Genomic DNA, 55,845 nt, shown 5'->3' with positions numbered 1-55,845 from the left:
ACACCTCAGACGGAGCTGCCTCATGTTCATCCAGACCGAATCCACCCCAAACCCGGCCACGTTGAAATTTCTGCCCGGCCAAACGGTTCTTGAGGCTGGAACCGCGGATTTCCCGACAGCCGAGGCTGGTGACAAGTCCCCATTGGCCAAACGAATCTTTGCCGTAAACGGCGTGACCGGTGTGTTCTTTGGAAACGATTTTGTCACTGTGACCAAATCCGACAATGTTCAGTGGGATCACATCAAACCTGCAATTCTTGGCGCAGTGATGGAGCATTATCAATCCGGCCAGCCCGTCATGGGTGCCGACGCGGCAGCGGCCTCGGGTCATGCCGAACATACCGGAGAAGATGCAGAGATCGTCAATCAGATCAAAGACCTGCTGGACAGCCGCGTGCGCCCGGCCGTAGCACAGGATGGTGGCGACATCACCTTTCATGGTTTTGATCGCGGCATCGTCTACCTGCACATGCAAGGTGCCTGCGCGGGGTGCCCGTCATCAACCCTGACACTGAAGATGGGTATCGAAAACCTGCTACGCCATTACATCCCCGAAGTGACTGAGGTTCGCCCAGTTGCCGTCTGACCCGACGATCCTGGCATTTGATACATCGGCCGCGCATTGCGCGGCCGCTTTGTTGCGTGGCGGTGTGATCGCAGTATCCCGTGTCGAAGGCATGTCGCGGGGTCAAGCCGAACGATTGATGCCCTTGCTGCAAGAAGTGCTGACCGAGGCCGGTTGCGTATGGGCCGATCTGGACGCTATCGGTGTTGGGATTGGGCCCGGCAATTTCACGGGTATACGCATCTCGGTCTCTGCCGCCCGGGGCCTTGCCTTGGGCCTTGGCGTCCCGGCGGTGGGCGTTTCTGGATTCGATGCTCTGATTGAACTGGCAGAAGAGGGACAGCTACCAGCCATCCCTGCGCCGCGCGAACAGGTGTATGTACAACTTCCCGGAACCGGCCCTTGCCTTTTGCCCAGGGACGAGGCCGAACAGCATGGGCCTTTGTATGTCTGCTCCGATCCCGCATTGCAGGTACAAGCCGTTGCCAGACATGCCGCAAGACGATGGCGCAAGGTCAGTGCACCTCCGGCCCCGCTATATGTCAGACCTGCGGACGCAGCCCCGTCCCGAGATGTGCCGCCTGTGTTACTGGACCAATGACGCCTTACGAGATGGCAGCGACACATGCAGCGGCATTCACCCAGTCACGCCCCTGGACTGCCGATGAATTCGCCAGCCTTTTGGAGAACCGGTTCACTGACTGCGTTGGGGATGCCCGTTGCTTTGCCCTTTTTCAGGTAATCGCGGGTGAGGCAGAGTTACTGACGATTGCGACTCACCCCGCGTTTAAAAGACAAGGTCTCGGGTTTCAGACCATGCGCAACTGGCACGGCCGGGCAGTCACTTTGCAGGCAAACCGCGCATTTCTGGACGTGGCTGCCGACAATGTTGCAGCAATCGCGCTGTACGGACGATGCGGGTATCGCCAGTGCGGTCGGCGCAAAGGTTATTATTCTAGAAAAACAGGCCCAAATATCGATGCTCTTGTGATGGAACGCGCACTGCCCTAACGGCAACCAAAGATTTTTTAGACCATTTGGTCAGAAATCAATTGACCATGACGGTTGCAAACGTCCTTAATTCCCGCCATCACAACACTTATGCTCGCTAAAAGTGGGTAAACGGGGCTAATCTGACCTCGTGCCAACAAAAAAATGGGAGACTTAAATGACCCTGATGAAATCCTTGATGGGTGCTGCCGCTGCTGTCGCTCTGACCGCAGGTGCAGCTTTCGCTGAACCGGCGCTGATCTTTGACCTGGGCGGCAAGTTCGACAAATCTTTCAACGAAGCCGCATATAATGGCGCGCAGCGTTGGGCCGATGAGACCGGCGGCGAATACCGCGAGATCGAGATCCAGTCGGAAGCACAGCGCGAACAGGCTCTGCGCCGTTTCGCAGAATCAGGTGCCAACCCGATCATCACCATGGGCTTTGGTATGGCTGATCCATTGTCGGCCGTTGCAGGTGATTATCCTGAAACCAAATTCGTGGCCGTCGACGTGAACTGGCTGGACATCCCCAACATCCGCCAGATCGGCTTTGCCGAGCATGAAGGATCGTACCTGGTTGGCATGATGGCAGCGATGGCATCGAAATCGGGCACCGTTGGCTTTATCGGCGGTATGGACATTCCGCTGATCCGCCACTTTGGCTGCGGATACGCACAAGGCGCCAAAGCCGTGAACCCGGACATCAATGTTGTCGCCAACATGACCGGCACCACCCCTGCGGCGTGGAACGACCCTGTAAAAGGTTCGGAACTTACAAAAGCACAGATCAGCCAGGGTGCTGACGTGATCTATGCCGCAGCTGGTGGTACAGGTGTAGGCGTTCTGCAAACGGCAGCTGACGAAGGCATCCTGTCGATCGGCGTGGACAGCAACCAGAACCACCTGCATCCGGGCAAGGTCCTGACGTCGATGCTGAAGCGTGTGGACGTCGCGGTGTATGACGCGATGAAAGCAGGTGACGCCGTAGAAACCGGCGTGTTCACAATGGGTCTGGCCGAGGAAGGTGTTGGCGTCGCCATGGACGATAACAACAAAGAACTTGTTTCGGCCCAAATGAACGATGCGGTGGAAGAAGCCCGCAAAGCCATCATCAACGGCGATATCACCGTTGTCAGCTATTACGAGAACGACAGCTGCCCCGCACTGCAGTTCTGATACCGCGCGGGGCGGAAGGAACCCTTCCGCCCTGCCATCCACTCTGCCATCCGTGCCACCTGCCGGATGGGCTTTTCGGCAGTTGAGGGTAAGACATGACCGTCCCCGCCATTGAGCTCAAAGGGATTTCCAAATCCTTTGGGCCGGTTCAGGCCAACAAAGACATCTCAATCAGCGTCGCCCCCGGTACGATCCATGGGATTATCGGTGAAAACGGTGCGGGCAAATCCACGCTGATGAGCATCCTCTACGGCTTTTACAAAGCCGACAAAGGTGAAATTTGGATCAACGGGACAAAGACCGAAATCCCTGACAGCCAGGCGGCTATCGCCTCGGGCATCGGGATGGTGTTTCAGCATTTCAAGCTGGTGGAGAATTTCACGGTTCTGGAAAACATCGTTCTGGGTGCTGAAGATGGCGGCCTTCTGGCTCCGTCTCTGGCCAAGGCGCGTAAAGAACTGAAAGAATTGGAAGAAGAATACGAACTGTTCGTTGACCCCGACAAACGCATTGATGAGATCGGTGTGGGGATGCAGCAGCGCGTCGAGATTTTGAAGGCTTTGTATCGCAAGGCCGAGATTCTGATTCTGGATGAACCGACTGGTGTTCTGACCCCGGCTGAAGCTGACCAGCTGTTCCGTATCCTGGATCGTCTGCGGGCCGAAGGGAAAACGATCATTGTGATCACCCACAAGCTGCGCGAAATCATGGAAAACACCGATACCGTTTCGGTCATGCGCCGTGGGCAGATGACAGCTACGGTGAAAACTTCGGACACCAGCCCGGAAGAACTGGCCGAGCTGATGGTAGGCCGCAAGGTTTTGCTGCAAGTCGACAAGGTGCCTGCGACACCGGGCAAACCCATTCTTGAGATCGAAAAGCTGAGTGTTTTTGATTCCGCCGGAGTTGAACGGGTAAAAGGTATCGACCTGACCGTGCGTGCCGGTGAGATCGTCGGTATTGCCGGTGTGGCGGGCAATGGGCAGTCGGAACTGCTGGAGGTTCTGGGCGGGATGCGTCCGGGACAAGGCTCGATCAAGCTGAACGGCGAACCGCTGGCCCTAAGCGGAGCCGGATCTGACGGTCAGGCGCGTCGTGCACAGCATATAGCGCATGTGCCGGAAGATCGGCAGCGTGAAGGCCTGATTATGGATTTCCACGCGTGGGAAAACGTGGCCTTTGGCTATCACCGGGACCCCGCTTATCAGTGGGGCCTGTTCATGGACAATGCCGCGTTGCGTGCTGATACCGAAGCCAAGATCGAGAAATTCGATGTCCGGCCACCGGATCCTTGGCTTGCAGCCAAGAGCTTTTCGGGTGGAAACCAGCAGAAAATCGTCGTTGCCCGCGAAATCGAGCGAAACCCTGACCTGCTGCTGGTCGGCCAGCCGACGCGCGGCGTTGACATCGGCGCGATCGAATTCATTCACAAGCAGATCGTAGCCCTGCGCGATCAAGGCAAGGCGATCCTGCTGGTTTCGGTTGAGTTGGAAGAGATATTCTCGCTGTCCGACCGGATCGCAGTGATGTTCGACGGGCATATCATGGGTGAACGGCTGCCCAATGAAACAGATGAAAAAGAACTTGGCCTGCTGATGGCCGGTGTTGCAGGAGAGGCCGCGTAGGATGGAAAAAATGCCTAAATGGGCCGATGTCGTTCTGATCCCGCTGATCAGTCTGATGCTGGCCGCTATCCTGTCGGCGCTGGTCATCCTCGCCATCGGAGAAAACCCCGTCGAAGCTGTTAAGCTGATGGTTTCGGGCGCGTTGGGGTCAACCTATGGCTGGGGCTATACGCTCTATTACGCGACGAATTTCATGTTTACCGGTCTTGCGGTCGCCGTCGCATTCCACGCCCGCTTGTTCAACATCGGTGGCGAAGGTCAGGCGATGCTGGGCGGTCTTGGGGTGGCCATGGTTTGCCTTTACGTCGACTGGCCGCATTGGAGCATTGCATTGCTTGCGGCCTGCGCCGCATCAATGCTGTTCGGCGCGTTTTGGGCCGCTATCCCGGCCTATCTTCAGGCCAAGCGCGGCAGCCATATCGTGATCACCACGATCATGTTCAATTTTATTGCCGCTGCCTTTCTGAACTACATGCTGGTCAATGTCATGCGCCCGCAAGGGTCGCAGGACCCGGCAACCGCACGGTTCCCCGAATCCGTCCATCTGCCAACATTCCAGTCAATGTTCTCAACCGCAGAGAACGTGGTGTTCCGGGGGGCTCCGGTAAACATTACGTTCTTCATCGCTTTGCTGGCCTGTGTCGTCGTCTGGGCGCTGATCTGGCGGACCCGGCTGGGCTATGAAATCCGTGCTTACGGCCACTCAGAAACCGGCGCGGTCTATGCCGGCATCTCGCCGGTTCGCATTACCATTGTTGCGATGCTGATCTCGGGTGCGCTGGCAGGTCTGATGGCCATCAACAACGTTATGGGCGAGGCGGAGCGCCTTGTCCTGAACTCGACAGAAGGCGCTGGGTTCATCGGGATTGCCGTGGCCCTTATGGGGCGCTCACACCCGTTCGGGGTATTGCTGGCCGCGCTTTTGTTCGGGTTCCTGTATCAGGGCGGTGCGGAACTGGCGCTGTGGGCATCGATCCCGCGTGAACTGATCGTGGTCATTCAGGCGCTGGTGATCCTGTTCACCGGTGCGCTGGACAACATGGTACGGATGCCGCTTGAGAAACTGTTCCTTGGTATGCGGAAGAGGGCAGAGTAATGGACTTCTTTGTAACCCTCATCCAGGTTCTGGATTCGACCATCCGCCTATCTACGCCTCTTTTGCTGGCCTGTTTGGCCGGTCTGTATTCGGAACGGGCTGGCATTTTCGACATCGGGCTGGAAGGCAAAATGCTGGTGGCCGCGTTCTTTTCTGCGGCTGTCGCGGCGGTTACGGGTTCAGTCTGGCTGGGCTTGCTGGCAGGCATCGGATCCTCATTGGCGCTGTCAGGGCTGCACGGGTTGGCATCGATAACCTTCCGGGGCAACCAGCTGATTTCGGGTGTCGCAATAAACTTTCTCGCCTCGGGCCTGACAGTGCTTGTCGCCCAAAGCTGGTTCCAACAGGGCGGTCGAACGCCCTCGCTCTTTGGTGGCGGCCGGTTCGAGCCTATCAACTTTCCATTTGCCGATGCGCTTGGAGGGGTTCCGATTGTCGGCCCGATCTATTCCGAACTGCTCTCGGGCCATTCGATCCTTGTTTATGTGGCATTCCTGATGGTTCCAGCAACGTGGTGGGTGCTTTTCCGCACACGGTTCGGCCTGCGCCTGCGGGCTGTGGGTGAAAACCCGGCAGCCGTCGACACGGCAGGTGTATCCGTGGTTGGCCTGCGCTTCGCAGCCGTCGCGATCTGTGGCGTACTTTGTGGTATCGCGGGCGCTTATCTGGCGACGGCTTTGCAGGCGGGGTTCGTCAAGGAAATGACCGCTGGTCGTGGCTTTATTGCGCTGGCCGCCTTGATCTTTGCCAAATGGCGTCCGTGGCACGCCATGTGGGCCTGTTTGCTGTTTGGCCTGCTTCAGGCGGTAGCACTTCGGTTCCAAAACATCGATCTTGGTGGCGTAGTGATTCCGGTCCAGGTGATGGACGCCCTGCCCTATATCCTGACAGTTGTTATTCTGGCCGGTTTTGTCGGCAAGGCCGTGCCACCACGGGCAGGCGGAGAGCCCTACATCAAAGAGCGCTGATAAGGCCAGTTCCGAATGGAGTTTCAGTCCTGTTCGCTGCAAGGCGGCATGCAGAGTTGATTTTGCATGCCGCAACCGTTCTAAGAGGGTATGCACGTATACCTTCCCATAGCCGAAGTTTCTGTCAGCCCATTCCTGCTGTTGGGGATCGGTGGGGTCGTCGGTGTTTTATCTGGCATGTTCGGTGTCGGCGGAGGATTTTTGATCACTCCGCTGCTGTTTTTTATCGGCATTCCCCCGGCGGTTGCCGTTGCGACATCAGCCAATCAGGTTGTCGCTTCCTCCATTTCGGGATTGTTGGCCCATCTCAGGCGCAAGACCGTGGACCTGAAAATGGGAAGCGTTCTGCTGACCGGAGGGTTGTTTGGCGCGGCCCTGGGTATGGTGGTTTTCAATTTTCTCAAGCATCTCGGACAGGTCGATCTGGCTGTACAGATTTGTTATGTCGTGTTTCTGGGGGCCATCGGAACCCTGATGTTCATTGAAAGCCTTGCCGCCATCCGAAAAGCCAGAAAGTCCGGGTATCAACCTGCCCCCAAGCGACGCCAGCGTACATGGGTTCACGCACTGCCCTTCAAGATGCGGTTTCGGGCATCAAGCCTGTACATCTCGGTCATACCACCTGCACTGGTCGGGTTTGGTGTTGGCATCCTGTCGGCGATCATGGGTGTCGGCGGCGGGTTCATCATGGTACCCGCGATGATCTATGTTCTTGGCATTCCGACCAAAGTGGTTATCGGGACATCCCTGTTCCAGATCATTTTCGTCGCCGGTTTCACAACCATGATACATGCGTCGACAAATTTCAGCGTCGACATAGTGCTTGCCCTGTTCTTGTTGCTTGGCGGCGTTCTGGGCGCGCAATTGGGGACGCAGATCGGTGCACGTCTGAAAGCCGAACAGCTGCGCATTTTGTTGGCGTTGCTGGTCATGGGCGTTGCCGGAAAGATCGGATTTGACCTTCTATTGCCGCCGTTGGAGATCTTTTCTCTGGCAGAGCCTGGAGGGGTATGATGTTGTTTTCCCCGTACCACGCGACAATAACCGCTCTTGAATTCGAGTTTGATAGAAGGCAAGCCAAGACCCAGAGCAAAGTGACGGTATCATGCATATTTACCTGCCCATAGCCGAAGTCTCGGTAAATGCATTTCTACTCCTTGGTCTGGGTGGAATGGTTGGAATTCTGTCGGGGATGTTCGGGGTCGGCGGCGGGTTTCTCATGACGCCGCTGCTGTTTTTCATTGGCATACCACCGGCTGTTGCGGTTGCGACAGAGGCCAATCAGATTGTTGCATCGTCCTTTTCCGGGGTGCTGGCCCATTTTCGACGAAAGACCGTTGACCTCAAGATGGGTACGGTTTTGTTGACAGGCGGTCTAGTCGGGGCTGCATTGGGCGTTGTTGTCTTTAACTATCTAAAAAGCCTGGGCCAGGTCGACCTTCTGGTAACCCTTTGTTACGTGGTCTTCCTTGGTATCATTGGCAGCCTGATGTTCATCGAAAGCCTGAGGGCGCTGCGCAAAGCCAAGAAAGGCGGGGCAGCTCCAGCCAAGCGCCGCCAACGTGGCTGGGTTCATTCGATGCCCTTCAAGATGCGCTTTCGCACATCAGGTCTTTATATCTCGGTCATTCCACCGGTTGTAGTTGGTCTAAGCGTCGGGGTCTTGTCCGCGATTATGGGGGTCGGTGGCGGCTTCATCATGGTCCCGGCGATGATTTACCTGTTGGGAATGCCCACGAAAGTCGTTGTCGGCACATCGTTGTTTCAGATCATCTTCGTAACCGCATTTACCACGATGCTGCACGCGACCACCAACTATACAGTGGACATTGTCCTGGCGGTTTTGCTGCTGGTCGGGGGCGTCATTGGCGCCCAGATCGGAACCGTAATCGGTTCGCGCATGCCGGCAGAACAACTACGCGTTCTGTTGGCGGCGCTGGTTCTGGTCGTCTGCGGCAAGCTGGCCCTTGATTTGCTTCTTGAACCATCCGAGCTTTATTCGCTTGGCAACAGCGGGGGGCATTAAGAATGCTGCGCTATGTCTTTGCCGCTTTGTGCCTGTTCTGCCTGCCCGCCGCAGCCGATGAAGAGCAGGTCGTCCTGGGCCTCAGCCAGGATCGTGTTGCGATCACTGCCGACTTTGACGGGTCTGAGATCCTCATTTTCGGGGCCATCAAACGGGAATCACCCATTCCGCCAGGCCCACCAGTCGCGGTTATTGTAGCGGTTGCAGGCCCGTCCGAGCCCGTAACGGTTCGCCGCAAAGAGCGAAAGCTTGGGATTTGGGTAAACACCGATAGCGTTCTGGTCGACCTGGCACCAAGTTTCTACGCAGTTGCCACCAGCGAACCGTTGGATCAAATTCTGACCGATACCGAAGACCTGCGTCACCGCATTTCGATCGAACGCGCGATCCGGTCGGTCGGAGCGGCGATGCACATCCGTGGTGCTCAGGATTTTGCAGATGCCGTGATCCGTATCCGTGAATCTGAACAGCTGTATTCCATCCGCGAGAACACTGTGGCCGTGGACGAACAAACCTTGTTCCGGACGTCAATTGACATGCCTGCGGACCTGACCGAAGGGGATTACTCAGCTCGGATCTTCCTGACCCGCGGAGGAGAGGTTGTATCGCAATACGAAACCAAAATCGACGTCCGCAAAGTCGGGTTGGAGCGGTTTCTGTACAATATGTCCCGTCAGCAACCCGTTTGGTACGGGCTGATGTCATTGGTTATCGCAATTGCCGCGGGTTGGGGCGCGTCGACAGCGTTCCGACTGTTGCGGGAAAACTGACACTCACCCCCTGCCGATATAGGGCATGGTCGTGGCCATGACCGTCATGAACTGCACATTCGCCTCGGGCGGCAGGGTGGCCATATGCAGAACGGAACGCGCGGCATCTTCAACCGCCATGGTTGGGTCCGGCGTCTGGCCTGCCGCCTGCGCCGCATCCACCAGATCCTGAACCATCTGCGTGCGTGCATTGCCGATATCGATCTGACCACATGCAATTCCAAAGGATCGCCCATCCAGTGAAAGGCTGCGCGTCAGCCCGGTAATGGCATGTTTGGTCGCCGAATAATGTACAGAATTCGGGCGCGGAACATGCGCAGCAATCGAGCCGTTATTGATGATCCGCCCGCCCTGCGGGCTTTGAAGACGCATGATCCCAAAGGCCTCGCGCGCGCATAGAAACATACCGTTCAGGTTGACGTTGACGGTTTGATACCAATCGTCCAGCGCGATTTCGTCGACTGTGCCGCCGCGGGCAAAAATACCAGCGTTGTTAAACAGAACATCAAGTCGCCCTGTCCGATCCATGAAGGCGTGGAACGCCTGTTTGACGGCGTCCGGGTCGGTCACATCTGCGGGTAATGCTATGGCCGCCGGGTATTCCTGCGCGAGGGCATTCAGCTTGTCCGCGCTGCGCGCCAGCAGCCCGACCGTCCAGCCCTGCACCAGAAAAAGCTCGGCGGTGGCCCGACCTATGCCAGAGCTTGCACCAGTTACGATGATGGAACCCATGTCTCTTCTGTCTCCAGTGTGAGTGAAACTGCGGGGACCGCGCGCAAATCATCAATCTGCAACGGGTGGGTGGGTTTCGACAGCCGGTTACGGACCACCCAGATCAAACGCTCTTGTGCGCGGGTAATCGCGACATAAGCCAAACGCTTCCACAAAGGCTGCCCGGCCTCAGTACGGCCCATACGGGCGGCGGCGTAAATGTCAGGGGCAAACACCTGAACCGTGTCCCACTGTGATCCTTGTGCCTTGTGTATCGTCACCGCAGCCCCGTGCAAAAACGTCGCTCCCATACGGGCGGCAAAAGGAATGAAGGGCTCTTCCTCATCCGGTTTTTCGATCTGGACAATCGACGCGGCGCTGACCTGTGGGTCTTCGGCCCCCATCACATGCAAGCGAGAAAACCCCGGCTTGCGACCGGGGCCAAGATAGACAACCTGTGCCCCCTTGATCAGGCCGCGCGCCTCAAGATCCAACCGCTTTTTGCGGTGCTTCAACGGCAACTCGATCCCGTCGCAGATCAGCGGCTCGCCTTCCAAAAGCTCCGTATCCAGTGCGCCGTGAACTTGCCTGAACGCCTGTATCAAACGAATGCGCGTGGCGTTACGCCAGACCAGAACCGGGCTGCGCGCCATCAGATCAACTTCGACCCGCTGCCCCCAAACGACCCTGTCATCCCGCCGGGCAGTGTCTTCGACCAGACGTTCAAATTCTTCAAATCCCATCGACGGATCGGCAAGAGCGTGCGCCAGATCCAGGATCGGGTTATCTGCATCCTGCCGATGCACACGCTGAAGCGTCAGCTTTCGCGGTTCGGGCAAGGCTTCAAACACCATGCTGCCGGACTGATTGACCGGAGCCAGCTGTGCGGGATCACCGAACAGTAGAAGGGTCGGGAATATCTCTTTCAGGTCCTCGAACTGACGATCATCCAGCATCGACGCCTCATCGACAAACCCGATATCCAGCGGTTCCTCACGTCGTTTCCAACCAGTGATGAAATCCGATCCGCGCAATCCGGCTGCGGCCAGCGCTCCGGGGATCGATTTGTTGTTACGATAAAACGTAGCAGCACGGTCCAAAGCTTCGTCTGTCAGACCTTCGATCTCGGGGCGTTCATCATTTCCGGCCAGCCACTCGGCGATACGCTCGTATTCCGGGTCATAGACCGGCGTATAAAGGATGCGGTGAATAGTAGTTGCCGGAACACCGCGAAGGCGCAAAACACTTGCGGCTTTGTTCGTGGGGGCCAGAATGGCAAGGCTGCGCTTGTCTCTGGATTTCCGGCTTTCGTAATCGCCGGACACGACCTGAACGCCGGTCTCCGCCAGCGCTTTGTAAAGTTCGGCCAGTAGCAACGTTTTGCCGGACCCGGCCTTGCCGATGACAGCCATCACGCCAGACTTCCCTGCCCCCGGCAGTTTGAGAAGGGCATCGTCCTCCAGGTCGACACCGGCTGAGCGCAGCATCTCGGCGATGCTGTCATACGCGGCGGCCTGATCATCTGAGAAGGTCACGTTGGGCAAAGACATGGCGCGACCCTACAGGGCCGCGCCAACCATCACCAGATGCGGAATTGCGTTTTCCGGTCCTTAGGCAGACAAGGCAAATCGGTGCAGTTTGGATCGCCCGAAAGCCGCCTTGAACCACATGCGCGAAAGCTCACGCGGGATCCCTGCCCGTTCAGCCACGCGGTTGCAATCATCCGCTGAATAGGGCCACAACCCAACCGAGATCTGGTCACGCCCTTTGCCTTGGGTTCCAAGAACCTTGGGGGACGACCCGATCAGACGATAGATCCGGATCATACGGGCATCAAAAACACCGGCAATATGCGTCAGGCCAAAGCCTTCCATCATCTCGCCCCCGCTTAGCATGATGGCCCCGGCAGTGTGCGGGCTGGCTGTGCGGGACAGGCAGAACCGGGTCACCTCCCAGATCAGCGGGCTGCAAATCGGCTTGCCGCCGTTGAGATGCCCAAACACCTCATTGATCATTACCCGACCTGTTGTCGGCAATACCCGCATCGACCCGCCATGGCTGCCATCCGGTTCTTCCCAGATGACATAAAGCGGGTTGAAGTCGTCGTACTCATCCCGCTCTTCTCCTTTTTTGTTGACATGGACATCCCACCCCAACCGGGTTTTGAACTGATCTGCGCGATCCTTGAACATCCCCTCAGCCAGAGTCGGAAATCTGTGTAACTCATCGGCATATAGATAACGCAACATGACTTTTCCCCTTGTCGTCCTGTGCAGGAACGAAGGGGGTACAGAGTCGTGGTTAATATTGCGTTTTGAGGACGCTCTGGCCTTAAACGACTATTAATCCCCGGCTGAGTGCCGTTGCGATTGCGTGGGTCGTGTTAAGGGCTCCGAGTTTCGACCGGGCGCTTTCAATGTAAACGCGTAGCGTGTGTTCCGAAATCGACAGGGAATGCGCCACCTGAGCACGGCTGTAACCCAGTGCCAAAAGGGTAATGGCGTCGATTTCACGGGGCGACAGGCCGCGCGTGGCATCCGGTTGCCTGTCCTTTTCAAACTCCAGCGCTTTGCGGTTGATGTAGTGCGCAACAAGAATCAACTCACGCCCGTAGGTCGAGATGAAGGTCTGCCAGGTTTGATCGTCGCAGCTGTGGTTAACGGTAAAAAGAGCGAACTGACCGTTTGGCCCTCGGATCGGGATCGAGTATCCCTGATTGCCGACCCCATGGTCGTGGGCATCCTGAAGGAATGATTTGGCCACCTTGCTGGACCAGTCCAGAGACTTCCAGTCAACTGGGTGAAATCGCTGGAAACACCCCAGAATTACAGGGTCGATACGATGATAGTTTTTTTCCCTGTATCGTTCGTCCCAGGCGTCTGAGTAGGTCGTATAGCCGTATTGGTCCCCCGCGCCGTCAACCCAATGATATGTCAGATGTGCGACCTTCAAAGTGTCTCGCAGACACTCGGCAACGATGCTGAGCTCTTCAAGCGTGCTGGTGTTTTCCAAATCCTGTAGGATTTGCCCCAAATCGGTTTTCGTTCCCATCCGCGGGCGCCCGTGCCTCGTTCTTCAGGGACGCAATCTCGGCCGCGGCAATCAGTCTTGTATCATCAAGCTGTTCTGCAAGCGCGCTCAACCCATTCGCAACGGCGAACGCATTGAGGTCCGATAGTACGTCCAATATCCACTCATTTTGCGCCATCAGGGTCTCTCTGAAACAGTTAACGAAGCGTTAACACAACCATAACATGTATGATCTTTTTCGACCTATTCACCGGTTTCTACTCCCCAAAAATAGCGGGAGTAAGAATCGCAAGCATTTGAAACCATGAAAAAGGTCTGCAAACAGCAAACCACCCGCGAACCGGCAGTGCGATTCGCGGGTGGTTTTTGTCTAACGTCCTTAACTTTATCAGCCTGCGTCCAAAACTTCTTCGAGAGTGCGCAGCCCGGTACGCGGCGCCTGAACAAGCACAGACATGTTGCCCGGCTTGTGTTCATTCCGCAGCATTTTCATATGTGCTTCCGGTAGGTCGTTCCAGGCAAACACCTCGGACATACAGGGATCCAGGCGGCGCTCGACCATCAGCTTGTTCGCCGCCGCCGCCTGTTTCAGATGGGCAAAATGCGAACCCTGCAGGCGTTTCTGGTGCATCCACATGTAACGCACATCGAATGTGCAGTTGAACCCGGACGTCCCCGCACAAATCACAACCATGCCGCCTTTTTTCACCACGAAAGTCGAGACCGGGAAGGTGCTCTCGCCCGGATGCTCGAACACCATGTCGACATTGTTGCCCTTGCCGGTGATGTCCCAGATTGCCTTGCCGAATTTGCGGGCCTCTTTGAACCACTCGGCGTATTCGGGCGTATTGACCGTGGGCAGTTGACCCCAGCAATTAAAGTCGCGGCGGTTCAGAACCCCCTTTGCGCCCAGACCCATGACGAAATCACGCTTGCTTTCGTCCGAGATCACCCCGATCGCGTTTGCCCCGGCTGTGTTGATCAACTGGATTGCATAAGATCCCAGACCGCCCGAGGCACCCCAGACCAGAACGTTCTGACCCGGTTTCAGGTCATGCGGTTCGTGACCAAACAGCATACGATAAGCTGTCGCGAGTGTCAGCGTGTAGCAGGCCGCTTCTTCCCAAGTCAGGTGCTTGGGGCGCGGCATCAACTGCTGAGCCTGCACGCGTGTGAACTGGCTGAATGAGCCGTCAGGTGTTTCATAGCCCCAGATCCGCTGACTGGTCGAATACATCGGGTCACCGCCGTTGCATTCCTCGTCGTCGCCATCGTCCTGATTGCAGTGGATGACAACTTCGTCGCCAACCTTCCACCGCTTGACCTTGTCACCAACGGCCCAGACGATACCCGATGCATCAGAGCCCGCGACATGGTACGGTGCCTTGTGGCCATCAAAGGGGCTGATCGGCTGGCCCAGTGCAGCCCAGACACCGTTGTAATTAACGCCTGCAGCCATCACCAGAACAAGCACCTCATTGCTGTCCAGCGTGGGTACATCGACCACTTCCTGCTGCATCGCTGTGCTTGGCTCGCCATGGCGTTCCTTTCGGATGGCCCAGGCGTACATTTGTTTCGGGACATATCCCATTGGAGGGATCTCACCCATTTCATAGAGGTCTTTTTCGGGTGCCTCATACGACGCGATACCGGTTTCGGTGTCCAAAGCCATGCTGGCCTCCTTTTTCAATACTTTTGCCGCGCCGCAGAATCGCGCGCTTTATCAGATGAAATATTGGCCATCGCGAAATATTGCAACCGTTTTTGATGCAATATTGTAATTTTATGACCCAGCAGTTGCAGAAATTATTTTGCAGACGCAGAATTTGAGGGGCGCGCGGAAACCGGTACAGATGCTGCATAATACTCCAGCAGATCACCGCGTTGCCCAGATGCAGAAAGAATATCTCCCTGCCGCTTGAGAATCCGTCGTTCAATCAACTGGTCCAAAGCGCTTGATATGGCCGGCGCATTGTCTTGGGTCTGCTTACCGTCGCGTTCCATCATCGTCTGAATAGAGGACCGCAGATCCTGTTCCGCCATCGGCCCATTGTCACGTATCAGCAAACAGGCCGCAGGGGCCGGAACCAACGGGATCGCGTTCTGGATACGCTGCATCAATGTGCGCGCCAGATCGGTCATCATGTCGTCACTGCCTTCGGCCCGGAACTCTTTCAGGGAAATCGGCATTCCGTACCGGACCGATGCCAGCCCAAACCGCTTGTAGCGCCCGATCACTCGCCGCCAGAACTGCTTGAAAATCCATCGCGCGATGACACCGATCCGGGCCCGAAAACGACGCTCTTTTCCCAGTGCCGCACGGGTAAGAATAGTGTCTTCAAGCACACGGTCATAATTCAAAGCGACGGGAACGAATACAACATCACGCCCCTGCGACGTCGTCCCATCCATTATGTACTTGAGCAATCCAAGCTTTGGGCGGGCGAGCGCTCCTGTCAGGCTTAAACCACCTTCTGGAAACATGGCTTGCGTCACACCGGCTTCGGTCGCATGGCGCACATAGGTGGACAAAACCTGCCGGTAGAGCTCGCTGCCTGACTTGCGCCGGATAAAGTAGGCCCCCATTGCACGGATCAACCGGCTGAGCGGCCAAACCCGAGCCCATTCTCCTACCGCGTAGGATAAAGCAGAGTGCGGGGCCGCCAGATATGTAACCAACACATAGTCCATGTTGCTTCTGTGGTTCATCACAAAAACAACGGTTGCATCAGGGTCGATGGTCCTGACCGCGTCTTCGTCTTCGTAGCTAAGCCGCACCTCGTAGAACGTGTTGCTTAGCAGCCGGGCCAAACGGATCGCAAAACTGAAATAGGCGAAGGCGGAAAAGGACGGCACGATTTCGCGGGCATAGCGGCGTGCCTGCTCGGACGCGACGGCTTCGGGTATTCCGGTTTCAAGGGCGTGATGCTGGACCGCTTTACCGACCTGTGGATCATAAATCAGCCGTTGAATCATGTCGTGCCGACGAGCCAGCTTGAACGGTTGGATTGGACGTTGCAAGCGCTGGTTCAAACGCGCCACGGCACGTTCCAACCGGCGGCGGAAGAACCATCGGACTGACGGGAACAGGAAATGCGAAGCGAAAGTAACCATGGCAAAGACCACGATCAGCACAAAAAGCCAAAGCGGAAGTTCCACGGTTTGCGTCATGGCCGCACCTTGCCACCAATCGCAGCTGCTCACAATCTGAACAATTGCAGGATGCCGCAACGCAGCGAATTGACTTGTCCCGAAAATTGCGCTTTAGAACCCATAGACGTAATTTTATTGCCCACCGAAACGCGAGGCCCCTTCATGACGCAGATGCAGAAAGATCGCCCCTGGCTCATCCGGACCTATGCCGGTCATTCTACCGCCAAGGCCTCGAACGCGCTATATCGTGGCAACCTCGCCAAAGGGCAAACCGGTCTTTCGGTAGCCTTCGATCTGCCCACCCAGACCGGATATGACAGTGACCACACGTTGGCACGTGGCGAAGTTGGCAAGGTCGGGGTGCCCGTCTGCCATCTGGGCGATATGCGGGTTTTGTTCGATCAGATTCCGCTGGAACAGATGAACACGTCAATGACGATCAACGCGACCGCCCCTTGGTTGCTTGCCCTTTACATCGCCGCAGCCGAGGAACAAGGCGCTGACATTTCCAAGTTGCAGGGCACAGTCCAGAACGACCTGATCAAGGAGTATCTGAGCCGGGGCACTTATGTCTGTCCGCCAAAACCGTCGCTGAAGATGATCGCGGACGTGGCCGAGTATTGCTATTCCAATGTCCCCAAGTGGAACCCGATGAATGTGTGTTCCTATCATTTGCAAGAGGCTGGCGCGACACCGGAACAAGAACTTGCTTATGCGCTGGCAACAGCCATCGCCGTGCTGGACGAATTGCGCCCACGAGTACCTGCCGAGGATTTCCCCGCGCTTTGCGGCCGGATTTCCTTTTTTGTGAATGCTGGTATCCGCTTTGTCACTGAAATGTGCAAAATGCGCGCATTTGTCGATCTTTGGGACGAAATCCTGCAACAGCGATATGGTGTCGAGAACCCAAAGTTCCGCCGCTTCCGCTATGGTGTGCAGGTGAACTCTCTGGGGCTGACCGAGCAACAACCTGAGAACAATGTCTACCGCATCCTGATCGAGATGCTGGCCGTAACCCTGTCGAAGAATGCACGCGCCCGTGCGGTGCAGTTGCCTGCCTGGAACGAGGCGCTTGGCCTGCCACGCCCCTGGGACCAGCAATGGTCCATGCGGATGCAGCAGATTCTGGCCTATGAAACTGACCTGTTGGAATTCGATGACCTGTTCGATGGCAACCCTGCCGTTGATGGCAAGGTCGAAGAATTGAAAGCAGGCGCGCGGGCAGAGCTTGCGAATCTGGATGCGATGGGCGGTGCGGTTGCATCAATCGAGTATATGAAATCCCGCCTTGTGGATTCCAACGCTGAACGTCTGAACCGGATCGAACGCAACGAAACTGTGGTCGTCGGCGTGAACAAATGGATGGAAGGCGAGGCTTCGCCCCTTCAGACCGAAGATGGCGGCATCATGGTCGTTGATCCTGCGGTAGAACAGGAACAGATCGACCGCCTGAACGCGTGGCGGGCTGAGCGCGACGAAGCGGCTGTTACAGCGACCTTGTCCGCGTTGCGCCAGGCGGCTCAGACAGGAGCGAACGTCATGGAGCCGTCCATTGCCGCTGCCAAGGCGGGTGTGACAACCGGGGAGTGGGCCGAAGAGATGCGCAAGGTTTTCGGCACTTATCGTGGCCCGACCGGCGTTTCCGGTTCGGTCTCGAACAAGACCGAAGGGTTGGAGGACCTGCGCGCGGCGGTTGATGCCGTCAGCGACAAACTGGGACGGCGCCTGAAATTCCTGGTTGGAAAACCGGGGTTGGACGGCCATTCCAACGGCGCCGAACAAATCGCGTTCCGTGCCCGCGACTGCGGCATGGATATCAGCTATGAGGGTATCCGGCTGACCCCGGAAGAAATTGTCACCTCAGCCCGCGATGATGACGCACATGTCATCGGGTTGTCGATCCTGTCCGGTAGCCATCTGCCTTTGGTCGAAGATGTAATGGATCGGCTGCAAAAGGCTGGCCTGTCTCACATTCCCGTGGTTGTCGGCGGAATTATTCCGGATGAAGATGCCGCAAAATTGAAAGCCATGGGTGTAGCCAAGGTTTACACCCCCAAAAACTTTGAACTTAATGCGATCATGAGCGATATTGTAACGCTGGTTGACCCCAAAAACCTCGCAGCCGAGTAACTGAGGTTTTAGAACCTTAATTCCCCGTTTCTTCGCTTTGGATATTTGGGATGGAATAAACCATTCGCTAGAATTACGGTGCGCGCTCAAGTGTACCGTAAAATATATCCTTTGGAGATGAATGATGGGGTTCAATCTTGAACAGATGTCGCGCAAAGACCTTTTGGCATTGCGCGACGATGTCGAAAAAGCCTTGGTAGGAGCGGAAAAACGCGAGCGCCGTGAGGCTTTGAAAGCCGCAGAAAAAGCTGCCGCAGAATTCGGGTATTCGCTGTCCGAACTTTCAGGCGATGCACCCCGCGCATCCAAGCAAAAGAAAACAAAAGAAAAATACCGCAATCCTGGCAATCCGGAACAAACCTGGACAGGTCGCGGCCGCAAGCCGAAATGGGTGCACGATGCGTTGCAGGCGGGTACCGATATCTCCGATCTTGAAATCTGATCAGGGCGGATCAAAACAATGACAATTCATATCGGCGCTGAAAAAGGCGAAATTGCAGACACTGTCCTATTACCCGGAGATCCTTATCGGGCGAAATGGGCAGCCGAGACGTTTTTGGACGATGTGAAACAGGTCAATAACGTCCGGGGAATGCTTGGGTTTACCGGAAATTGGAAGGGAAATCCTGTAACGATACAGGGTAGCGGCATGGGAATGCCCTCGCTCTCCATTTACGTAAACGAGTTAATTCGCGATTACGGTGCAAAAACCCTGATCCGAATTGGGTCGTGTGGCGGAATGCAGGACAGTGTCAAAATTCGAGACGTCATTCTGGCAATGACTTCGACGACGCTGAGTACGCCGTCACGCGGTATCATGAAAGAACTGAATTTTGCGCCCTGCGCCGATTGGAACTTGTTGCAGGCGGCCGCGAAGGTGGCGGCTGCCAAAGGAACCCCTACCCATGTCGGTGGGATTTATTCTTCGGACGTTTTCTATGATGAGCGCCCGGACCTGAACGAACAGATGGTGCGTCACGGGATTCTCGGCGTCGAAATGGAGGCGGCCGAGCTCTATATCCTGGCAGCGCGCCACAAATGTCGTGCTCTGGCAGTTCTCACCGTTTCCGATCACCTTCTGACGGGAGAGGCTCTGCCATCCTCGGAACGTGAAAGCAGCTTTGGAGACATGGTGGAAATCGCGCTACAGGCCGCATTCCCGGGCAACTAGCAGTAAGGTGGGTGCCCGCCGATCCTAACGCCCGTGCGTGCGATCATAGCCATTGCGCGCCGGGCTTTCCCAGCCATCCAGGTCTGTGACCGTCGCGGCAAATGTTTCGACCAACAAGGGATAACACGCGGCGGTGTCCGAGGAATGCTCGGACGAGCAATCCCCACCCGGACAGGCGCTGAGATTGCCAAGCAGATCGATTTCGGCAAAGAATTCCAGATAGTCGCCGGGGCGAACGGGCGATGCTTTCATGAAATACTGACCAGTATCCCGAGTGAAACCAGTACACATGAAGACGTTCAGAACGTCGTGCACCGCGGGTTCGGCCTCATCCATCGGGATATTCAGATGATCCGCCAACGCGCGGGTCAGGTTGGAATGGCAGCAATGATGATACTGCGTGCCGGACAGCAAATTGCCCGTATATGGATCACAACGCGTGCCAATCACGTCATGAACCGACCCCCCATGGGTATCGATCCCGTACCATTCCAGTGTATCCGCTATGATCGTGGCCATCGGCCGCAGATGTGGGAAACTGGACCACATCCGCTCTCCGGTGGTCAGGTGCGTGCCATGCAGAGCCCGCGTTTTTCCGGAATAAAAGCGCTCGGACAAATCATTGCGGTTCCACAGGTTCAAATCGCCAACCTGCGGTCCTTCAACCGATGTGATACGAAAGAAATGCCCGGCAGGTACATCAAAACAGCGCGCCTCACGCGGAGGAACCAGGACTTCGCCGGTTTGGACTGCCCGTTGGCGTACAGATCTGATCCAGGGCAAATCTGGTCGCGGCAAGGCATCGTTCGGATAACAAATGACAGGGGCGACCGAACGACGGGCTTCGGCATCTTCTGGGGGGCGGGCAGTATTCTCAGAACCGGTCATGGCGTGCAGAGTGGCGGATTCTATGGCTCGCGAAAAGCCCTATTCTCAACCATCACTTGCCTTAAGACAGCGCATAGGTTGGTCCGGCGCAGCGACTGCCGCTCCACAAAAGCTACACCGCCAGATGCCATGGCGTCTGTCCTGTCGCCAACGACAATCCCGTGTCAGCGTGGAATGGCGCGACCGCCAGAAAAAATAGGCGAACACTCCGGCGGCCAACAAAAGCAGAAGAACAGGCATTCCTCTGCTTTGCCGATTGACCGAAGTTTTTCAAGGGCTGTCGTATTGGATCAGGCCGCGTTTGCGTATTCGAACAGCTCGGGCTCTTTGTCGGCTTTAACCGGTTCCGGCGTGTAGTAGGCCCATGCCTGCTCCAGCAGTTTCAGCGCTTCTTTAGTGTCGATTTTTTGTTTGGATGTGTTTGCATTCATTGGAGTGATCCTGACTTAAACTCATCACTCCTCCCTGAGCGAAAAATAAGGCAATGCAGCCGGGGCTACATCGCCTTATTTTGCAAGATCGACATGCGTTTGCCGCAATTCGGTGCAGGTGATTATACCGCGCGTTCGACCATCATCTTTTTAATCTCGGCAATCGCCTTGGCCGGGTTCAGACCTTTGGGACAGGTCTTGGCGCAATTCATGATGGTGTGGCAGCGATAAAGCTTGAACGGATCTTCCAACTCGTCCAGGCGCTCACCCGTGGCCTCATCCCGGCTGTCGATGATCCAGCGGTATGCGTGCAACAGAGCAGCGGGGCCAAGATACCGATCGCCATTCCACCAATAGCTCGGGCACGAGGTCGAGCAGCTGGCGCACATCACACACTCATAGAGACCATCCAGCTTTTTCCGGTCTTCGATCGACTGCTTCCACTCCTTTGCAGGGCGGTTGGTCTTGGTTTCCAGCCACGGCATGATCGACGCATGCTGGGCATAAAAATGGGTCAGATCAGGGATCAGATCTTTGACCACAGGCATATGCGGCAGCGGATAGATTTTCACGTCGCCCTTGATCTCATCCATGCCATAGATACAGGCCAGTGTGTTGATCCCGTCGATATTCATCGCGCACGAGCCGCAGATGCCTTCACGGCATGATCGGCGAAATGTCAGGGTCGGGTCGATTTCGTTCTTGATCTTGATCAGCGCGTCCAAAACCATCGGCCCGCACGTGTCCATATCGACAAAGTAGGTATCGACACGGGGGTTCTGACCATCATCCGGGTTCCAGCGATAGATCTGGAACTTGCGCACATTGGTCGCGCCATCCGGCTTGGGCCAGGTCTTGCCGGTCGTAATCCGGGAATTTTTGGGCAGGGTCAGTTGAACCATGTCAATTCTCCATTCAGCACAAGGCCGCCTTTCAGCCTGTCCGGGCGCGCTGGGACGCCCCTCGGTTATAATGCCCCCAATGGGCGATGTTCACGTCAAAATCCGGCGCGAGCCAGTCCGCAACGCACTGCGGATCATCACAGTCGATATCAAAGCGCAGGAATCGCGAGTTGCCGTCGAAATAGGTCTCTACCTCGGCATGGTGCACATCATACATATGCGCCCAGCCGTGTTTCACTTCATCCGCACTCTGCCCATTGGCTTTGCAGCACCGATCCAGATACCCGCCACCGGAATGGTTGGCGCGCGAAGCTATCCAGTCATCCCTGTCCCTCGTGTTCAGCAAGAAATAGGCATTCGGGTAAGCTGCATGCAATTCACGGAAGAAACGCGCCCCGTCCAACATGAAGCGCGAACTGACAAAAGCGATGTCAGTGAAGGCCCGCACCGCTCCGAACCCGTCCAGTGGTCGTCGCCCCATGGCAATGTTGGTCAGCATGCGGTGCGCAAGATTTCGACCCTGGTCATCTTCCCAATGAACCGACGGTATCCCGCTTTTCTGAAACAGCCTGTGAAACGAGGTCGTCGCACAGCGGTTCAGCCCGATCAGGATGATCTTGGGATCGCCTGAACCGGATTGCAGGACCTCGACCGTCATGACAAACACCGGACACGGACCGACCCTTGGCCAATGGCCGTTGCGGTCTTCGTGGGTATTTGGCGCTTGCTCACCATTGCCTGCTGTCCGAGCCTTTTAGAACGTACGTGCCTTGGGCGCGATTTTCTTCAGGCTGATGCCACCTTCGTCTTCGGTCGTCAGCGGATCGACGATCACGGGACGATAGCTAAGCTCGACCTGGTTGCCTTCGACCCGGCTAACCGTATGGACGCGCCAATTTTCGTCATCACGTGCAGAGAAATCCTCGTGCGCGTGGGCACCACGGGATTCCTTGCGCGCCTCTGCGCCGACGATCGTGGCCAGCGCGTTGGGCATCAGGTTGGTCAGCTCCAGCGTTTCCATCAGGTCACTGTTCCAGACCAGCGACCGGTCGGTGACTTTCAGATCGTCCATCTTGGCAGCGATTGCCGTCATCTTCTCGACGCCTTCGGCCATGGTCTTGGCGGTACGGAACACGGCAGCATCCGCCTGCATGGTTTTCTGCATTTCAAGCCGTAATTCTGCGGTCGGGATGGAACCGCTGGCGTTGCGCACCGCGTCGAACCGGTCAAAGGCCTTATCGATCGATGCCTGGTTCAGAACCGGGTTCGCAGCTTCTGCATCTACGACTTTGCCAGCCCGGATCGCTGCCGCGCGGCCAAAGACCACAAGGTCAATCAGCGAGTTCGAGCCCAACCGGTTCGCGCCGTGAACCGAGGCGCAACCTGCCTCGCCCACTGCCATCAGGCCCGACACCACAGCTGTCGGGTTCTCGGCCGTTGGGTTCAGAACTTCACCCCAATAGTTTGTGGGGATACCGCCCATGTTATAGTGCACGGTTGGCAGAACCGGGATCGGTTCCTTGGTGACATCCACACCGGCAAAGATCTTGGCGCTTTCCGAGATGCCGGGCAGACGTTCTGCCAAAGCCTCGGCTGGCAGGTGACTGAGGTTCAGGTGAATATGATCCCCTTCCGCTCCGACACCACGACCTTCGCGGATTTCCAAGGTCATCGAACGCGAGACGTAATCGCGCGGTGCAAGGTCCTTGTACTGGGGCGCATAACGCTCCATGAACCGTTCACCTTCCGAGTTGGTCAGGTAACCACCCTCGCCACGCGCTCCTTCAGTGATCAGACAGCCCGAACCGTAGATGCCGGTGGGGTGGAACTGAACGAATTCCATATCCTGCAAGGCCAGGCCGGCACGGGCCACCATGCCGCCACCGTCACCGGTGCAGGTATGGGCCGAGGTCGCGCTGAAATAGGCGCGGCCATACCCGCCGGTCGCCAGCACAACCATCTTGGCATTGAAGACATGCATCGTGCCATCGTCCAGCTTCCAGCAGACAACACCCTGACACTGACCGTCGTCGGACATGATCAGATCGATAGCGAAGTACTCGATATAAAACTCAGCATTGTTCTTCAGCGACTGGCCATAGAGCGTATGAAGGATCGCGTGGCCGGTCCTGTCCGCAGCGGCACAGGTGCGCTGTACTGCCGGGCCTTCGCCGAATTCAGTGGTGTGACCACCAAACGGGCGTTGATAGATCTTACCCTCTTCGGTTCGGCTGAACGGAACGCCATAGTGCTCCAGTTCGTAAACTGCCTTGGGCGCTTCCCGCGCGAGGTATTCCATCGCATCGGTGTCGCCCAGCCAATCCGAGCCTTTCACAGTGTCGTACATATGCCACTGCCAATGGTCGGGGCCCATGTTTGACAACGACGCGGCGATACCGCCCTGAGCCGCCACGGTGTGCGAACGGGTTGGGAAAACCTTGGTTACGCAAGCCGTGCGCAGACCCTGTTCCGCCATACCCAGCGTCGCCCGCAGACCGGCCCCACCGGCGCCGACAACGACCACGTCATATTCATGCGTTTCGTATTCGTATGCAGCCATTTCTTTCAGCTCCGGGAATTAAAGGGCAATGCGCGCGATAGCGAAGATACCAGCCGCTGCTGCGCCGTAGGACAGGCAGGTCAACAGAATGATCAGGACCTTTTCAAGCGTGCCGTGAACATAATCTTCCAGCATCACCTGCGCACCGTCCGCGAAGTGTTTGAAGCCAACCGCCAGCGTCAGTGCTGCCACGATGGCAGGAAAAGGTCGCGAGTAGTAGTCAAGAACGACCTCGAATGGCTGGCCCAGGATCGGACCAAATGTAAATACAAACAACGGCACAAGGATCAGCAAAGCAACCGAGCTGACTTTCATCGCCCAGAAATGGGCAGTGCCGGATTTCGCCGAGCCAAGTCCAGCGGCGCGTTTGCGGTCGGTCAGATAACGCATGTCAGGCCTCCAATCACGCGACGAGGACAAGGGTCAGAAGGGTCAAGACGACCGATCCGATGACAACGGCCCAACCCAGCTTGGTCGCCGTCGGGAGGTCCAGACCAACCGCGTTGTCCCAGATCAGGTGCCGCACACCGGCCAACGTGTGATACCAAAGCCCCCAAACGGATAGCGCCATCACAAGGTCTCCAAGCATCGAGGTTATTACCCCATTCGCTACCGCAAACGCCTCGGGCGAAGTTGCTGCGGCCAGAAACCACCAGACGATCAACAGAGCTGCGAGCAGAAGGGCGTTGCCGGTGATGCGCGTCAGGATGGACGTGATCGACGTCAACTGCGGGCGATAAATCGACAGATGCGGCGAAAGTGGGCGATTGCCCCGATTTACATCGGCCATGGCGGCTCCTTTTCGGTTGGCTACCGAACGTTTTACTGGTTTTTGCGACACTGTCACGTGCTGCGAGTGCAAAAACCATCAAATTGCGCTCAATTACACGGATAATTCGAATATGTGATCACACAAAATAATCTCGTGATCACATATCACATTCCGCGCTGTCAATGTTAGCGTTTTCAAGGCCAAAGAGATGTGATCACGAATCTCTCAAGCCGTCATTTCAGGTCTGCTGTTTGCTGCGTCACTTCGCGCAGCAGTTTTCGGCGAATTCGTTCCGGGTAATCCGCGAACCCGGTGGCGGAAACGACAAAAGCACCTTCGCCCACGATGACATTCTCAAAGAAATACGCCGTCAGATCCGGTTCGCTTTCCTCAATAGCCAGCGCGTTGACAACGATCCCCTCGGCGCGCAGGGCCGCATGTACCCGCGTCGGCTCAATCCCTTCATTGGACACACCGTCCCCTGACAGGTCTATCAGGTGCCGTCGGCAGTCTGAAACCGAATCGAATGAACTCAGGGTCATTTGAAGCGCCTCGCCGATTGCCGTCGAAAAATTCCGCCAGATGCGCGGATCGGCGGCGACCTGGTCTGAAAACTGATCCAGCGTGGCAAAGCTATCGATACGGGTCCAAGGAATAGTGATCCGCTGGCGCGATGAGCCGGTCCACTGCACCAGCATCAGCCGCGCCTGCCCCCGCACCAGCGCCTCGGACACGATCGGGTCGCGCAAACCTGCGGCCAACCCATCCATCTGAATGCGATATTCGCTGCTATCGACTGAACCAGAAACATCCACGGCTAAAGCCAAGGCCAGATCGCAGGCCTGAGCCGCCGGTGCCAGAGTGACGCTGGCCAATATTGCGCGTAGCAGGTTCATTGTGCAAACCTATCACGCCTTGCAAGCCGTGGCGTCACATATCCGTCAGATCACCTATTTGGGCATCAAAGCCCAATAATCGAGATCCAGCAGAACGTCTGGCAGGTAACGCCCTTCTTCGTTTTTCAGCTTGAACGGATCACCGCCCTTGGTCGCGACCAGACGCAATCGCACAGCGCCTATGCCGGCAACCCCGGTTTCCGCTTTGTCCAGAACTTCGGACCACGCCTTGATCGTATCACCCGCAAAACACGGGTTAGCATGGGCACCACCATTCAAGCCGACAATCATCTGCGCATTTGCAAGGCCATTGAAGGACAATGTCCGCGCCATCGAGATTACATGCCCACCATAAATGAGCCTGCCTTCCGGACGGAACGTCAGGTCGTAATGCACCTTGGCGGTGTTCTGCCACAGACGTGTGGCCAGCATATGTTCGGCCTCTTCGACGGTGACACCATCCACATGATCGATGGTTTCACCGATCTTATAATCGCCCCAGCGATGCGCCTCGCCCGCGAGGGCAAAATCATAGTTTGCAAAATCGAGCCCTTCCGGCACGGTCAGGTCCTGCGGATCAAGTACAGCCTTCAAATCAGGAACAACCGTCTCGGGCGCGGGTGCATCCATGTTTGCCTTGCGCACCATGACCCAGCGCACATATTCAAGAACCACCTCGTCCAATTGGTTCAACCCGCGGGTGCGAACCCAGACAACACCGGTTTTTCCGTTGGAATTCTGCTTCAGGCCGATAACCTCTGATACGGATCGCAGCGTATCGCCAGCATAAACGGGCTTCAGCCAACGGCCTTCGGCATAGCCAAGATTGGCAACCGCGTTCAAGGAAATGTCAGGCACGGTTTTGCCGAACACGATGTGGAACGCGGCCAGATCATCAATCGGGCTTTCCGGCAACCCACAGTCCCGGGCAAACTCATCCGAAGAGTAAAGCGCATGACGTGCGGGATAAAGCGCGTGATACAAGCCGCGCTCTCCCTCGGTCACGGTGCGAGGTACTGCATGCTGCAACACCTGCCCTACAGAATAGTCCTCGAAAAATCGGCCCGGATTTGTTTTCGCCATTACTGCTGTCCCAGTTTCATGTCGGGGGAATAGTCGGCCTCGACCTCTTTGGTCACGGCCTGCGCACAACGCATTACGTTGCCGTTGGCATCAAAGACGTAAGCCGGGTCGCCATACAGCTCCCATCCCTTTGACAGGGCGTCGGACACCTTGTGACAGAAGGCCGAAGTGTCTTCTTCGGTCAGCAAGCGATAAAGTTTCGACATCAAATCAAATCCTTATGAGCCGAACGGAGATGGGCCAACCAGCCCGTGGATGTATCCGATAATTCCCATCAGAACGATCGAAGCCACGAAGAACATCGCATCCTTGCCGTAAGTGCCAGGCTCTGCCGGGGTCCACTCGGGTTCAGACTTGTTGATTACAATGACTTCGACCACCGCCCAGGCCAGAAGGCCACCAAACAGAATGATCGAGGCCAGATCGCCGTTCACCAACAGGTGCGCAAAAGCCCACAGCTTGAACCCGCCCAGCATCGGGTGGCGCAGCTTGTTCAGCAGCCGGCCTTTTGTGCCCGCAGGGCTCATCATATAAATCGCGATCAAAACCAACAGGTTGTTGACGTGAACCAGAAAGGTTGGCGGCGCCCAAACATGGATGAAGTCGGTCATGCGATACCCGAAGATCATCAGTAGGATCGACGCGACCAAAGCCAGGGCAACAGCGCCTTTACCCGCGTCACCCATTGCGGCGCGGCGTTCAGGTGCCACACGTTTGAACAGATGCGCCCCCCACCACAGCGCCACACCCAAGATCAGAAGAACAAAGCCCATGCTGGCCTACCCCGCTTGCAAAGCTAATATCGCCTCTGCTTTTGCCAGAATTTCGCGGGCAGTTACAACGTGCAGATTTTCAACAATCTTGCCATCAACAACGGCGACCCCTTGGCCAAGGGCTTCGGTCTCTTCAAAAGCCGAGATCTGGCGGCGAGCCAGGTCGATCTCATCCTCCGATGGCGCGAAGGCGGTATTTGCCACTTCGACCTGGGCCGGGTGGATCAGCGTTTTACCATCAAAGCCCATATCGCGGCCTTGCGCACATTCGAAAGCCAGACCTTCGACATCCTTGAAAGCGTTGTAAACGCCGTCGATGATGATCAGCCCTTCGGCCTTGGCGGCCAGCAAGCACAGCCCTAACGAGGTCATCATCGGAAGGCGATCTGGGCGGAAGCGGGTTTGCAGCTCTTTCGCCAGATCATTTGTTCCCATTACGAATCCAGCCATCAGCGGATGCCCGGCTATTTCTGCCGCGTTCAGCATTCCACGCGGGGTTTCCATCATGGCCCAGATCGGCAAATCTCCGGTGATCGCAGCCAGCGCATCCACGTCAGCCGCCGAATTCACCTTAGGCAACAGGACCACGTCGGCGTCCATGTTACGCACAGCCTCGGCATCCGCACGGCCCCATTCAGTGTCCAACCCGTTGATCCGTACGATTTTGACCCGCCCCCCGTACCCTCCGGCAGCCAAAGCCGCCTTGAGCGTTTCGCGCGCATTGTCCTTTTCGTCGGCTGCGACCGCATCTTCCAGATCAAATATGATTGCATCTACCGGCAGAGTGCGGGCCTTTTCCAAAGCCCGGTCCCGGGACCCGGGGATATAGAGAACCGAACGATAGGGGCGCTGACGAGGATCCATGGACCACTCCCATTGAAATAAAGTTGCGCGGAATGGGGCATTTTTTACCGGAAAGTTCAAGCCCAAAATTGCCGCACCGCAGCAAACACGACGCAACGTGCTTTGCCTTAACTGAATTTCGGCCCCTGCGCGGCACCCTGACCGGCAGAGGGAACCGAAAGGATTCGGGATGCGAAAGACAATGTTCAAGATGACGATGGGACTTGGGATCATGGTACTTGCGGCACAACAGGTACAGGCCCAGGGGCAAAACTGCGCACCGCGAGCGGATGTGCTGGAAAGGTTGACCGACACTTATGGCGAAACGCGCAGGGGCTTTGGTCTGGCCCAGCAAGGCGCGGTCATGGAACTTTTCGCCTCAACTCAACGCGGCAGCTGGACCATCACGGTGACCTTGCCCAACGGGGTCACCTGCCTCGTCGCTTCGGGGCAAGCTTTTGAGGCTGTAGCCGAAGCGCTGCCCCCGAACGCCTGATCAGGTAAGTGCGTCCCAGATCAGCTTACTGCCTGTGAGGGTCAGCAGCACATAGGCAATTCCAAAGAACAGGCGTTCGGACAACATGAAATGTGCACGGACGCCCAGCCAGGCACCGAGAACAGCAAACGGTGTTAACAGCATATCGGCCCATGCCGTCTGCCACGTGAACATGCCCAGATAAGCGTAGGGTACAAACTTCGCGATATTAATCACCCAGAAGACCAATACTGTACTGGCTTGAAACTCGGTCTTGGTCAGCCGTTGGGACAACAAGTAAACGGCAGCCGGAGGGCCTCCGGCATGGCTGACAAAGCTGGTGAATCCCGCGACCAGCCCTGCAAACAGGCCAGCGGAGGGTGGCAACCGTCTGGCAAACCCGCGCACCCAGCCTTTTGACTGTGCGATGTGCCAGATCACGAACCCGACCGAGATGCCGCCTATCAACAGGCGCAGCAGGTCATCATCCGTTGAACGGTAGAGCCATGCCCCCATTGCCACACCGGGTACAGCACCCAGGATCAGCAGGCGCGCATCCCCCCAGTTCCACCGCTTCCAATAAGGGCCCAAAGTGGCCACATCGATCACCATCAGAATCGGCAGCATCAGGGCCAGGGCCTGCCCGGGCGTTAGGATCAAGGCCAGAATCGATGATGACGCAAAGGCCACGCCCGAGCCGAAACCACCCTTCGAGATACCCGCAAAAATCACCGCCGGGATCGCCACTGCAAAAAACATCAGGTTCAATTCAAACATGCACCGGTCCCGGTTTTGGCTTGTCTCAAAGGCCCTTTAGCGCAACCACATAGGGTCTCGCAAACGGTATGCGGTTGTATGCCACGTCGCAGAACTCTTGCCTAATGCCGTTTTAACGACTAGCACAGCCGCGATTTCAAAACCGACCGGAGATATTCCAAATGGCCAGACCCAAGATTGCGCTGATCGGCGCGGGGAACATCGGCGGCACGCTTGCGCATCTTGCAGCTGTCAAAGAACTGGGTGACGTTGTCCTGTTTGACATCGCTGACGGGTTGCCACAGGGCAAGGCGCTCGACATCGCCGAATCCGGCCCGTCCGAAGGCTTTGACGCCTCGATGAAAGGCACTAGCGATTATGCCGATATCGCCGGCGCGGATGTCTGCATCGTGACCGCAGGCGTAGCCCGCAAACCGGGCATGAGCCGCGATGACCTGCTGGGCATCAACCTGAAAGTCATGAAGTCGGTCGGCGAAGGTATCGCAGCGCATGCGCCCGATGCGTTCGTGATCTGCATCACCAACCCTCTGGACGCCATGGTCTGGGCGCTGCGCGAATTCTCGGGCCTGCCGCACAACAAAGTCTGCGGCATGGCTGGCGTGCTGGACTCAGCACGTTTCGCGCATTTCCTGTCGGAAGAGTTCAACGTCTCGATGCGCGATGTAACCGCGTTCGTATTAGGCGGACATGGCGACACCATGGTGCCGTCGGTTCGTTATTCGACCGTTGCCGGTATCCCGCTGCCTGATCTGGTTGAAATGGGCTGGACCTCGCAAGAAAAGCTGGATGCCATCGTACAGCGCACCCGTGATGGTGGCGCGGAAATCGTAGGCCTGCTGAAAACCGGGTCGGCTTATTACGCGCCCGCCACTTCGGCGATCGAAATGGCCGAAGCCTATCTGAAAGACCAGAAGCGTGTTCTGCCTTGTGCGGCGTACTGCAGCGGTGAGTTGGGTGTTAACGGCCTTTATGTCGGGGTGCCGACTGTCATCGGCGCTGGTGGCGTCGAGCGCATCGTAAACATCAAGCTGAACGAAGACGAGCAAGCCGGTTTCGACAATTCGGTCAACGCCGTGAAAGGCCTGATCGAGGCATGTAAAGGCATCGACAGTTCACTGGCGTAAAACTGCCAGACAATTTGAATTTGAGGCCGGCCCAATTGTGGGCCGGTTTTCATTTGCCACCGCGGAACCCGGCCGCATATGTTGGCGCAAACGTCGCAAATCCCTTTTTTCGAATGTGATTTCAAAAAACTGTGCAGGATTATCGAATCAATTGATGACACTCGAGCTTTTGTGATCACACCCTAAAAACCCGTGATCACAAATGTTGAAAATCTTCGGCAATTTCCCGTCACAGATCAAAAAACCCTTTAAATTTACCCGCTAGACACGCCTATAACGGTTAAACGCAGTCAGACGGGACAATTTCGATGAACATTCACGAATATCAGGCCAAGGCTCTTCTTCGCAGCTACGGCGCTCCGGTCTCCGATGGTCGCGCCGTGCTGCGCGCCGAGGAAGCCAAAACCGCAGCCGGCGAACTGGATGGACCGCTTTGGGTCGTCAAGGCGCAGATACACGCGGGTGGCCGTGGCAAAGGATCCTTCAAAGAAGCCGACGCTGGTGAAAAAGGCGGTGTCCGTCTGACGAAATCGGTCGAGGAAGCGGCCGAAGAAGCCAAGAAGATGCTGGGTCGCACTCTGGTCACCCATCAGACGGGTCCGGCAGGCAAGCAGGTCAACCGCATCTATATCGAAGCCGGTTCCGGCATCGAGCGTGAGTTGTACCTGGCCCTGCTGGTAGATCGTCAGACCAGCCGTATCTCGTTTGTCTGCTCGACCGAAGGCGGTATGGACATCGAAGAAGTCGCCGCCGCGACGCCCGAGAAAATCCTGTCCTTCTCGGTTGACCCGGCCACCGGCTACCAACCCTACCATGGTCGCCGCATCGCGTTTTCGCTGGGTCTGGAGGGCGCGCAGGTCAAGCAATGTGTCAGGCTTATGGGCATCCTCTACAAAGCCTTCGTCGAGAAGGACATGGAGATGCTGGAGATCAACCCGCTGATCGTATCCGACAGCGGCGACCTGAAAGTGCTGGATGCCAAAGTTGGCTTTGATGGCAACGCGGTCTACCGCCACCCGGATATCGCTGAACTGCGCGACACGACCGAGGAAGACCCCAAGGAACTGGAAGCCAGCAAATACGACCTGAACTACATCGCACTGGACGGTGAGATTGGTTGCATGGTGAACGGTGCCGGTCTGGCGATGGCCACGATGGACATCATCAAGCTTTATGGGGCCGAGCCTGCCAACTTCCTCGACGTGGGCGGCGGTGCGACCAAAGAGAAGGTGACCGAGGCGTTCAAGATCATCACCTCGGACCCGCAGGTCAAAGGCATTCTGGTCAATATCTTCGGCGGCATCATGCGCTGTGATGTTATCGCAGAGGGCGTGGTGGCTGCGGTGAAAGAGGTCGGGCTGCAAGTTCCGCTGGTCGTGCGTCTGGAAGGCACCAATGTCGAGAAAGGCAAAGAGATCATCAACAATTCGGGTCTGGACGTGATCGCGGCGGACAACCTGAAAGACGGTGCCGAGAAGATCGTGAAGGCGGTTAAGGGTTGAGCAGAGTGGGAGGAAGATTTGCAGAAATGCAAACCTTCCTCTGTCCTCGGGATGAGTATCACTTTCAAAGGCCGATTGAATGAATTTCCAGAAGATCTCCTTGGCAACCGCAATTCTTTTAGCTGGTTGCACGAACGCGCCGGTAACACGAAGCAGTGCAATTGAAGAAGCGAGTGTGCTGTTTGAAACGGTCTGCATGGCCAGCTTGGGTAATCCTTCTCAAGCAACTCAAACGCTGGAGAACTCAGACCTTGAACGTATTTCTAACACGTCCGAGGGAGGAACTCGGTTCTTCAGTGAGCCGAATTGGATCTATGCAGTCACCGGAACCAGAACTTCTGATTTTGGAACCAGGGGCAGGGTCGAGTATGACTACTGCTATATAGCGTCGAAAAACCTAACTTCCACTGACGTAGAAGAAATACAAAAGCGGATGGCTGCAAAGCACATCGATGGTTCATCTACTTATCAGACGACCAGAAGCTCTTCGAGAACTACGCTGAGAGCCGACAAACCCATTGCAGGGCGAAATGTCTACATCGTCTCCGGGCAACCTCCGAAACAACCCGCTGGACAGCAATACTCGTCCATCGAACTTCAACAGATAAGATAGCAAGCGAAGGAGCCACTAAAATGGCAGTCCTCATCGACGAAAATACCAAAGTGATCTGTCAGGGCTCTACCGGCTCGCGGACCAAATCGCTGTTGGTACAGACTGCCTGATCTGACTGGAAATGTAACCCCATGACCATCCCCATCTTCCTCATAGGCCTAGAACGCGCCACCGGGCGGGCGCGTTTGATGGCGCAGGAGCTGCAAAAGGCAGGCCTGTCGGCAACGCGCATCAACGCTGTTGATTGCGACGCCGCCACCCGTGAGGAATTCCTGCGTGAATGCCGGTCTGAGGGACCCTGGGGTTATTTCCATACCAAGGACATGGCCTGCACCCTCAGTCACGCCAAAGCGTGGGAGGCCGTTGTCGCCTCCGGCGCGGAGCAGGCTTTGATACTTGAGGATGATGTTTTCCTGTCGCCAGAACTGGCGGATTGGTTGAACGATGCATCCTGGTGGCCAGAGGATGCCGATATCGTGCGGTTCGAACGCTGGCGCAGCACAAAGCTTTTCCTCGCACTTGAGCGCAAAAGCTCATCCCATCTGGGTCGGGAACTGCGCCTGATGCACTCACGCCACCCCGGCGGTGCCGCATATGCGTTGACCCGGCAAGCGGCAGAACACTTTCTGGCGCAAAGGCCCTATGACATCACGCTGGATGGCCTGTTGTTCAACCCGTCAGCCTCGGCTGCGGCGCGTCGGGTCAATGTCTATCAGGTGGTTCCTGCGATGGTCGAGCAAGGCAACGAAGCGCCGGGCGAAATCCAGATGGGTTTCCCCCGCGCACGCCCTACGGGCTGGCCGCTGGTCCGACAAAATATCAGGCGCGGTATCGCCGAAATCAGCAGCGGCCTGCGCACGATGGCCAACCTGGTCCTTGGTCGCGCCACGCTTCAGAAAATTACCTATGCGCCGCAGGTTCTTCCAGCGGCAGAACCCCATCAATCCAACACCGCCTAGAGAAAGGGACAAAATGGCAGTCCTCATCGACGAAAACACTAAAGTGATCTGTCAGGGCTTTACCGGCTCGCAAGGTACATTCCACAGCGAACAGGCCATTGCCTATGGCACCAAGATGGTTGGCGGCGTAACCCCCGGCAAAGGCGGGATGGAGCATTTGGGCCTGCCCGTGTTCAACTCGGTCCACGAGGCCAAGCACGTGACCGAAGCCAACGCATCGGTGATCTACGTACCGCCCCCATTCGCGGCGGATTCGATCCTCGAAGCGATTGATGCCGAGATGGAAGTGATTGTCTGCATCACCGAAGGTATCCCGGTTCTGGACATGATGAAGGTGAAACGCGCGCTGGAAGGCAGCAAGTCGCGCCTGATTGGCCCGAACTGCCCCGGTGTCATCACGCCTGACGCCTGCAAGATCGGTATCATGCCCGGCCATATTCACAAACGCGGGAGCGTGGGTGTCGTTTCCCGCTCGGGTACGCTTACTTATGAAGCCGTGAAACAGACAACGGACGTAGGACTGGGCCAGTCCACCTGTGTGGGCATTGGCGGCGACCCGATCAAAGGGACTGAACATATCGACGTGCTGGAATGGTTCCTGGCAGATGACGAGACCACGTCGATCATCATGATTGGCGAGATCGGCGGCTCGGCCGAGGAAGAAGCCGCGCAGTTCCTGGCCGATGAGGCCAAGAAAGGCCGCAAGAAGCCGGTTGCAGGCTTCATCGCAGGCCGCACGGCACCTCCGGGCCGCCGCATGGGCCACGCGGGCGCGATTGTCGCCGGTGGCAAAGGCGGTGCCGAGGACAAGATCGAAGCCATGCGCTCGGCCGGTATCGTCGTGGCCGAAAGCCCGGCGCAGCTGGGTGAGGCCGTGCTGGAAGCGATTGGGTAAATTGTGAACTGGGGCACAAAAATCCTTTTTGGCCTTGTGGCTGCCATCTCGGCAGCCACTACTGCCCCTGCTGTTGCCGACAGCTCGAGCTTCGCTTCTGATACCGTTGCGGCTTGCCAGTCCGCAATTGATCTAGCGACAGTGACCGATACCCTAATCGAGATTGGCTGGTCTCCGGTGGTCCCAGCGGAACTTGACGAACGCGCAATAAAGTCTTTTGCCGCAACGTTACTTGCAGAACAGTTTGGCTATGGTGACGTTGCCAATCCGCGCATAACAAGAACATGGGAACTTGCACTCAAGAATGCCGCCGGGACTCGTAATCTAAAGATTGTCGAAAGCACACAACAAAAAGATCGTTGGTTTGTTAAACTTCAAACCGGAAGCGTTTTGCGCATCGACAGTTATGTGCATGACACCTACGGCCATCTAAGTTGCGTGATTGCGCTCAAAAATGAAGAATCGCCAGTGACATTTGAGCGTTTGCTTGGGGACACAGGACGTGATCCTGCGACCTTGCCTCCAGTGCATCGTCTTCGATCGCAATCATATGAAAGAAACGGCCTAAAACGGGTTCTGAACGGTGCGGTCCTGAACACCGAGCGCATTTCCGCCGTGTCGGGCATTGACATTGATGTGTCCTCTGTTTTCTCAACTTATGTCACGAAACAGTCAGAGAACTAAGAATGACCTTCTCCGACGCCATACGCACCTGCTTCTCCAAGTTCTTCACTTTCTCGGGCCGTGCTTCGCGGCCCGAATACTGGTTCTTTTTCCTGTTCATCGTGATCTGGAACATCATTGCCGGGATCATCGACTGGCAGTTCTTCACGCAGGTCGCGGTGACGGAAACCGAAACCTCGAAATCCGTGTCGACCACGTCCTCGCAACCGGTGCAGGGCATCGTCAGCCTGATCGTCTTCTTTCCCCATCTGGCAGTTGCTTTCCGGCGGATGCATGATACCGGTCGCAGCGGGCTGTATGCTCTGCTGCCGATCCTGTTGATCCTTGGCGCCGGAGCCGTGCTCGTTTTCGGTATCGGCCTGGCCTCTCATTTCCAGCATGGTGGCAGGCTGGATATCCTGTTTACCCGCGCCACGTTGCTCATCGTTCTTCCGACACTACTGGTACTGGTCGTGTCGCCCCTCCTGGTTCTATGGTGGCTGACACGCCCCAGCCAGCCAGGCACCAATCAATACGGTCCCAACCCAACAGAGGTAGCCCTATGACCGAACATTCGCCCAATTCCGCCTTTCATGCCTCAAGCTTCATGCAGGGGCATAATGCCGAATATCTGGAGCAGCTTTATGCGCAATACACAAAGAACCCCGGTGCGGTGGATGCCGCATGGGGCGCGTTCTTTGATGCCATGGGCGATGATGCCCCCGATGTTCAACGCGAAGCCGAAGGTCCGTCCTGGGCGCGCACCGACTGGCCGCCGATGCCAGCAGACGACCTGACTGGTGCGCTGACTGGTGAATGGGCCGAGATTGACGCCAAAGCGGCGGGCAAGAAGATCAAGGACAAGGCGGCTGAAAAAGGGGCTGAGGTCAGCGACGATCAGATCAAACGCGCCGTGCTGGACAGTTTGCGAGCACTGATGCTGATCCGGGCCTACCGCATCCGGGGCCATCTGGCCGCGGATCTGGACCCGCTGGGTATGCGCGCTGCCAGCACCCATCCTGAGCTGGACCCGAAGACTTACGGTTTCACCGATGCCGACATGGATCGCCCGATCTTTATCGACAACGTGCTGGGATTACAGGTCGCTTCCATGCGGCAGATCGTTGAGATCGTGAAACGCACATATTGCGGCACCTTTGCGCTGCAGTACATGCATATCTCGAACCCGGAAGAGGCCGCGTGGCTGAAGGAGCGGATCGAGGGCTATGGCAAGGAAATCGCGTTCACCAAGGAAGGCCGCAAGGCGATCCTGAACAAGATGGTCGAGGCCGAGGGCTTTGAGAAGTTCCTGCACGTCAAGTACATGGGCACCAAGCGGTTCGGTCTGGACGGTGGCGAGGCGCTAATCCCGGCGATGGAACAGATCATCAAGCGTGGTGGCGCGCTTGGCCTCAGTGACATCGTCATCGGGATGCCGCACCGGGGTCGCCTGAACATTCTGGCCAACGTGATGGGCAAGCCTTATCGCGCGATTTTCAACGAATTCCAGGGCGGTAGCTTCAAGCCAGAGGACGTGGACGGCTCTGGCGATGTGAAATATCACCTCGGCGCCTCAAGCGATCGCGAATTCGATGGCAACAGTGTGCACCTGTCATTGACCGCCAACCCCTCTCACCTTGAGGCGGTAAACCCGGTAGTTCTGGGTAAGGTTCGCGCCAAGCAAGACCAACTGGGCGACACGGACCGTACCAGGGTCATGGCGATATTGCTGCACGGTGACGCGGCCTTTGCCGGTCAAGGTGTTGTGGCCGAGGGCTTTGGCCTATCCGGCCTGAAAGGGCACAGAACCGGCGGCACCATGCACATCGTGGTCAACAACCAGATCGGGTTCACTACCGCGCCGCATTTCAGCCGCTCGAGCCCCTATCCCACCGATATCGCGCTGATGGTCGAGGCCCCGATCTTCCATGTGAACGGCGACGACCCCGAGGCGGTAGTTCACGCCGCGAAGGTGGCGACCGAGTTCCGCCAGAAGTTCCATAAAGACGTGGTTCTGGACATCTTCTGCTATCGCCGGTTTGGCCATAACGAGGGCGATGAGCCCATGTTCACCAACCCGATCATGTACAAGAAGATCAAAACCCATAAGACAACGCTTTCCTTGTATACCGAGCGGCTGGTCAAGGACGGGCTGATCCCCGAGGGTGAGATCGAAGATATGAAGGCCGCTTTTCAGGCCCACCTGAACGACGAATTCGAGGCCGGGAAAGACTATAAACCCAACAAGGCCGACTGGCTGGATGGGCGCTGGTCGCATCTTGACAAGAACAAGGATGACTATGTCCGGGGTGAAACAGCGATCTCGGCAGAGACACTGGCAGAAATCGGAGCCGCGCTGACCAAGGCTCCTGGCGATTTCGCAATGCACAAAACCGTTGAGCGGTTGCTGGAACATAAGAAACAGATGTTCGAGACTGGTGCAGGCTTCGACTGGGCCACGGGCGAGGCACTGGCGTTTGGCTCGTTGCTGACCGAAGGATATCCCGTGCGTCTGGCCGGACAGGACGCAACACGGGGCACCTTCAGCCAGCGTCACTCTGGGTTTGTTCATCAGGAAACCGAAGAACGGTATTACCCGCTTAACAACATCCGTGCCGGGCAATCCCAATACGATGTCATCGACTCGATGCTGTCGGAATACGCGGTGCTGGGTTTCGAATACGGCTATTCGCTAGCAGAACCGAACGCTCTGGTTCTGTGGGAGGCGCAGTTCGGCGACTTTGCCAACGGTGCGCAGATCATGTTCGACCAGTTTATCAGCTCGGGCGAAAGCAAGTGGCTGCGGATGTCCGGTCTTGTCACATTGCTGCCGCATGGCTTTGAAGGGCAAGGCCCGGAACACTCGTCAGCGCGTCTGGAACGGTTCCTGCAAATGTGCGGTCAGGACAACTGGATCGTGGCGAACTGTACGACACCCGCGAACTATTTCCACATCCTGCGCCGTCAGTTGCACCGTACTTTCCGGAAACCGCTGATCCTGGTGACACCGAAGTCGCTGCTGCGTCACAAGCTGGCCGTCAGCACGGCGGACGACTTCACCACAGGCTCCAGCTTCCACCGGGTGCTGTGGGATGACGCGCAGAAGGGCAACTCTGACACCAAGCTGGTGGCCGATGACAAGATCAAGCGCGTCGTCATGTGTTCCGGCAAGGTCTATTTCGACCTGCTGGAGGAACGCGACGCGCGTGGCATCGATGACATCTACCTGATGCGGATCGAACAATTCTATCCGTTCCCGGCACATTCACTGATCAACGAACTCGAACGGTTCAAGAATGCCGAGATGGTCTGGTGTCAGGAAGAGCCCAAGAACCAGGGTGCGTGGACCTTTATCGAACCCAACATCGAATGGGTCCTGTCCCGTATCGATGCAAAACACACTCGCCCGACCTATGCCGGTCGCGCCACATCGGCCTCGCCCGCAACGGGGCTGGCCAGCCAACACAAAGCCCAACAAGAAGCGCTGGTTAACGAAGCGCTGAGCATTGAAGGAAAGTAAGCGATGACGATTGAAGTTCGTGTTCCCACGCTTGGCGAATCGGTCACCGAAGCCACAGTTGCAACCTGGTTCAAAAAGCCCGGTGATGCGGTCGCCATGGATGAGATGCTGTGTGAGCTGGAGACAGACAAGGTCACCGTCGAGGTTCCTTCTCCCGCAGCGGGTGTAATGGGTGAAATCGTGGCAGCCGAAGGCGAAACCGTCGGTGTTGACGCCTTGCTGGCAACGATTGCGGCGGGCGAAGGCGCAGCCCCGGCGCCAGCCGCAGCCCCGGCAGCGGCACCTGCCGCATCAGGTAGGTCGGTTGACGTGATGGTGCCGACACTTGGTGAGTCTGTGACGGAGGCAACCGTTTCGACCTGGTTCAAACAGGTCGGCGACAACGTCGCGCAGGACGAGATGCTGTGCGAATTGGAAACCGATAAAGTCTCGGTTGAAGTTCCCGCACCGACTTCGGGTGTTCTTGCGGAAATCGTTGCTCCAGAAGGATCGACCGTGGATGCGGCTGCCAAGCTGGCCGTCATCTCCGGAGCTGCCGCTGGTGCAGCAGCCGCGCCGGCCCAGGCAGCGGCGGCGGCGCCCGCAGCAACAAGCACCGGAAAAGACGTCGCAAACGCACCGTCCGCCCAGAAAGCAATGGCCGAAGCCGGACTGTCGGCTGATCAGGTCACCGGAACAGGCCGCGACGGTCGCATCATGAAGGAAGACGTAGCCAAAGCCGTTGCAGCAGTTTCAGCCCCGGCACCTGCGGCGACTGCGCCCGCCCCTGTGGCCCAAGCCCCTCGCGCCCCTGTGGCTGCCGAGGACGAGGCCCGCGAAGAACGCGTGCGGATGACCCGCCTGCGCCAAACCATTGCCAAACGTCTCAAGGACGCACAAAACACCGCTGCGATCCTGACCACCTACAACGAGGTGGACATGACCGAGGTCATGGCCCTGCGCAATCAGTACAAAGACCAGTTCGAGAAGAAGCATGGCGTGCGTTTGGGCTTTATGTCCTTCTTCACCAAGGCATGCTGCCACGCGCTGAAAGAAGTGCCCGAGGTCAATGCCGAGATTGATGGAACCGACATCGTCTACAAGAACTTCGTGCATATGGGCGTCGCCGCCGGTACGCCGCAGGGTCTGGTCGTTCCCGTGATCCGTGATGCCGACAGCATGTCCTTTGCCGCGATCGAAAAAGCCATCGCCGAAAAGGGCAAGCGCGCCCGTGACGGCAAGCTGAGCATGGCTGAGATGCAGGGTGGCACCTTCACCATCTCGAATGGTGGTGTCTATGGTTCGCTGATGTCCTCGCCGATCCTGAACCCCCCTCAGTCGGGTATTCTGGGCATGCACAAGATCCAGGACCGCCCGATGGTCATCAATGGTGAGATCAAGATCCGCCCGATGATGTATCTGGCCCTGTCGTATGACCACCGGATCGTCGATGGCAAAGGTGCCGTTACCTTCCTCGTTCGTGTGAAAGAGGCGCTGGAAGACCCGCGCCGCCTGCTGATGGACCTGTAAGCATGGCAACGCATGTACTTTGGCAAGCCGACGTGGCCGATTTCAACGCCTGGCTGAAAGTGTTCCGCGAGGACAAACCGATGCGCAAGGCCGCGGGTATCCGCGACCTGCACGTCTGGCGCGACCCCGACCAAAAAGACCACGCCATCGCGATGTTCGAGGTTACAAACCTGGACAAGGCCAAAGCCTTCTTTGGTTCTGAAGAATTGGCGATGCATCACGAGCGGGGCGGAATTGCCCATATCTCGATCAAGCTGCTGGAACCTGTTTGACAATGACTATTTCCGACCCGCCAAATCGGGTCGGGGAAGCGCCGGTACGTCCGGTCGATTTAGGAGAATGTAATGGCAAATTATGACGTCATCGTAATCGGCGCCGGACCCGGCGGCTATGTCTGCGCGATCCGCTGCGCTCAACTGGGTTTGAAAACAGCCGTGGTCGAAGGGCGCGAAACACTGGGCGGTACTTGCCTGAACGTGGGCTGCATTCCCTCCAAGGCGCTGCTGCATGCCAGCCATCAGCTGCACGAGGCCGAGCATAACTTTGCCAAGATGGGCCTGAAGGGCAAAGCGCCTTCAGTCGATTGGAAGCAGATGCAAGCCTACAAGGACGAGGTCATCGACGGCAACACCAAGGGCATCGAATTTCTGTTCAAGAAGAACAAGATTGACTGGCTGAAAGGCTGGGGATCAATCCCAGCCGCAGGTCAGGTCAAGGTGGGTGATGAGGTCCACGAGACCAAGAACATTATCATCGCCTCTGGATCGGAACCATCTTCCCTGCCCGGTGTTGAAGTTGATGAGAAGGTCGTCGTGACTTCGACCGGTGCTTTGTCGCTGAACAAGGTCCCGAAGAAAATGGTTGTGATCGGCGCGGGTGTGATCGGGCTGGAACTGGGATCGGTTTACAGCCGCCTGGGCGCCGAGGTGACGGTGATCGAGTTCCTCAAGGAGATCACGCCGGGCATGGACCCTGAGGTGCAAAAAACCTTCCAGCGCATTCTCAAGAAACAGGGCCTGACCTTTATCATGGGTGCAGCGGTGCAGAAAACCGAAGCGACCAAGACCAAGGCCAAAGTTACCTACAAGCTGCTCAAAGACGACAGTGAACATGTGATCGACGCCGACACTGTGCTGGTTGCCACAGGCCGCAAACCCTATTCGGATGGTCTGGGGCTGGACGCTTTGGGCGTCGAGATGACCCAACGTGGTCAGATCAAGGTTGGTGCCGACTGGCAGACCAACGTGCCGGGCATCTATGCAATTGGCGACGTGACCGAAGGCCCGATGCTGGCACACAAGGCCGAAGACGAAGGAATAGCCGCTGCCGAACAGGTTGCAGGCAAGCACGGTCATGTGAACTATGGCGTGATTCCGGGCGTGATCTACACTTGGCCAGAAGTCGCGAATGTTGGTGAAACCGAAGCGACGCTCAAGGAACAGGGTCGTGCCTATAAGGTCGGTAAGTTCATGTTCATGGGCAATGGGCGCGCCAAGGCGAATTTTGCGGCTGACGGGTTCGTCAAGATTCTGGCCGACAAGGAAACCGATCGCATCCTGGGTGCCCATATCATCGGCCCGGGCGCAGGTGATCTGATCCACGAGGTTTGTGTGGCGATGGAATTCGGTGCTTCTGCCGAGGATCTGGCGCTCACCTGCCACGCGCATCCGACGTATTCCGAAGCGGTTCGCGAGGCTGCCCTGGCCTGCGGAGACGGCCCGATCCACAGCTAACACCCCTGACCCCTGCGGCGATCAGCTTGCCGGGGTCAGCCATGCATCCAGATATGTTTCCAGTCTGTCTGTGAACGTTGTCGCTGAATGCAGCGCGCAATACTGTAAGGACATGGCCTGAATGGCAAAGGCCTGCACGCCTTCTGCCAACAGCTCGGATGGTACATCCTTGCGTACCTCTGCGGTTTCAAGCCACATCATCACGACCCGGAAATACCGTTCAAAACAATAGGCAATCGGCCCAATATCTGCGATTGCCGTTGCCCCCGAGTATCTGATCAACAGATCGAACACGTACCGTTCGGACGTCATGAATTCGTGGACCGGTTCCAGCGAAGCGATAATCTCTGGTACCGTTTTGGGTGGGGTACCGGATTGGGCCTGATCCAGGCAAGCATTCAGCTTGTCCGCTATCAAGATTTCCATCAGCGCATCCTTGTCGCGGAAGTGTGCAAAGAAGGTCCCCTTGGCAACACCCGCGGCCTTTACAACTTCATCCACCCGCAAGGCTTCATATCCGCCATGTCGGATAACCTCTTCCGCAGCTGACAGAAGCTTGGCGCGGGTCTTGATGGTACGTTTCTGGATCGTTTTTTGCATAACGCCCAATCGCACATTTTTTGACCGTGGTCAAATTTAATATTGACCGTGGTCATTTTTTGATTCTATAAACTGACCGTGGTCATTTTTAGGAGAACCCCGATGCACCCCAAGAAAATCCTCATCCTCGATGGACATCCGGCAGAAAGCAGCTTGTCACGCACATTCGCAGAAACCTATGGCGAGGCAGCCCGCAAAAACGGACATGATGTCCGAATAGTCCACCTGAGCGACCTGCAATTCGATTTTGATTTCGGTCAGGGCAACTATCACGACTTCAAGCCGCTTGAACCAGTTCTGGAACACGTGTTGCAGGACTTCGAATGGAGCGACCATCTGGTCCTGACCACACCTATGTGGTGGGGCGGGCTGCCTGCAAAACTCAAGGGATTGATTGACCGGATGTTCATACCGGGGCGGACATTCGACACCCGCAACACCACGATGGCTGGCCTGCCAGCCCCGATGCTGACCGGACGCACGGCACGCGTTATCCTGACCTCAGATACGCCGGGCTGGTTCATGCGCCTGATGTACAGGCAAGCGCTTATTCGACAGGTTCGGGGCCAGATCCTCGGGTTTGTTGGCTTCAAACCAACGCGATTCACTTACTTTGCAGGCGCAAGCTATCCCAAACCGGGCAGCGTCGATCGCTGGATCAAAAAGGTGTCCAGAATCGGAGCCGCCGCAGCTTGACTGAACAACCGTCCGCTACCTACCACATTGTTTTGGCGGCGCGTGCAGCCCAGTCTTTGTCATATTGCGCGCCGCCCTCTTCACCTTCTGACGCCTCGGACAGAAGCTGCCCAATCGTCGGAAGGTCCTTGCTTTCGTCGCCACAAGTCCAAGTGCGGGCGCGCATCAGTGCACGCGCGCACTGACTGTAAATCTCGTCAATCTGCACGACGATAACCGTCGCCGGAACCTTGCCAGCCTTTTCGAACTGGTTGCGCAATGCCGCGTCTGCGGTCAATCGGGCTGTTCCGTTTACCCGAACGACATTGTCAGAACCCGGCACAAAGAACATCAGCGAAACGCGCGGGTCCCGAACAATGTTGCGCAAGCTGTCCAGGCGGTTATTTCCCCGCCAGTCAGGCAACGCCAGCGTTTTTGGGTTTAACTCACGCACAACAGCACCGTCGTCCCCACGTGGGCTTCCGTCCACACCCTCGGGACCAACTGTACTGAGAACACAAAGGCGCGCGGCTTCAATCCACTTGCGATAGAGCGGAGTTAAGTGTCGAACGACCTTTCGCAACGAAGCAGCACCCGGCGTTCCGTACAACGCCTCGAGATCTTCTACTTTTTCAATGAATTCCATCAGGATCAAACCCCACTTCGCGCATCAATTCGTTCGAGCGTGTTTCGATGACTTCCTCCAACCGCGCGAGGAACTCATCGCGGGCAACACCTGGTTTGATCGGCTCCAGAAAATCTACAATGGCAAGGCCGGGTTTACGCATCACGCCTGTACGGGGCCAGAACACGCCAGCATTCGTCGCAACCGGAACGCATGGAAAACCAAGGCCTTCATACAGGACCGCTGTACCAACCTTGTAGGGTTTCTTTACTCCCGGTGCCACACGCGTGCCCTGCGGATAGATCACCAGCTGACCGGGTTCGGAAAACTCTTTTGAGACGTCCTTGACCATTTTTGCCACAGCCGCACCGCGCTTGCCGCGATTGACCGGGATACAGCCAAGGCGTCGTGCATACATGCCAATGACGGGTGTGAACAACAGCTCGCGCTTCATGATAAACTTGCCGTGCGGAATGGCGTCGAAAATCATGATGATATCAAGGAACGACTGATGTTTGGCCCCGATGACCACTTCATTCGTTGGGGCATTGCCCCGCACCTCACAGCGAATACCAACCATCCACCGGGCCAGCCACATGGTGCTTTTGGCGTAGGTTTTGCACGCTTTCAGGGCACCGTTTTTGGAAAACAGCGCATAAGGTAGAAACGCGATGCCAAGGATCAGCATCCAAGCATAGATCACAATCATGAAGATGAGGGAACGAACCCACTGAATTGCCATCAACATCAGGAAAGCTCCTTCAACTTGCGTCGGGCCGCGGCCCATGTGGCAACAAAGGCAACGGCTGCCCCAAGGACGGGGATAAGAACCGGCAATACCCAGTCTTTGCCCTGAAATCCAACTCCGGTCAGAAACCCGCCCGCGTCCGAAGCTTCGGGCAAAAGCAAGACACCTGTCATTCCCAGCAGGGTCCCAACCGAGGCGCCGAAAAACGCGCGATAGGTAAACCGCCGTACAAAAGCACCGGCGATGAAACCATCCTGTGCGCCAACCAATCGCAGGACCTCGATAATCTGCGCATTGGCCGCAAGCGATGCGTTGGCCGCAAGAGTAATCATCGCAGCGGTCGCGCCACCGATCAGCAGGATTGATATCCATCCCAGACGACGCAGGGACATCGCTGCATCGACCAGCGGTTCGCGCCATCGCGTATGATCATCCAGAACCGCGCCGGGTACCTCGGCCCCCAATCGCAATCGCAGCCCGAGCGCATCCAGTCCCGGTTCGCCCTCGATGATCTCAATCAGCTGCGGGATTGGCAAAGTATCCAACGGCAGGTCCGGCCCGAACCATGGTGCCAGCAACGCGGCTTGTTCATCTGCGCTAAGCGCACGGGCAGACGCGACACCGGGTGTCTGGCTGAGGACGGTCAATGCCGCTTCTGTCTGGGCAGCAAGCTGCTCGGCCGGTGCGTTGATGCGTAAGGTTGCAGCGCCCGCCAGTTCCGAGGCCCACCGATCCGCGATGCGGCCAGAGGCGAGGGACAAAGCCAAAGCAAAAACAGCAAGAAATGCCATAGCACCAGCGACAAACAGCGTCAGATGCGCGGTGTAGCCGGTTGGTGGAACAACGCGGTCAGCACGGGTATCGCCGCGCAGCAGGTTTTGGATATCAGCCCCAGTCACAGATCTGCCCCCGCCAGATGCAGCTTTCGCTGCGAAATCCGCAAAACACGTGCCTGAACATGACTTTTTGCCGCGCGGATCAGGCTCAGGTCATGGGTGGCAATCAGAACGGTCTTTCCCATACGGTTCAGCTCGACCAGCAGGTGCAACAAACGTTGCGACATCTCCCAATCGACATTGCCCGTGGGCTCATCAGCCAATATGACATCGGGCGACAGGATGACGGCGCGCGCCAGAGCCGCCCGTTGACGTTCACCGCCGGACAATTCCGGTGGCCGCGCTTCGAGACGTGCACCAAGCCCCACCCAGCTGAGCAGTTCGGTCAAATTGTCTTGCCCAGACGACTCCCCGCGCCCGGAGACCATCAGTGGCAAGGCGACATTCTCGGCAAGCGTCATATGGTCAAGGAACTGGCAATCCTGATGAACAACGCCGACGCGTCGGCGGAGCACGGCCAGCTGATCCCGATCAAGGGCCGAGATATCCTGATCAAACACGCTAAGACGTCCAGAGGTTGGTAACAGTGCCCCGTAACACAGCTTGAGCAATGTCGTCTTTCCCGCTCCTGACGGACCGGTCAGAAAGTGGAACGACCCCGGCTGTAGTTGAACCGAGACATCGCTCAGCAACTCGCCGCCACCGTAGGTATAGCTGACATTTTCCAGCTCGATCACACGTGCCCCCAATATTTTGCCGCTCTTCTTGCCCGAGCAGGGCGACGGTTTCAATGGCTCTACCGAGTCCAATTGGTGACACTTGACCTATGAAACCGAAAACGCCCTTTGCTGTTGGGTCTTAACGGAATATCATCCCTGAAAAAACTATTATCGGCCCTTCATCCGGCCGAGGAGGCAGTATGCGTCTTACATGTCCGAATTGCACTGCGCAGTACGAAGTTCCTGACGAGGTCATCCCCGAGGAAGGCCGCGACGTGCAGTGTTCGAACTGCGATCAAACCTGGTTTCAGGCCAAGCATCCATCCGAGCAGACGGATGAACCGAACGCGCCCGAGGACAAGCCTGTTGAGGTAGATACATCGGACACCGAGGTCGAGGCCCAGAAGGACGCCGAGCCCGCAGAAAAAACAGCGCCAGAGGTTGAAAAACCTGCGGCATCCACAGGAAATGTCGCCCCATCAGTTGCCAGCATCCTGAAAGAAGAAGCCGCACGAGAAGCGGAGTTGCGTGCGCAGGATGGCGGTGGTCTGGAAAGCCAGCCCGATCTGGGCCTGGAAGCCCCACCAGAGCCAAAGGTCAGGCCCAAACGCCCTGCAACTTCGGAAACCGCCGTTGATGCCGGGCAAAAGAATGCGCTGCCGGATGTCGATGCCATCAACTCGAGCATGCGGTCGGACCCGGCAGAAGATGAGGCGCAGGCGCCTCGCAAGTCCGGTGGGTTCTTGCGCGGTTTTGCGCTGATGCTGATCATCGGCGTGGTTCTGTACCTGATCTACGGGAATGCCCGCCAGATCAGCGAGGCTGTACCGCAGGCCGATCCGTTGCTCAGCTCATATGTGTCGCTGGTGGATCAGGCGCGCATCTGGCTCGAAACTCAGGCAGGATCCGGTGCGCAGAACTAAGGGCTAGAACCGCTCCAGCAAACGCTTGAGGTATTCCAGCTCGATCTGGGGACGATCTGTTTCACCGGTCCGGCGGCGGATTTCATCCAGCAACTCTCGCGCCCGGCGATAGACATCTTCGCCCTGCAACAGGTTTTCATCGGTTGAAATCGAACCGGCAGCGCCTGGGTTTCGGCCCAGCGGATCGCGGTTGTTGGCCTGCATGTCGCCGTCCTGCGTTCCCTGCCCCGGTTGGTTCTGCTGTTCCTGCGCCATGGCTTCACCCAGCGACCGCATCCCTTCGCGCAACGCTTCCATCGCTTCGGATTGACGGTCGATAGCTTCGGCGAGATCATCGCCACGCAGGGCCTGCTCGGCCTCGTCCATGGCGCGCCCGGCCCGATCCAGCGCCTCGCGCGCGGCGTCACCTTCGGGTGTGCCGACACCGGGGAGACCTTGTTGCTGACGACCCAACTCGTCTCTCAACGCTTGCTGTCGGTCGGCGAGCGAGCCTTGCCCCTGCTCACCGTCTCCAGCCTGATCCGAACCTTCACCTTGTCCGCCCTGACCTTCGTGGCTTTGCCCCCGACCTTGCCCGCCGTTGCGGCCTTCGTTCCCTTGGCTTTCACCTGATTGCGCGCCGGGGTTGAATTGTTCCTGCAAATCACGAAAGGCCTGATCGCTAAGACCCTGCTGTTCGCGCAGGGTTTCGGCAAGACCTTCCATGGCCTGCTGGCCTTCGGATTGCTGCCCTTGGCCCTGACCCTGAGTTACACGCATGTTCTCCATCATCTGCTGGAATTCTTCCAGCGCCTGCTGGGCTTCGGCCATGCGACCTTGTTCCATCAGTTCCTGAATACGGTCCATCATGCGCTGCAGGTCATCCTGCGTCATTTGCAAAGATTCACTATTCTGGCCGGGCTGACGTTCGCCGTCTTCTCCATCTTGCTGTGCCAGACGTTGTAGTTGCTGAAGGTAATCCTGCGTCGCCTCGCGCAATTCCTGCATCAACTCCGCTATTTCTTCATCGCTGGCCCCGTTCTTCATCGCCTCGGTCAGACGTTCCTGCGCGCGGCGCATCCGTTCCAATGCATCCGCCAGCGTCCCGTCCTCGATCACCACGGCAAGGTCCCACAGGGCTTGTGCAATCTCTTCCTGTTGTTTGGGTTTCAACCCGTATCGATGAAAAGTTTCCAATCGCCTCAGAACAACCCGCAGACGCAGATAGGCTGTGTCAGAACGAAACAGATCCTCAGGGCGGTGCGACACAGCCCTCAGCAATTGCGAGACACGAGGCGCATTGGATCGCGACCAAAGCAGATCGCGCCTTTGCTCAATCACGGCTGCCGCCAGCGGATCAAAGAAGCGCCGTGCTGGCAAAGCCGTCTCATAGGAATCCGAAGACGTTTGCTGCTCCGCTGCATCCGTTGCCATCAAGGTAATCCTGACCGGCAAATGCGCCCACGGATGCTGCGAGAAGTCCTCGATCAGGTCTTCGGTGAAATCTGCCCGATCACCGGTGATCGGCATGGGTAATTCAATTTCGATCACCTCGCGCGGCTCTGGCTCGGCCGCCAGTCCGTACCGACGGTCAATCGCCGCCAAATCCAGCTCGATCCGGGCCAAGCCCGAAACCACTCCGTAATCGTCGCTGGCGGAAAATGGCAGCTTCATCTGCCCGCCCGCTTCAGACTCGGCGGTACCGGAAACTGCAATCTGCGGAGCCGCGTCGTCAATGACCTGCACCGACCAGTCCCGCCCCACCGGACCATCAATGCGCAACTGACCCGAGCGTTCGGCGACAAACTCCTGTTCCGGGTCTGTTGCCGCCTCGGTTCCGCTGGCAGAACTGCTTTCGGTCAGACTATGTGCACCGACCTCACCGTAAAGTCGCAAGGTGATGCGACTGCCCTTGGGAACAGAAAGCGCCGCCCCCGTCTGATCAGCAAGATATAAGGTCGGCAAACCTGTGTATCTGGGGGGTTCCACCCATCCTTCCCAAGTTGGGCCCTGTCCAGCGACGGCTGTACCCGGCGCCATGTCCGCCACTGAACCCACGCGCCACAACGAACCAAAGATCAGCGCCACGACAAATGCCAGCAGAGCGGCATAGCGCAGCGCATACGGATCACGCGACGCAAGCCGAAGATCTGGTTTCACAGCCTCAGCAGTGGCCGCACGCTGTGCCATGCGGGCTTTGTGCGCCTGCCACAAGGCAACCGAGTCCCCATCGTTGGTACCGATTGCCTGATCATCCAGCAAAGCCTGAATAGGTCGACCGGGCAGAGCCTCATCCAGCCGCGCCAGCGCATCAGCGCGGGACGGCAGTTTGAATTTCGTGACACCGCGGACGGATGCTACACCAAAAGAGATCAACGAGAGCGCACCAGCACCCCAGACGATTTCAACGGGCAGATGATCCTGCAGCCCCAGCATCAGAGCGGCGAGCAAAGCCAGAACAATCGAGAACGCAGGCCAGAACGCGCGCAGCACCTGTTCAGCCACCATGCCAAGATGGGTTAGCCACAGGGACAGGCGCGGAATGGGCAGGTTCGTACTGTTGGTCAAGACGGGCCTCCGGGACAGGCCCGCGCGGTTATCGCGTCAAAGCCACGATGGTATGGTATCGCGGTTTATGATTTCGTCAAAGCTTGGCCGTTTACGAATGACTGCAAATTGATCACCATTCACCAGAACTTCAGGGATCAACGGACGGGTATTGTATTCGCTGGACATCACCGCACCGTATGCACCCGCGCTGCGAAATGCGACCAGATCACCCGATTTCAACGGTGGCATATTGCGCTGCTTGGCAAAGGTATCCCCGGATTCGCAGACCGGACCGACAATGTCATAAGGGCGCTGTTCCACACCGGCGACAGGTTCCCGCACCGCGACGATATCGTGGTAAGCTTCGTACATTGCGGGGCGGATCAGGTCATTCATCGCCCCATCAAGGATCAAAAAGTCACGACCTTCGCCTGATTTCACATAGATGACCTTGCTGACCATGATCCCGGCGTTGCCCGCGATCAGGCGGCCCGGCTCAATTTCGATCTCACAGCCCAGATGGCCCAATGTTCTCTTGACCAGCGCACCATATTCAATCGGCAAGGGGGGTGCGTTGTTCGACCGGGTGTAAGGAATGCCTAAACCGCCACCCAGGTCGAGGCGCCTAATGTTGTGACCCTCCGAGCGGAGACGCTCGGTCAACTCGGCCACTTTTGTGTAGGCTAGCTCATACGGTTCAAGTTCGGTCAGTTGCGAGCCAATATGAACGTCGATACCGATCACCTCCAACCCCGGAAGGCTGGCGGCGTGGGCGTAAACTTCCGAGGCACGGGCAATCGGAATGCCAAACTTGTTCTCGGACTTGCCCGTGGCAATCTTGGCGTGCGTCCGGGCATCAACATCCGGGTTTACCCTGACGGTGATCGGCGCAATCACGTCAAGCTCAAGCGCGATGGCGTTGATCACTTCCATTTCGGGCTCGGATTCGACATTGAACTGGCGAATGCCACCGCTCAGCGCCATGCGTATCTCGTCCGCTGTTTTCCCAACGCCTGAGAACACGATCTTGTCACCGGGAACACCAGCCGCCTTCGCCCGAAGATATTCTCCGCCCGAGACCACGTCCATCCCCGCACCTGCTTGGGCCAATGTCTTAAGGATCGCCTGATTGCTGGCCGCTTTCATCGCGTAGCAGACCAGATGATCGGTACCGTCCAACGCGTCATCGAACAGTTTGAAATGCCGCTGCAACGTTGCCGTGGAATAGACGTAGAACGGTGTTCCGACCGCGGCTGCGATTTCGGAGACTGGGACGTCCTCGGCGAAAAGCGCGCCGTCGCGGTACAAAAAGTGATCCATGCCTGCGCGCTTAGACCATAAGAGGACTTCGGATCAATGGATTCTGTATCCTTAGTCCCGGTTTAGTTTTGCGTTGAAACACCAACTCGGCCATAGCCCGAGATTGAAATGCCGGTGCCCGATTGTTTTGGTTCGGCCGCAGGTTCCGGACGTCGCGCTGACGAAGGCTCGCAAGCCGCCAAAACAGCAAGTGCACAAACCAATCCCAGAATTCTCATTTCAATACCATTTCTTTGTGTGACAGGTAATCGATACGTGGACCCAACATGAGGTGCCGGGACCATGGGCGCAACATTCAAAAGGATCAGAATCCAAGATAAATGCCCAGCGGTCCGCGGCTTAGGCCGACACCCCCGCCAACATACGCGCCGCTTGATCCAACCCCAATGGTGGCATTGACCGTGGGTTGAGGGGCAGTTGGTTGATCAGGCTCGCCATCAGCCCCGCACCCGGCCAGCACCAAGCCGGAAACCGTTATCAGGATCGCACGTAGCGCGGTCGTCATACCATTGCCTTCCATCGTTCGATCTGGGCCCGCACCTGATCGGGGGCGGTACCACCGTAGGACTGCCGCGAGTTTACCGAATTGACGACGCCAAGGACAGAGTAGACATCATCCGAGATATCACCATGGACCGATTGCATATCATCCAGCGTCAGGTCGGGCAGGTCACAATCCTTGCCTTCGGCCATGGCCACCAGTGATCCGGTGACGTGATGCGCATCCCGGAACGGCAGGCCCAGCACCCGCACCAGCCAGTCGGCCAGATCCGTAGCGGTCGAGAAACCCGACCCGGCGGCGGCGGCAAGGCTGTCGCGGTTGGCGGTCATGTCCTTGACCATCCCTTCCATCGCCGCCAGTGCCAGCATCCAGTTGTCGGCGGCGTCAAAGACCTGTTCCTTGTCTTCCTGCATGTCCTTTGAATAGGTCAGCGGCAGGCCCTTCATCACCATCATCAGCGCGGTATTGGCCCCATAGATACGCCCAACCTTGGCGCGGATCAGTTCGGCTGCATCCGGGTTCTTTTTCTGCGGCATGATCGACGAGCCGGTCGAAAACCGGTCGGACAGGGACACGAAACGGAACTGGGCCGACGACCAAATCACCAGTTCTTCGGCAAAGCGCGACAGGTGCACAGCGCAGATCGAGGCGGTCGACAGGAACTCCAGCGCGAAATCGCGGTCACTGACGGCATCCAGCGAGTTGGCGGCGGGGCGATCAAAGCCCAACGCCTGCGCCGTCATATGGCGATCAATGGGGAAAGATGTACCCGCCAGTGCGGCGGCCCCCAACGGGGATTCGTTCATTCGGGCACGCGCGTCGCGGACTCGGCTCAGGTCGCGGCCAAACATCTCGACATAGGCCATCATGTGGTGGCCCCATGTTACGGGTTGCGCAGTTTGCAGGTGGGTGAAGCCGGGCATGACCCAATCGGCGCCTGCTTCGGCCTGTGCCAAAAGCGCACGAATCAGAGCCAGCAGACCAGTTTCGGCCGCGTCTAGCTGATCCCGGACCCACAGTTTGAAATCCGTCGCCACCTGATCGTTGCGAGAACGCCCTGTGTGCAAACGGCCAGCAGGCTCGCCGATGATCTCTTTTAGCCGCGCCTCGACATTCATGTGTATGTCTTCCAACGCAGTTGAGAACTGAAACGTGCCGCTCTGGATTTCTGACAAAACGGTGAGCAGCCCTTCCCGAATGGCTTCAGCGTCACTATCACTTATGACGCCTGTAGCAGCCAACATGGCCGCATGGGCGCGCGAGCCTTCGATGTCCTGGGCTGCCATCCGCTGATCGAACCCGATCGAGGCGTTGATCGCCTCCATGATCGCGTCTGGACCGGCGGCAAAGCGGCCGCCCCACATCTGGTTCGAGGAATGATCGGTCATGTAAGAAAACCCGGAGTTGATATGCGCCTATTTCGTTTGATCCCCCTTTATATGGCCCTTGCGCTAGGTGCAAATGCCGCTTTGGCAACCGATGCCGCGACACTGGGCCCCTTACGGGAAGGCAGTCTGAAGCGCCTTATCCTGCATGAAGAACCCAAACCGGCAAAAGTGATCGAGTTTCAGCTGGAAGATGACGGGGGTGTCGGCACGCTGGCCGATTATGAGGGCAAGTATGTTCTGCTGAACTTCTGGGCCACCTGGTGCGCCCCCTGCCGCAAAGAAATGCCTCAGATCGCCGAGTTGCAGGACGAGTTCGGGGGGGACAAGTTTCAGGTTCTGACCCTTGCCACAGGCCGCAATTCGCCAGCAGGAATCAAGAAGTTCTTCGAAGAAAATGGCATATCCAACCTGCCGCGTCACCAGGACCTCAGCTCGGCTGCTGCGCGCGAATTCGGTATCATCGCATTGCCCATCACGGTTATTCTGAACCCCGAAGGTCAGGAAATCGCGCGGTTGATCGGCGACGCCGAATGGAACTCGGACAGCGCGAAGGCGATTATCTCAACGCTTGTTGGCGCAGAAAGCTGAGGGAACTGGCCCATTAAGCCCCAGAATCATGATACTCTTTTGATGCTTTGATAAGGAGAGTATTTATGAAGAGTTTTGTTGCATTCACCGCCGCGGCCTGCCTGGTTCTGGGTTCTGCCGTTGTTTCCGAGGCCAAAGACATTAAGAAAGAAGCCCAGTTCGTCGCAGGTGTCGCCGGCAAGAAACTTGTCTCCGGTGACACCTGGTTGATCATCACTCCGGATGGAAAAATCGAGGGCGTGGGTCGCAACAACGCCAAGATCACCGGTGCATGGGTTTGGAACAAACAGTTCTGGTGCAGAAATGTTGTCGCCGGAGGAAAGAAATTCCCCGAGGATTGCCAGAAGGTCAAAATGGAAGGCAATCAGGTCGAGTTCGTGCGTAGCAAAGGCAAAGGTGACGCAATCGTTTACACGATCGCTAATTAGGCTCGCCCATCGGGCGCGACTGCTTTGGGTACCGATCCGGGAAATGAGCGGCACGTTCTGTTCTGCAAAAGCTGACGTCACGCCACCTTTGACAGTTTCCATCCTCCTTTGCACTCTGCGCTCAGGAGGATGGAATGCCGCTGGAAATTCTATTGGTGTTGGTCGTTGGGGGCATAGCCGGGATTACGGTATTGTTGCATCTGACGGGCAAGTCGCGGTTGCACGTGCTGACGCCAGACACGGCGCCACGTCAGTGGCTGCGGCATTTCCCTGATGACACGGTGATCGACGTGACAATCGCCCATGACGGTCACGCGGCGCTGGTAAGAACCCAGAACGGGGCTGGGTTGATCTGGTCCTTCGGCGCCGACACAGTAGCGCGGCGTCTTCAGGATTTCGACTGGTTTGAGACCGCCAATGGCATCGAAGTTCGGTTTCACGACTTCAGCACCCCGCGCGCGACCGTTCACCTTGACCAGACCGAACGCCAGCACTGGCAACACTTGATGAGGCCCGCATGACAGACCAGGTAAGCTTTCCCGATGCGGTGCAATGGGCCGTCCCGTTTTTCATCGCTGCTATTCTGGCAGAATTCCTGTGGATCGCAGTCAAGGGCAAAGGCGGGCGGTATGAAACGCGCGACGCTGTGACCTCGCTGATCATGGGGGCCGGGAACATCGCGTCGGGCTTTTTGCTGGGCTTTATTGCCTATGCGTTTTTCATGTGGCTGTGGCAGATCACTCCTTTGGACCTTGGCACGTCAATTCCCGTTATCATTCTGTGCTTTGTTCTGGATGACCTTCGCTATTACTGGGTACACCGTTTTGGGCATCGTATTCGCTGGGTCTGGGCCAGCCATGTCAACCACCACAGTTCACAGCACTACAATCTGACCACAGCTCTGCGGCAGACTTGGACCTATACCTTTACGTTCATGATGGTCGTTCGCGCGCCGCTGATCCTGCTGGGTTTCCATCCCGCCATGGTTCTGTTCGTCGGTGGATTGAACCTGATCTATCAGTTCTGGATTCACACCGAGGCCATCGGCAAAATGCCCCGATGGTTCGAAGCGGTCATGAATACCCCCAGCCATCATCGCGCGCATCACGGCAGGAACGCGCGGTACCTGGATTGTAATTACGCCGGAGTTTTCATCATCTGGGACAAGCTGTTTGGGACCTTTGTGCCTGAACTGGAAAACGACCGTGTCGACTACGGGCTGGTTCACAATATCGGCACCTTCAACCCGTTGCGCGTTGCGTTTCACGAATGGGTCGGCATTTGGCACGATACCACGCAGCCAGGCCTGACACTGCGGCAACGTCTGGCCTATTGTTTTGCACCTCCTGGGTACAGCCACGACGGCAGCCGCGACAACTCGGAACAGATAAAAGCCAAGCACTTGGCTCGCCACCCCGAGGACCGGGGAACGCCCGGTTTTGAGCAGGTCGACAAGATCCTGCCCAAAGGACAGGCAGAACAGGCCTGATACAGCCGTCAGGCCCCGCTAAACTTGAACTCCGGTCTTTGCACGCCATATCGGTCATTGAATGTGGCGCATAGTTGAGCGAGGGGCGGCATGAAACGTTTGGCAACCATTTCAACCTTCGTGGGGTTGTTTGGCCTGTTGCTGG

The 55,845-nt window shown here is 57.1% G+C and carries 60 protein-coding genes (1 of these 60 cut by a window edge); 32 read left to right on the top strand and 28 right to left on the bottom strand.

What is annotated here, in order from left to right; all coding sequences use genetic code 11:
* The first annotated feature begins 22 nt into the window (after window positions 1–22).
* The 10 genes from ACR3E2_RS15880 to ACR3E2_RS15835 all read left to right on the top strand — a co-directional run bounded on the left by ACR3E2_RS15880 (window position 23) and on the right by ACR3E2_RS15835 (window position 9,217).
* The gene (locus ACR3E2_RS15880; RefSeq protein WP_480483192.1) at window positions 23–586 is read left to right on the top strand and encodes a NifU family protein; all 564 of its coding nucleotides are present in this window, start codon (window positions 23–25) and stop codon (window positions 584–586) included.
* Complete coding sequence (gene tsaB, locus ACR3E2_RS15875) at window positions 576–1,166, top strand: tRNA (adenosine(37)-N6)-threonylcarbamoyltransferase complex dimerization subunit type 1 TsaB (RefSeq protein ID WP_480483190.1); 591 nt, start codon at window positions 576–578, stop codon at window positions 1,164–1,166. Before ACR3E2_RS15880 ends, tsaB begins: the two co-directional genes overlap by 11 nt.
* An 11-nt stretch (window positions 1,167–1,177) precedes the next feature.
* On the top strand, window positions 1,178–1,576 hold the full coding sequence (locus ACR3E2_RS15870) for a GNAT family N-acetyltransferase (protein WP_480492796.1): 399 nt from the start codon (window positions 1,178–1,180) through the stop codon (window positions 1,574–1,576).
* Window positions 1,577–1,733: 157 nt separating this feature from the next.
* Window positions 1,734–2,732, top strand: coding sequence for a BMP family lipoprotein (locus ACR3E2_RS15865; RefSeq protein ID WP_480483186.1), 999 nt, complete (start codon window positions 1,734–1,736; stop codon window positions 2,730–2,732).
* Window positions 2,733–2,827: 95 nt separating this feature from the next.
* Window positions 2,828–4,357 carry an ABC transporter ATP-binding protein gene (locus ACR3E2_RS15860; protein ID WP_480483184.1) on the top strand — a complete coding sequence of 510 codons (1,530 nt, stop codon included), beginning with the start codon at window positions 2,828–2,830 and terminating at the stop codon, window positions 4,355–4,357.
* A 1-nt stretch (window position 4,358) separates the two neighbouring features.
* The gene (locus ACR3E2_RS15855) at window positions 4,359–5,453 is read left to right on the top strand and encodes an ABC transporter permease (protein WP_267363837.1); all 1,095 of its coding nucleotides are present in this window, start codon (window positions 4,359–4,361) and stop codon (window positions 5,451–5,453) included.
* Window positions 5,453–6,421: an ABC transporter permease gene (locus tag ACR3E2_RS15850; RefSeq protein WP_480475132.1), complete on the top strand. Its 969-nt coding sequence runs from the start codon at window positions 5,453–5,455 to the stop codon at window positions 6,419–6,421. Before ACR3E2_RS15855 ends, ACR3E2_RS15850 begins: the two co-directional genes overlap by 1 nt.
* 90 nt (window positions 6,422–6,511) lie before the next feature.
* Window positions 6,512–7,435 carry a sulfite exporter TauE/SafE family protein gene (locus ACR3E2_RS15845; protein ID WP_480483182.1) on the top strand — a complete coding sequence of 308 codons (924 nt, stop codon included), beginning with the start codon at window positions 6,512–6,514 and terminating at the stop codon, window positions 7,433–7,435.
* A gap of 91 nt (window positions 7,436–7,526) precedes the next feature.
* Window positions 7,527–8,447, top strand: coding sequence for a sulfite exporter TauE/SafE family protein (locus tag ACR3E2_RS15840; RefSeq protein ID WP_480475128.1), 921 nt, complete (start codon window positions 7,527–7,529; stop codon window positions 8,445–8,447).
* A gap of 2 nt (window positions 8,448–8,449) precedes the next feature.
* Entirely contained in the window at window positions 8,450–9,217 is a 768-nt protein-coding gene (locus ACR3E2_RS15835; protein ID WP_480483180.1) for a TIGR02186 family protein, read from the top strand.
* A 3-nt stretch (window positions 9,218–9,220) separates the two neighbouring features.
* On the opposite strand, the gene ACR3E2_RS15830 is transcribed toward ACR3E2_RS15835, so the two are convergent.
* From ACR3E2_RS15830 to ACR3E2_RS15805, 6 genes are all read right to left on the bottom strand, one after another.
* The gene (locus tag ACR3E2_RS15830; protein WP_480483178.1) at window positions 9,221–9,949 is read right to left on the bottom strand and encodes an SDR family oxidoreductase; all 729 of its coding nucleotides are present in this window, start codon (window positions 9,947–9,949) and stop codon (window positions 9,221–9,223) included.
* Entirely contained in the window at window positions 9,931–11,478 is a 1,548-nt protein-coding gene (locus ACR3E2_RS15825) for an ATP-dependent DNA helicase (RefSeq protein ID WP_480483176.1), read from the bottom strand. The genes ACR3E2_RS15830 and ACR3E2_RS15825 overlap by 19 nt, the downstream gene beginning before the upstream one ends.
* A gap of 60 nt (window positions 11,479–11,538) precedes the next feature.
* Entirely contained in the window at window positions 11,539–12,177 is a 639-nt protein-coding gene (locus tag ACR3E2_RS15820) for an acyl-homoserine-lactone synthase (RefSeq protein ID WP_480483174.1), read from the bottom strand.
* Window positions 12,178–12,259: 82 nt separating this feature from the next.
* Complete coding sequence (locus tag ACR3E2_RS15815; protein WP_209506490.1) at window positions 12,260–12,979, bottom strand: helix-turn-helix transcriptional regulator; 720 nt, start codon at window positions 12,977–12,979, stop codon at window positions 12,260–12,262.
* A 367-nt stretch (window positions 12,980–13,346) separates the two neighbouring features.
* Window positions 13,347–14,630 (bottom strand): crotonyl-CoA carboxylase/reductase, encoded by a 1,284-nt coding sequence (gene ccrA, locus ACR3E2_RS15810; RefSeq protein WP_267363824.1) that lies wholly within the window; start codon window positions 14,628–14,630, stop codon window positions 13,347–13,349.
* A gap of 134 nt (window positions 14,631–14,764) precedes the next feature.
* A complete protein-coding gene (locus ACR3E2_RS15805) occupies window positions 14,765–16,129 on the bottom strand; it encodes a 1-acyl-sn-glycerol-3-phosphate acyltransferase (RefSeq protein ID WP_480483172.1) in 1,365 nt (454 codons plus the stop codon).
* Between ACR3E2_RS15805 and ACR3E2_RS15800 the strand changes: the two genes are divergently transcribed.
* From ACR3E2_RS15800 to deoD, 3 genes are all read left to right on the top strand, one after another.
* A complete protein-coding gene (locus ACR3E2_RS15800) occupies window positions 16,052–18,241 on the top strand; it encodes a methylmalonyl-CoA mutase family protein (protein WP_480483170.1) in 2,190 nt (729 codons plus the stop codon). The two genes, ACR3E2_RS15805 and ACR3E2_RS15800, sit on opposite strands and share 78 nt — an antisense overlap.
* 124 nt (window positions 18,242–18,365) lie before the next feature.
* Window positions 18,366–18,683, top strand: coding sequence for an H-NS histone family protein (locus tag ACR3E2_RS15795; RefSeq protein WP_480483168.1), 318 nt, complete (start codon window positions 18,366–18,368; stop codon window positions 18,681–18,683).
* A gap of 18 nt (window positions 18,684–18,701) precedes the next feature.
* Window positions 18,702–19,412, top strand: coding sequence for a purine-nucleoside phosphorylase (gene deoD, locus ACR3E2_RS15790; protein WP_480483166.1), 711 nt, complete (start codon window positions 18,702–18,704; stop codon window positions 19,410–19,412).
* 24 nt (window positions 19,413–19,436) lie between these two features.
* On the opposite strand, the gene ACR3E2_RS15785 is transcribed toward deoD, so the two are convergent.
* The 12 genes from ACR3E2_RS15785 to ACR3E2_RS15730 all read right to left on the bottom strand — a co-directional run bounded on the left by ACR3E2_RS15785 (window position 19,437) and on the right by ACR3E2_RS15730 (window position 28,581).
* Window positions 19,437–20,300 carry an urea carboxylase-associated family protein gene (locus tag ACR3E2_RS15785; protein ID WP_480483164.1) on the bottom strand — a complete coding sequence of 288 codons (864 nt, stop codon included), beginning with the start codon at window positions 20,298–20,300 and terminating at the stop codon, window positions 19,437–19,439.
* A gap of 290 nt (window positions 20,301–20,590) precedes the next feature.
* Window positions 20,591–20,731, bottom strand: coding sequence for a hypothetical protein (locus ACR3E2_RS15780; protein WP_480483162.1), 141 nt, complete (start codon window positions 20,729–20,731; stop codon window positions 20,591–20,593).
* 122 nt (window positions 20,732–20,853) lie between these two features.
* Window positions 20,854–21,633 (bottom strand): succinate dehydrogenase iron-sulfur subunit, encoded by a 780-nt coding sequence (locus tag ACR3E2_RS15775; protein WP_152456842.1) that lies wholly within the window; start codon window positions 21,631–21,633, stop codon window positions 20,854–20,856.
* A 31-nt stretch (window positions 21,634–21,664) separates the two neighbouring features.
* A complete protein-coding gene (locus tag ACR3E2_RS15770; protein ID WP_480483160.1) occupies window positions 21,665–22,291 on the bottom strand; it encodes a sulfotransferase in 627 nt (208 codons plus the stop codon).
* Between the two features lie 96 nt (window positions 22,292–22,387).
* Window positions 22,388–24,193 carry a succinate dehydrogenase flavoprotein subunit gene (sdhA, locus tag ACR3E2_RS15765; protein ID WP_480483158.1) on the bottom strand — a complete coding sequence of 602 codons (1,806 nt, stop codon included), beginning with the start codon at window positions 24,191–24,193 and terminating at the stop codon, window positions 22,388–22,390.
* An 18-nt stretch (window positions 24,194–24,211) separates the two neighbouring features.
* Window positions 24,212–24,583, bottom strand: coding sequence for a succinate dehydrogenase, hydrophobic membrane anchor protein (sdhD, locus tag ACR3E2_RS15760; RefSeq protein WP_267363812.1), 372 nt, complete (start codon window positions 24,581–24,583; stop codon window positions 24,212–24,214).
* A gap of 13 nt (window positions 24,584–24,596) precedes the next feature.
* Window positions 24,597–24,983, bottom strand: a complete 387-nt coding sequence (gene sdhC, locus ACR3E2_RS15755; protein ID WP_267363810.1) for a succinate dehydrogenase, cytochrome b556 subunit — start codon at window positions 24,981–24,983, stop codon at window positions 24,597–24,599.
* Between the two features lie 215 nt (window positions 24,984–25,198).
* A complete protein-coding gene (locus ACR3E2_RS15750) occupies window positions 25,199–25,861 on the bottom strand; it encodes a DUF1194 domain-containing protein (protein WP_480483156.1) in 663 nt (220 codons plus the stop codon).
* Window positions 25,862–25,915: 54 nt separating this feature from the next.
* On the bottom strand, window positions 25,916–26,944 hold the full coding sequence (locus ACR3E2_RS15745) for a MaoC family dehydratase (protein WP_480483154.1): 1,029 nt from the start codon (window positions 26,942–26,944) through the stop codon (window positions 25,916–25,918).
* Window positions 26,944–27,150 carry a DUF1737 domain-containing protein gene (locus ACR3E2_RS15740; RefSeq protein ID WP_480483152.1) on the bottom strand — a complete coding sequence of 69 codons (207 nt, stop codon included), beginning with the start codon at window positions 27,148–27,150 and terminating at the stop codon, window positions 26,944–26,946. The genes ACR3E2_RS15745 and ACR3E2_RS15740 overlap by 1 nt, the downstream gene beginning before the upstream one ends.
* 12 nt (window positions 27,151–27,162) lie before the next feature.
* The gene (locus ACR3E2_RS15735) at window positions 27,163–27,717 is read right to left on the bottom strand and encodes an NnrU family protein (RefSeq protein ID WP_209506524.1); all 555 of its coding nucleotides are present in this window, start codon (window positions 27,715–27,717) and stop codon (window positions 27,163–27,165) included.
* A 6-nt stretch (window positions 27,718–27,723) separates the two neighbouring features.
* On the bottom strand, window positions 27,724–28,581 hold the full coding sequence (locus tag ACR3E2_RS15730) for an HpcH/HpaI aldolase/citrate lyase family protein (protein ID WP_480483150.1): 858 nt from the start codon (window positions 28,579–28,581) through the stop codon (window positions 27,724–27,726).
* 181 nt (window positions 28,582–28,762) lie between these two features.
* Between ACR3E2_RS15730 and ACR3E2_RS15725 the strand changes: the two genes are divergently transcribed.
* Entirely contained in the window at window positions 28,763–29,056 is a 294-nt protein-coding gene (locus ACR3E2_RS15725) for a hypothetical protein (protein WP_480492795.1), read from the top strand.
* Here ACR3E2_RS15725 and ACR3E2_RS15720 read toward each other — a convergent pair whose 3' ends face one another.
* Window positions 29,057–29,812, bottom strand: coding sequence for a sulfite exporter TauE/SafE family protein (locus ACR3E2_RS15720; RefSeq protein ID WP_480483147.1), 756 nt, complete (start codon window positions 29,810–29,812; stop codon window positions 29,057–29,059). It lies immediately after the preceding gene.
* A 161-nt stretch (window positions 29,813–29,973) separates the two neighbouring features.
* On the opposite strand from ACR3E2_RS15720, the gene mdh reads away from it, so the two are divergent.
* The 11 genes from mdh (at window position 29,974) to lpdA (ending at window position 42,330) form a co-directional block, all read left to right on the top strand.
* The gene (mdh, locus tag ACR3E2_RS15715; RefSeq protein WP_267363196.1) at window positions 29,974–30,936 is read left to right on the top strand and encodes a malate dehydrogenase; all 963 of its coding nucleotides are present in this window, start codon (window positions 29,974–29,976) and stop codon (window positions 30,934–30,936) included.
* A 308-nt stretch (window positions 30,937–31,244) separates the two neighbouring features.
* The gene (gene sucC, locus ACR3E2_RS15710) at window positions 31,245–32,438 is read left to right on the top strand and encodes an ADP-forming succinate--CoA ligase subunit beta (RefSeq protein WP_267363198.1); all 1,194 of its coding nucleotides are present in this window, start codon (window positions 31,245–31,247) and stop codon (window positions 32,436–32,438) included.
* 79 nt (window positions 32,439–32,517) lie between these two features.
* Entirely contained in the window at window positions 32,518–33,051 is a 534-nt protein-coding gene (locus tag ACR3E2_RS15705; protein ID WP_480483144.1) for a hypothetical protein, read from the top strand.
* Window positions 33,052–33,182: 131 nt separating this feature from the next.
* Complete coding sequence (locus ACR3E2_RS15700) at window positions 33,183–34,010, top strand: glycosyltransferase family 25 protein (RefSeq protein ID WP_480483143.1); 828 nt, start codon at window positions 33,183–33,185, stop codon at window positions 34,008–34,010.
* 13 nt (window positions 34,011–34,023) lie between these two features.
* Window positions 34,024–34,905: a succinate--CoA ligase subunit alpha gene (gene sucD, locus ACR3E2_RS15695; RefSeq protein WP_209506539.1), complete on the top strand. Its 882-nt coding sequence runs from the start codon at window positions 34,024–34,026 to the stop codon at window positions 34,903–34,905.
* Window positions 34,906–34,908: 3 nt separating this feature from the next.
* The gene (locus ACR3E2_RS15690; RefSeq protein ID WP_480483141.1) at window positions 34,909–35,589 is read left to right on the top strand and encodes a hypothetical protein; all 681 of its coding nucleotides are present in this window, start codon (window positions 34,909–34,911) and stop codon (window positions 35,587–35,589) included.
* 2 nt (window positions 35,590–35,591) lie between these two features.
* Window positions 35,592–36,134, top strand: coding sequence for a DUF805 domain-containing protein (locus ACR3E2_RS15685; RefSeq protein WP_480483139.1), 543 nt, complete (start codon window positions 35,592–35,594; stop codon window positions 36,132–36,134).
* Window positions 36,131–39,088, top strand: a complete 2,958-nt coding sequence (locus ACR3E2_RS15680; RefSeq protein WP_480483137.1) for a 2-oxoglutarate dehydrogenase E1 component — start codon at window positions 36,131–36,133, stop codon at window positions 39,086–39,088. The genes ACR3E2_RS15685 and ACR3E2_RS15680 overlap by 4 nt, the downstream gene beginning before the upstream one ends.
* A gap of 3 nt (window positions 39,089–39,091) precedes the next feature.
* Window positions 39,092–40,597 (top strand): 2-oxoglutarate dehydrogenase complex dihydrolipoyllysine-residue succinyltransferase, encoded by a 1,506-nt coding sequence (gene odhB, locus ACR3E2_RS15675; protein ID WP_480483136.1) that lies wholly within the window; start codon window positions 39,092–39,094, stop codon window positions 40,595–40,597.
* Window positions 40,598–40,599: 2 nt separating this feature from the next.
* Window positions 40,600–40,869: a hypothetical protein gene (locus ACR3E2_RS15670; RefSeq protein WP_480483134.1), complete on the top strand. Its 270-nt coding sequence runs from the start codon at window positions 40,600–40,602 to the stop codon at window positions 40,867–40,869.
* Between the two features lie 72 nt (window positions 40,870–40,941).
* Window positions 40,942–42,330: a dihydrolipoyl dehydrogenase gene (gene lpdA / locus ACR3E2_RS15665; RefSeq protein ID WP_480483132.1), complete on the top strand. Its 1,389-nt coding sequence runs from the start codon at window positions 40,942–40,944 to the stop codon at window positions 42,328–42,330.
* Window positions 42,331–42,351: 21 nt separating this feature from the next.
* Here the strand turns inward: lpdA and ACR3E2_RS15660 are convergent, their stop codons facing one another.
* A complete protein-coding gene (locus ACR3E2_RS15660; protein WP_480483131.1) occupies window positions 42,352–42,930 on the bottom strand; it encodes a TetR/AcrR family transcriptional regulator in 579 nt (192 codons plus the stop codon).
* A 102-nt stretch (window positions 42,931–43,032) separates the two neighbouring features.
* On the opposite strand from ACR3E2_RS15660, the gene ACR3E2_RS15655 reads away from it, so the two are divergent.
* Complete coding sequence (locus tag ACR3E2_RS15655) at window positions 43,033–43,626, top strand: NAD(P)H-dependent oxidoreductase (protein ID WP_480483129.1); 594 nt, start codon at window positions 43,033–43,035, stop codon at window positions 43,624–43,626.
* A 19-nt stretch (window positions 43,627–43,645) separates the two neighbouring features.
* Here ACR3E2_RS15655 and ACR3E2_RS15650 read toward each other — a convergent pair whose 3' ends face one another.
* The 4 genes from ACR3E2_RS15650 to ACR3E2_RS15635 are packed head-to-tail and all read right to left on the bottom strand — an operon-like array spanning window position 43,646 to window position 46,551.
* Window positions 43,646–44,251 (bottom strand): pyridoxamine 5'-phosphate oxidase family protein, encoded by a 606-nt coding sequence (locus ACR3E2_RS15650; RefSeq protein ID WP_480483127.1) that lies wholly within the window; start codon window positions 44,249–44,251, stop codon window positions 43,646–43,648.
* Window positions 44,238–44,978 (bottom strand): lysophospholipid acyltransferase family protein, encoded by a 741-nt coding sequence (locus tag ACR3E2_RS15645; protein WP_267363220.1) that lies wholly within the window; start codon window positions 44,976–44,978, stop codon window positions 44,238–44,240. Before ACR3E2_RS15645 ends, ACR3E2_RS15650 begins: the two co-directional genes overlap by 14 nt.
* A complete protein-coding gene (locus tag ACR3E2_RS15640; protein WP_480483124.1) occupies window positions 44,978–45,877 on the bottom strand; it encodes a cell division protein FtsX in 900 nt (299 codons plus the stop codon). The genes ACR3E2_RS15645 and ACR3E2_RS15640 overlap by 1 nt, the downstream gene beginning before the upstream one ends.
* Window positions 45,874–46,551 (bottom strand): cell division ATP-binding protein FtsE, encoded by a 678-nt coding sequence (locus tag ACR3E2_RS15635; protein ID WP_209506709.1) that lies wholly within the window; start codon window positions 46,549–46,551, stop codon window positions 45,874–45,876. Before ACR3E2_RS15635 ends, ACR3E2_RS15640 begins: the two co-directional genes overlap by 4 nt.
* 182 nt (window positions 46,552–46,733) lie before the next feature.
* Between ACR3E2_RS15635 and ACR3E2_RS15630 the strand changes: the two genes are divergently transcribed.
* Complete coding sequence (locus ACR3E2_RS15630) at window positions 46,734–47,456, top strand: zinc-ribbon domain-containing protein (RefSeq protein ID WP_480483122.1); 723 nt, start codon at window positions 46,734–46,736, stop codon at window positions 47,454–47,456.
* Between the two features lie 3 nt (window positions 47,457–47,459).
* On the opposite strand, the gene ACR3E2_RS15625 is transcribed toward ACR3E2_RS15630, so the two are convergent.
* The 4 genes from ACR3E2_RS15625 to argH form a co-directional block, all read right to left on the bottom strand.
* On the bottom strand, window positions 47,460–49,943 hold the full coding sequence (locus tag ACR3E2_RS15625) for a TIGR02302 family protein (RefSeq protein WP_480483367.1): 2,484 nt from the start codon (window positions 49,941–49,943) through the stop codon (window positions 47,460–47,462).
* 96 nt (window positions 49,944–50,039) lie between these two features.
* Window positions 50,040–51,305, bottom strand: coding sequence for a diaminopimelate decarboxylase (lysA, locus tag ACR3E2_RS15620; RefSeq protein WP_480483120.1), 1,266 nt, complete (start codon window positions 51,303–51,305; stop codon window positions 50,040–50,042).
* Window positions 51,306–51,609: 304 nt separating this feature from the next.
* Window positions 51,610–51,810 carry an argininosuccinate lyase gene (locus ACR3E2_RS15615; RefSeq protein ID WP_480483118.1) on the bottom strand — a complete coding sequence of 67 codons (201 nt, stop codon included), beginning with the start codon at window positions 51,808–51,810 and terminating at the stop codon, window positions 51,610–51,612.
* Entirely contained in the window at window positions 51,807–53,195 is a 1,389-nt protein-coding gene (gene argH, locus ACR3E2_RS15610) for an argininosuccinate lyase (protein WP_480483116.1), read from the bottom strand. The genes ACR3E2_RS15615 and argH overlap by 4 nt, the downstream gene beginning before the upstream one ends.
* 21 nt (window positions 53,196–53,216) lie before the next feature.
* Here argH and ACR3E2_RS15605 point away from each other — a divergent pair, with 21 nt between their 5' ends.
* The 5 genes from ACR3E2_RS15605 to ACR3E2_RS15585 form a co-directional block, all read left to right on the top strand.
* Window positions 53,217–53,783: a TlpA disulfide reductase family protein gene (locus ACR3E2_RS15605; protein WP_267363231.1), complete on the top strand. Its 567-nt coding sequence runs from the start codon at window positions 53,217–53,219 to the stop codon at window positions 53,781–53,783.
* Between the two features lie 65 nt (window positions 53,784–53,848).
* On the top strand, window positions 53,849–54,211 hold the full coding sequence (locus ACR3E2_RS15600; protein WP_480483114.1) for a hypothetical protein: 363 nt from the start codon (window positions 53,849–53,851) through the stop codon (window positions 54,209–54,211).
* 134 nt (window positions 54,212–54,345) lie between these two features.
* Window positions 54,346–54,732, top strand: coding sequence for a hypothetical protein (locus ACR3E2_RS15595; protein WP_480483112.1), 387 nt, complete (start codon window positions 54,346–54,348; stop codon window positions 54,730–54,732).
* On the top strand, window positions 54,729–55,700 hold the full coding sequence (locus ACR3E2_RS15590; protein WP_480483110.1) for a sterol desaturase family protein: 972 nt from the start codon (window positions 54,729–54,731) through the stop codon (window positions 55,698–55,700). The genes ACR3E2_RS15595 and ACR3E2_RS15590 overlap by 4 nt, the downstream gene beginning before the upstream one ends.
* A gap of 90 nt (window positions 55,701–55,790) precedes the next feature.
* A protein-coding gene (locus ACR3E2_RS15585; RefSeq protein WP_480483107.1) for a hypothetical protein crosses the window boundary here: on the top strand, window positions 55,791–55,845 show its 5' end (the start). Its footprint extends 134 nt past the window's final position; 55 of the gene's 189 nt are visible here — the first part of the coding sequence; its start codon is at window positions 55,791–55,793; its stop codon lies off the right edge, out of view.

The sequence above is a fragment of the Ruegeria sp. AL7 genome, from assembly GCF_056536105.1.
Note: the sequence above shows the minus strand (reverse complement) of the source record. Positions and strands in the feature narration are given on the sequence as shown.

Coding starts and splice junctions, on each gene's coding strand:
- ACR3E2_RS15880 (WP_480483192.1), top strand. CDS start 23: ATGTTCATCCAGACCGAATCCACCCCAAACCCGGCCACGTTGAAATTT.
- ACR3E2_RS15870 (WP_480492796.1), top strand. CDS start 1,178: ATGGCAGCGACACATGCAGCGGCATTCACCCAGTCACGCCCCTGGACT.
- ACR3E2_RS15865 (WP_480483186.1), top strand. CDS start 1,734: ATGACCCTGATGAAATCCTTGATGGGTGCTGCCGCTGCTGTCGCTCTG.
- ACR3E2_RS15860 (WP_480483184.1), top strand. CDS start 2,828: ATGACCGTCCCCGCCATTGAGCTCAAAGGGATTTCCAAATCCTTTGGG.
- ACR3E2_RS15855 (WP_267363837.1), top strand. CDS start 4,359: ATGGAAAAAATGCCTAAATGGGCCGATGTCGTTCTGATCCCGCTGATC.
- ACR3E2_RS15850 (WP_480475132.1), top strand. CDS start 5,453: ATGGACTTCTTTGTAACCCTCATCCAGGTTCTGGATTCGACCATCCGC.
- ACR3E2_RS15845 (WP_480483182.1), top strand. CDS start 6,512: ATGCACGTATACCTTCCCATAGCCGAAGTTTCTGTCAGCCCATTCCTG.
- ACR3E2_RS15840 (WP_480475128.1), top strand. CDS start 7,527: ATGCATATTTACCTGCCCATAGCCGAAGTCTCGGTAAATGCATTTCTA.
- ACR3E2_RS15835 (WP_480483180.1), top strand. CDS start 8,450: ATGCTGCGCTATGTCTTTGCCGCTTTGTGCCTGTTCTGCCTGCCCGCC.
- ACR3E2_RS15830 (WP_480483178.1), bottom strand. CDS start 9,949: ATGGGTTCCATCATCGTAACTGGTGCAAGCTCTGGCATAGGTCGGGCC.
- ACR3E2_RS15825 (WP_480483176.1), bottom strand. CDS start 11,478: ATGTCTTTGCCCAACGTGACCTTCTCAGATGATCAGGCCGCCGCGTAT.
- ACR3E2_RS15820 (WP_480483174.1), bottom strand. CDS start 12,177: ATGTTGCGTTATCTATATGCCGATGAGTTACACAGATTTCCGACTCTG.
- ACR3E2_RS15815 (WP_209506490.1), bottom strand. CDS start 12,979: ATGGGAACGAAAACCGATTTGGGGCAAATCCTACAGGATTTGGAAAAC.
- ccrA (WP_267363824.1), bottom strand. CDS start 14,630: ATGGCTTTGGACACCGAAACCGGTATCGCGTCGTATGAGGCACCCGAA.
- ACR3E2_RS15800 (WP_480483170.1), top strand. CDS start 16,052: ATGCGAAGCGAAAGTAACCATGGCAAAGACCACGATCAGCACAAAAAG.
- ACR3E2_RS15805 (WP_480483172.1), bottom strand. CDS start 16,129: ATGACGCAAACCGTGGAACTTCCGCTTTGGCTTTTTGTGCTGATCGTG.
- ACR3E2_RS15795 (WP_480483168.1), top strand. CDS start 18,366: ATGGGGTTCAATCTTGAACAGATGTCGCGCAAAGACCTTTTGGCATTG.
- deoD (WP_480483166.1), top strand. CDS start 18,702: ATGACAATTCATATCGGCGCTGAAAAAGGCGAAATTGCAGACACTGTC.
- ACR3E2_RS15785 (WP_480483164.1), bottom strand. CDS start 20,300: ATGACCGGTTCTGAGAATACTGCCCGCCCCCCAGAAGATGCCGAAGCC.
- ACR3E2_RS15780 (WP_480483162.1), bottom strand. CDS start 20,731: ATGAATGCAAACACATCCAAACAAAAAATCGACACTAAAGAAGCGCTG.
- ACR3E2_RS15775 (WP_152456842.1), bottom strand. CDS start 21,633: ATGGTTCAACTGACCCTGCCCAAAAATTCCCGGATTACGACCGGCAAG.
- ACR3E2_RS15770 (WP_480483160.1), bottom strand. CDS start 22,291: ATGACGGTCGAGGTCCTGCAATCCGGTTCAGGCGATCCCAAGATCATC.
- sdhA (WP_480483158.1), bottom strand. CDS start 24,193: ATGGCTGCATACGAATACGAAACGCATGAATATGACGTGGTCGTTGTC.
- sdhD (WP_267363812.1), bottom strand. CDS start 24,583: ATGCGTTATCTGACCGACCGCAAACGCGCCGCTGGACTTGGCTCGGCG.
- sdhC (WP_267363810.1), bottom strand. CDS start 24,983: ATGGCCGATGTAAATCGGGGCAATCGCCCACTTTCGCCGCATCTGTCG.
- ACR3E2_RS15750 (WP_480483156.1), bottom strand. CDS start 25,861: ATGAACCTGCTACGCGCAATATTGGCCAGCGTCACTCTGGCACCGGCG.
- ACR3E2_RS15745 (WP_480483154.1), bottom strand. CDS start 26,944: ATGGCGAAAACAAATCCGGGCCGATTTTTCGAGGACTATTCTGTAGGG.
- ACR3E2_RS15740 (WP_480483152.1), bottom strand. CDS start 27,150: ATGTCGAAACTTTATCGCTTGCTGACCGAAGAAGACACTTCGGCCTTC.
- ACR3E2_RS15735 (WP_209506524.1), bottom strand. CDS start 27,717: ATGGGCTTTGTTCTTCTGATCTTGGGTGTGGCGCTGTGGTGGGGGGCG.
- ACR3E2_RS15730 (WP_480483150.1), bottom strand. CDS start 28,581: ATGGATCCTCGTCAGCGCCCCTATCGTTCGGTTCTCTATATCCCCGGG.
- ACR3E2_RS15725 (WP_480492795.1), top strand. CDS start 28,763: ATGTTCAAGATGACGATGGGACTTGGGATCATGGTACTTGCGGCACAA.
- ACR3E2_RS15720 (WP_480483147.1), bottom strand. CDS start 29,812: ATGTTTGAATTGAACCTGATGTTTTTTGCAGTGGCGATCCCGGCGGTG.
- mdh (WP_267363196.1), top strand. CDS start 29,974: ATGGCCAGACCCAAGATTGCGCTGATCGGCGCGGGGAACATCGGCGGC.
- sucC (WP_267363198.1), top strand. CDS start 31,245: ATGAACATTCACGAATATCAGGCCAAGGCTCTTCTTCGCAGCTACGGC.
- ACR3E2_RS15705 (WP_480483144.1), top strand. CDS start 32,518: ATGAATTTCCAGAAGATCTCCTTGGCAACCGCAATTCTTTTAGCTGGT.
- ACR3E2_RS15700 (WP_480483143.1), top strand. CDS start 33,183: ATGACCATCCCCATCTTCCTCATAGGCCTAGAACGCGCCACCGGGCGG.
- sucD (WP_209506539.1), top strand. CDS start 34,024: ATGGCAGTCCTCATCGACGAAAACACTAAAGTGATCTGTCAGGGCTTT.
- ACR3E2_RS15685 (WP_480483139.1), top strand. CDS start 35,592: ATGACCTTCTCCGACGCCATACGCACCTGCTTCTCCAAGTTCTTCACT.
- ACR3E2_RS15680 (WP_480483137.1), top strand. CDS start 36,131: ATGACCGAACATTCGCCCAATTCCGCCTTTCATGCCTCAAGCTTCATG.
- odhB (WP_480483136.1), top strand. CDS start 39,092: ATGACGATTGAAGTTCGTGTTCCCACGCTTGGCGAATCGGTCACCGAA.
- ACR3E2_RS15670 (WP_480483134.1), top strand. CDS start 40,600: ATGGCAACGCATGTACTTTGGCAAGCCGACGTGGCCGATTTCAACGCC.
- lpdA (WP_480483132.1), top strand. CDS start 40,942: ATGGCAAATTATGACGTCATCGTAATCGGCGCCGGACCCGGCGGCTAT.
- ACR3E2_RS15660 (WP_480483131.1), bottom strand. CDS start 42,930: ATGCAAAAAACGATCCAGAAACGTACCATCAAGACCCGCGCCAAGCTT.
- ACR3E2_RS15655 (WP_480483129.1), top strand. CDS start 43,033: ATGCACCCCAAGAAAATCCTCATCCTCGATGGACATCCGGCAGAAAGC.
- ACR3E2_RS15650 (WP_480483127.1), bottom strand. CDS start 44,251: ATGGAATTCATTGAAAAAGTAGAAGATCTCGAGGCGTTGTACGGAACG.
- ACR3E2_RS15645 (WP_267363220.1), bottom strand. CDS start 44,978: ATGTTGATGGCAATTCAGTGGGTTCGTTCCCTCATCTTCATGATTGTG.
- ACR3E2_RS15630 (WP_480483122.1), top strand. CDS start 46,734: ATGCGTCTTACATGTCCGAATTGCACTGCGCAGTACGAAGTTCCTGAC.
- ACR3E2_RS15625 (WP_480483367.1), bottom strand. CDS start 49,943: ATGGTGGCTGAACAGGTGCTGCGCGCGTTCTGGCCTGCGTTCTCGATT.
- lysA (WP_480483120.1), bottom strand. CDS start 51,305: ATGGATCACTTTTTGTACCGCGACGGCGCGCTTTTCGCCGAGGACGTC.
- ACR3E2_RS15615 (WP_480483118.1), bottom strand. CDS start 51,810: ATGACGACCGCGCTACGTGCGATCCTGATAACGGTTTCCGGCTTGGTG.
- argH (WP_480483116.1), bottom strand. CDS start 53,195: ATGACCGATCATTCCTCGAACCAGATGTGGGGCGGCCGCTTTGCCGCC.
- ACR3E2_RS15605 (WP_267363231.1), top strand. CDS start 53,217: ATGCGCCTATTTCGTTTGATCCCCCTTTATATGGCCCTTGCGCTAGGT.
- ACR3E2_RS15600 (WP_480483114.1), top strand. CDS start 53,849: ATGAAGAGTTTTGTTGCATTCACCGCCGCGGCCTGCCTGGTTCTGGGT.
- ACR3E2_RS15595 (WP_480483112.1), top strand. CDS start 54,346: ATGCCGCTGGAAATTCTATTGGTGTTGGTCGTTGGGGGCATAGCCGGG.
- ACR3E2_RS15590 (WP_480483110.1), top strand. CDS start 54,729: ATGACAGACCAGGTAAGCTTTCCCGATGCGGTGCAATGGGCCGTCCCG.